Origin of the sequence: Methanobrevibacter thaueri (assembly GCF_015062915.1) — an archaeon.
GTDB classification, from domain to species: Archaea; Methanobacteriota; Methanobacteria; order Methanobacteriales; family Methanobacteriaceae; genus Methanocatella; species Methanocatella thaueri_B.
This window is the reverse complement of sequence record NZ_SUTJ01000002.1, coordinates 1-55859: the sequence shown is the minus strand read 5'-3', so window position 1 is coordinate 55859 and position 55859 is coordinate 1. Positions and strand designations below refer to the sequence as shown.

Below are 55859 nucleotides of genomic sequence, written 5' to 3'. Positions count from 1 at the left end.
AGACTTTGTCAAACATTCTTGCAACAAGATGCGGTGTGGAAATGCCGATATTGTCACCTTTAATCGGGCTTGACAAGGAGGAAATCACTGCAATTGCAAAGGACATCGGAACCTTTGACATATCCAAAATCGATGATGGCGGATGCAGTGCTGTTCCAAGATATCCTGAAACACATGCGGACTTGCAGCGCGTGAAGGAAGCATGTGAGGAAATGAATCAGGATGCTGAAATCGAAAAGGCATTTGAAAAAATCAGAAAACTTGATTAAGTTTTCTATTAACTTTTTTTATAATTCAATTTATATAGGATGATAACTAAAAGATAATTGTATAGTCCCGTGGGGTAGTGGCAATCCTTTTGGGCCCTGGACCCAAAGATAGCGGTTCGACTCCGCTCGGGACTACTTCATTTTCTGATTATTTTTACATATGATAATTTTTTCCATATTTCTCCATGAATATGGTCTGTTGTATTCAAAGAGAATTGGAGACTCAACTTCTTTTCAGTCCCATGATAACAATTATTAAATACTATTCTTGTCAAAAATAATAAATGTCTAGTAAATAATCAATTTACTAATAGAGGTATTAAAATGAAAACTACAGTTAGTGTAATTAAAGCTGATATCGGAAGTGTGTCCGGACACTGTGTCGCACACCCTGATTTAATGGAAATTTGTGATGAAGTTTTAGCTGACGCATTGGAAGCAGGCATCATCAAGGATTACTATGTTTCCCGTTGTGGAGACGACATCGACTTAATCATGACCCACGACAAAGGGGTAGAAAACGAAGAAGTACACAAAACTGCATACGATGCATTCATGAAAGCTACCGAAAGAGCACGTGAATTAAAATTATACGGTGCAGGTCAAGACTTATTATCTGACACTTTCTCCGGAAACATCAAAGGTATGGGTCCTGGTGTAGCTGAAATGGAATTCGAAGAAAGACCATCCGACCCTGTTTTAGTATTCTGCTGTGACAAAACCGAACCTGGTGCATTCAACTTACCAGTATTCAGAATGTTCGCAGACCCATTCAACACTGCAGGATTAGTCATTGACCCATCCCTACACGATGGATTCAAATTTGAAGTGTTTGATGTAATCGAACACAGGAAAGTTATCTTAAACTGTCCTGAAGAAATGTATGACTTACTCGCATTAATCGGTTCCACCGGAAGATACGTTATCAAAAGAGTATGGAAGAAAAACGGTGAAATCGCAGCTGCAATAAGTACCGAAAGATTAAACTTAATGGCTGGAGAATACGTCGGTAAAGACGACCCAGCATGTATCGTAAGAGCACAATCCGGTTTCCCTGCAAACGGTGAATGTGTAGATCCATTTGCATTCCCACACATGGTAAGTGGATGGATGAGAGGATCCCACAACGGTCCAATGATGCCTGTTTCAGAAGCAGAAGCAAACCCAATCAGATTCGACGGACCACCTAGAGTAATCGGTTTAGGATTCCAAGTAGCAAACGGTGAATTAATCGGACCAGTCGATTTATTCGATGACCCTGCATTCGACCCAACCCGTGAACAAGCTGCTAAAATCGCAACTTACATCAGAAGACACGGTCCATTCGAACCTCACAGATTACCTGCTGAAGAAATGGAATACACCTCACTTCCTGGTGTAATGGAAAAATTAGAATCCAGATTCGAAGACATGGATGATTAAATTTAAAGAGATATCTTAATCTCTTCTTTTTTTTTACTTTTTTTTTAAAATTAGACTTTATGTGTAACTATTATTGGTTATATGTGTTATTATTTATTGAGATTATTTTTTTCTAGATATTGGTTTATCTCTTTTTTCTTTTTCACGTTTAAACAGACATCCGCACCATGATATGTGGGTTTAATTGTAACGATTTTTTCTTTTTTCAACTCTTTTAAGGCTTTTTTAATATATTTGCAGGGAATTTTAGGCAATCTTTTACATATGTGAATGATGGGAGTGTGGCGTTTGTTGTAGTATCTATTTTTGTGCAATGATTTGATTACGGCTATCTTAACCATTTCTTCATCGAATTTTTTAGTCATATTTATACTTATGTATTACTATTATATAAATATTTATTACTAATTGTTTAAATAATTTACATATTAGAAATATTTATAAGTATTAAATGTACATATATTGTATTGGTGAAAAGTAATGTTTGAAGAATTATTTGGAAACTGCCCACAGGCTAAAGTTTTGCAATTTTTATTTTCCGCACCTGTCGATGAGTATACTAAACAGCAGATTGCCATCGGTTCAGGCATTTCAAGGGTGACATTGGATAAATTTATCAATAAATTCATTGAAAATGAAATCATAATCCACAGAAATTCTAGATATATCTTAAACACCTCCTCTGAATTTATAAGAAAATTAGATATAGCACATGAGGAATTCATTAAATTTCACTTCAACAAACAATTAGAAGAGCTTGAAGAAGAATATGATGAATTGTCCGATGAGGAATTAGATGAAATTTTCAATAACATTCCTGATGAATTGGATTTCGATGAGTTAGAAAATGAAATTGAGATTAATGAAGAAATACTGGTTAATAAAAATGTATATGAAAATTTAAAAGATTATTATCTCACATTTTCAGATAAAGAGATAAGTCTGTCTGATTTTTCATCAATTAATGATAAAAAATGGTATACAATGGATGTGATAGAATGATTGATAAGAATGTGGATATTAAATCAAAAATCAATATTGATGACAATTCAAAAGTTGTTCATGCGTCTTCATTTGGCGTTGGAGGCAATAATGAAGAGATAAGATTGATTGTAATTAATAATAAGTTAGTTAATGATGGTGATGATATTGAATTAATCAATGAATCCGATTTGCAGATCACCATGAATTATAATACTGCCATTAAGTTGAATAAACTTTTAAATAAGTATATTGCTCAAAACAAATAATTCAGATTTTATGTGCAGTTATTATTGTAAAACTGCTTGAATTGATTGTTATTATGCATCCGTCAATCTCAACATAATAGTTCTTACCTTCTTTTTTAACTTTAGAATTCTCTTTTTTGAGTTTGGAAATGCAATAGCTCACAGGTTCATCATCAATTCCCAAGTTCCGCTGTATCCTTCCAACACCCATCTCGGTAGTGTGGATCTTGTCAATGTTTTCAATTAAAGTTTCCTTATGCATTTCACTCACCGATATTGTCATCTCAATCACATTAATAACTAGTTATTTATATGTTCCAATCATATTAATTAATATGTCATTTTTAAAGTTCATTCTTAAAAACCCATTCAGGAGAAAGAACAGTGCAATACTGGCTATTGTAGGAATTGCAATAGGCATTGTCGTCATTGTCGCTCTTGGTGGAATTACAGAAGGTCTGGTTGATACCTTCGAGGAAACAATACATGCTGGAGGGGCGGATTTCCAGATTTCAGGAAAGGAAACCGGTGACTCAGCATATGGTACAAATACGATTGACGCCTCATGGACCGACAAGATTGCAAATGTGAGCGGAGTTGACGAGGCCTATCCGATTTATGTAGTGTTGACTTCGGTCGGTGACGATTACATGAACACATTGATAGGAATTGATCCTGAAGGTACAACTTTAGCGGATATTTCAATGAAAGAAGGCAGAATATTTGAGGATGGTGCTGATGAGGTCATTATCGGTGAAATCTATGCCGATGACAACAACTATTCTGTGGGAGACACAATCGATGTCAACCGTGAAGAGTTTGAAGTGGTTGGAATCTATGAATCCGGAGACTCAAACATGGCTGGCGGTGTTTTCACATCAATTTCCAGGGTAGGAAAGCTCATGGACGATGAGGACTCAATCTCAAACATCTACGTCAAGGTTGATAAGGGTGTGGACGCACAGGAAGTCGCTGACAGGATAGATGCCGAATATGGTGACAATATCACCACAATAACATCGGTCATGGAAATGGAGCAGATGGCAGACATGCTCAACATGCTTCAGGCATCAACCTGGGCAATATCCCTATTGGCCATTGTAGTTGGTGGATTGGGCATCATTAACACAATGCTGATGAGCGTGTTTGAAAGAACCCGTGAAATAGGTGTTCTCAAGGCTGTCGGATGGTCAAACAAAAGGATTCTTCTCATGATTGTCGGCGAGTCACTAGTAATCACAATCGTTTCAGCGGTCATAGGATCAATCATAGGAGTTGTCGGATGTCTCGCCTTGGCTTCACAGATTGGCTTCGAGCCACTGTTCACCGCTAAGATATTCATCCAGGCATTCATCATAGCAATAGTTGTTGGAATTGTAGGAGGAATATATCCTGCGCTTAAGGCCATAAGGCTGCCGCCGACAGAGGCATTGAGGTATGAGTGAGGTGATTTGATGATTGTTGAGATAAAAGACTTATACAAAAGCTATGAAAATGGCAGAATCAAGGCATTGAATGGAGTTAACCTCACAATAGAAGAAGGGGAATTCGTGTCAATCATCGGACCGTCAGGTTCCGGAAAATCAACTCTCCTTAACATGCTCGGCGCATTGGACGTGCCGGATTCAGGTTCAATAACCGTTGCTGGAGAGGACTTGACCACAAGCAAAAAGCTCAACGAATTCAGGGCCACAAGCATAGGATTTGTTTTCCAATTGCACAATCTAATTCCAAACATTTCCGTTCGTGAAAACATTGAAATACCAATGTATACTCAAGGTTTGTCTGCAGGTGAGATGAAAAGCAAGGCATTGAAACTGTTGGATGATGTGGGTCTTAAGGATAAGGCAGACATCATGCCAAATAAGTTATCCGGAGGTGAGCGCCAAAGAGTTGCAATCGCCAGAGCCCTTGCAAATGATCCATCAATAATATTGGCGGATGAACCAACAGGATCACTGGATTCGAAGACAAGTACCAGAATACTTCGCCAACTAATCGATTTGCACGAACATAAAAATGTAACATTGATAATTGTAACTCATGATATGGATGTGGCCAAACTCGCAGACAGAGTTATCGAAGTTTTGGATGGTGAGATAATCTCGGCCGGTGATGACTCTTTGATTAACAGTAAAATTAATGTTTAAAATTTAATTTTTTTCTTTTTTTCAACGTATCTTTGAAGAAATAAGATACGTTAAATGTCTTATTTTTTTTAAAAATTGCTTTCACATTGCAATATTGCTTTCACTTTGAAAAATTTACTTTATTTCAAACAAAACCTTTTTAAAATTCATTATTCAAAGTAATATTTGGGTATATTTAACCAAATATAAAACGAGGTGAATTATGATAGAAGAAAATGAAATACAGAAAACTCTGCTCTATATTGGTGATGAAGGTGAGGTTTCACTTGATGTCATTGTCGATGCTGAAGGAGAAACATTTTGGGCCACTCAAAAAACCATGGCTGAAGTGTTTAATGTAAAAAAGAATACCATAAATTACCATCTTAAAAATATTTTTTCAGATGGGGAATTGGAACAAAGTTCAGTTGTTCGAAAAATTCGAACAACTGCTTCAGATGGGAAAAAATATGAAAATAATTTTTATAATCTCGATGTCATTATTTCCGTAGGTTACAGAGTGAACTCTAAAAATGCAACACACTTCAGAATATGGGCAACAAAACAATTAAAAGAATTAATCATCAAGGGGTTTGTTTTAGATGATGAACTATTGAAAAATGGTTCCAGGTTTGGAGTTGATTACTTCACTCAGTTGCTTGAAAGGGTAAGAGACATCAGGTCCTCTGAGAGAAGATTCAACCAAAAGATCACAGACATCTATGCAACAAGCTTTGATTACAACAAGGATGCTCAAGTGACTCGTGAATTCTTTGCCACTGTCCAAAACAAGTTAATCTATGCAGTCAGTGGCCATACTGCTGCGGAAATTATTGCTGAGAGAAGTGACAGTGAGAAAACTAATATGGGTTTGACAAACTGGAGCAATCCAAACGGTAAAATCATTTTAAGTGATGTTGTAATCTCTAAAAATTACTTGAATGAAAAAGAGTTAAAGCGTTTGAACTCATTGGTTGATGGTTTTTTAACACTTGCTGAGTCAAGGGCATTAAATGAAGTTCCAATGTCAATGAATGATTGGAAACAGGTTTTGGATGATTATATCAATTTGAATCTGTTGCCAATTTTGGAGGGTAAAGGTAAAATTTCCGCAAATGATGCTCAAAAAATTGCAAAAGAGGAATATGATAAGTTCAAAGTCATTCAGGATAGGGATTACCAATCCGATTTTGACAAGCTAATAATTGACATCAAAAGAATTGAGGGTGTAAATTAGATGATTCCATGAATCATCCTTAAGGCATCCAACAATCCATGACTGTATTCGATGCAACCGAATGCAGTTCTCATGTCCTCTTTTTCAAGATAATACTTGGAATCGTTCCAATAGTCAATGGCCCTGTCATAGACCTCTTTTTCCTTGCCTTCAAAAGTAATGTGGGCCACTTGATTCAAGTTCCTTTCCAGTTTTGCAATGTCTTTAGCTATTTTTTCAGGACTTTCTAAATCACTCATTTCAATTGCCTCCAAACGTGCATGATTCTTTGCCCAACGGTAAAGTAAGATAAGATTACTAATATGTAAATGACGTATGTAAAGTAAATGTCGCCTGCAAAGTATCCGATAATTGCTCCAACCATTAAGATAATCATTCTAACGGCTCTTTCAGCTATTCCGATATTGCACTCAGCACCCTGTGATTCGGCTCTTGCGCGAACATAGCTGACAGTGATTGCTGAGTGAATCGCCAAGACCCCAACAAACCAATTGCAGTATCCTCCAAATATTATTCCAATGTAGATTATCGCATCTGCAAACCGGTCCATTGTTGAGTCAAGAAACGCTCCAAATGGGGATGATCTTTCATGATATCTTGCAACGGCGCCGTCCACAACATCCAGGAAACCGGACAGCAATATGGCGATACAGCCCAATATAAGATTATGGTTTGCAAATCCGTATGCTGCAAGAACTGCAACGAATGGTGAGATTACAGTCACAATATTCGGATTTATATTCAAATTTCTTGCAATAGGGTTCAATATTCTTGTTAAAAAAGGTCTTAGACTTTGAAGCATAGTTATATATAAAGATTTCATCTAATATAAATGTGAATGAAAGTCGTAAAAACAAGTATTGAAGAATTTGATGAGGATGTTATTTTTAAAGCCATTAAGGTATTGGCTGATGGGGGAGTAGTATTGTATCCCACCGATACTGTTTATGGTCTTGGTGCAAATATTTTTGATAGGCAGGCCGTCAGAAGAGTGTTTGACATTAAGCAGAGAAGCTATTTAAAACCGCTTTCAATACTTGTAAGGGACATTGAATCAATCAGTCTTGTTGCAAAGATGTCATTGGGCCAAAAAAACAACATTGAAAAGCATCTTCCAGGTCCTTATACGTTTATTTTAAACAAGAAAAACATCGTTCCAAGGGCAATTACAGGAGGATTGCCTGATGTGGGAGTCAGAGTGCCTGACTGTGAGCTTGCATGCAGATTGGCAAGCATATTTCCGATAACAACAACCAGTGCCAATCTCTCCAATGATGAGGTTCTCTCAAATCCAAAGGAAATTTTAGAGCAATTGGACTGTGAAGTGGATATGGTCATTGATGTCGGCGACTTGAATACTTCTCATGCGTCATCCATAATAGACTTGACTGCATTCAAGCCAAAAATAATAAGAAAATGAGAAAAAAGATTATGGTCTAATCTTTTCTCCTCATGAATGCAACTGCAATGAGTGCAACTACAATTACAACTCCCAAGATGAATATTGGGTTTCCAGCTGTTTTTAAAAGATTATTTGTAGTGTTGTTTGCAGGTGCTGTCTGGTTCACTGTTTTCACATTGTTCTTATAGGTTATGGTTGTGTTGTTCTCAACAGTGATTTTGGTGTTAGTCTTGTTCACGATTGTCTTGTTGGTTTCGTTGACGATAGTGTCGTTTTTTGCTTTATCGTCTGTTTTATTTGCTTTTGATGTATCCTCTGTTTTGCTGGTGTCCTCTTTTGTTTTTTCGTCGCTGCCATTTCCAGTTGTCTTTTCGACATTGTCATCTTTTGCTTTTTTATCATTGTCGGATGAATTGTCGCTCACACCTAAGGTATCGTCTTTTTGAACGGTTGAAGGATTCTTATTTTCAACTGTTTTCATGGATACTGTATAGGCCAGGCAATCGGACTTTTCACTGTCAGCCGGTGTTAAAAGCTCAAAGTTGAATGTTGCCTCGGTGGTGTTGTCGATTTTAACTGTAGTTCCAGAATTGACATTTTCGTTTGAGTTCAACACTTCCTTGATTACGCTGTCGCTGGAATCCAAGTCATTGTTAACTATTTTTGAAACGACTTTTCCAATGTCATTTACTCTTCCCTGCTTGTAGCATTCGATTATTGCCAATTTGACGTAGTTTTCAGTCTTATCATTTTTAAATGGACCTGGAGTAAACTTGTCGTCGGAGCTTACTGCGCCCTTGGATGAGTCAATGCAATATCCGGTGAATCCATCGTTAAACTTGATTTCATCTCCAGAAATTGATGCAATCAATGTATAGATTGCTCCATCCTCACTGATTTCTGTTTCCTCAATGCTTTGTTCAACACTCGAATTGTTCTCCTCGGCAAAAGCAATGCCTGCGCAACAAATCGAAATGATTAAAACGATTATAAGTGCATCTATTCTTTTCATATTAACACTTCCGTTATGAGTATATTGGATTCTTGTTAAATATATATCTTATAAGCAACAATATTTATCTATGAAAGTATTGGCCAACTTTGAAGACAATCACAAAATCCCATCCAACTCAGCATTGGATGGTCTGCTTGACGGAGGCTTTGAGAAAGGCACTGTCACTCAGATATACGGTTCACCAAGCTCAGGTAAGAGTAATGTGGCACTGGCATTAACAGTAAATGTCGCCAAAAGCAACCGTAAAGTGATTTACATTGATACTGAGGGAGGAATCTCAATTGACAGAATCAAACAGATTTCCGGACCCTACTTTTCAAATGTTGCCAATAACATAATTGTTTTTGAACCAACTGATTTTCTGGAGCAGACCGAAACATTAAGATCAATTGACGTTTGGCTCAGAAAACATCATGAAGAAGTGGACTTGATAGTGCTTGACTCAGCAGTCGCATTATACCGTGTCGATGACATGAAATCCTACAAGCTGAGCAAGGAGCTTAGAAAGCAGATTCAGCTTCTGTCCAATGTTGCCCGAAAGTATGACATTGCGGTGGTTGTCACAAACCAGATTTATGCAGCATTCGATGACAGCGAAGAGGAAGATGTCCGACCTGTTGGTGGAGATATCCTTGAGTATATAAGCAAGGTAATCATCAAGCTGGAACGTGGAGATGAGACAAACCAGAGGATTGCCACCTTAAAACGCCACAGAAGCATTCCTGAAGGCAGACAGGCCAAATTCACAATCACTTCTGATGGAATTGTTTAAGATAATTTTATTAACAATTAAATATAAATATTTATTTTGGAATTGTTTGAGTTGATAATATGAGGGAAAAGGATTTTGACATAAAAAACCCTAAAAAGAAGTTTCAAAAAACTGAAAGAGTGCCTCCTGAAGGATACGAGTGCGCTAATGACTTTTTTGAAGATATGTACATGGACGAAGATATGATTTGGATGGGACAAAACACCAACCACTTACATGATGATACTATATCTGACGCCATGATTGAAGCGATTAAGCAAAAGACATACTGCAAATATCCTGCCCCTGAAGGATTCAGCGAATTGAAACAATTGATTTTAGACGATTTGGGATTAAAAGACCTTGAAGTGTTATTGACTTCCGGTGCAACCGAATCACTGTACCTTGTAATGCAGGCTCTTCTTGCACCTGAGGACAACGTGATTTTATCAGATCCAGGTTATTTCATCATTGGGGATTTCGCAAACAGGTTCTGTGATGAAGTAAGATACGTTCCGATTTACTATGAAGAAAATAACTATAAACTCACTCCGGAACTTTTAAGAGAGAATATGGATGAAAACACCCGTATGGTAATTTTGATTGATCCGTTAAACCCGTTAGGTTCCTCATACAATGAAGATGAATTGAAAGAATTTGCCCAAATCGCAAAAGAAAACGATTTATACTTATTACATGATATAACTTACAAAGACTTTGCACGTGAGCATTTCCTAGTACAGAACTATGCTCCTGAACAAACATTAACCATATACAGCTTTTCCAAAATATTCGGAATGGCAGGTTTAAGGATTGGTGGTGTTGTATCATCAAAACCTATAATCGATGCAATCAAAAACGCAGTGGTTAATGACCTTGGAGTGAACATCATCTCACAATTCGGTGCAATCGCAGGTCTCAAGTCAAAACCTGAATGGTTTGACGAAATGAGAGAAACCTGTTTTGAAAACCAAAGGTTGATTAATGAAATGATTGAACCTATTGAAGGTGTGTTCCTGCCTGTTTACCCATCAGATGCAAACATGATGGTAATTGACCTTTCAGGTGCAGGAATTGATCCTAAGGTAATGTCAAACTATTTGGTTAATAAGAAACTGTTCACAAGGGAAGGAGAATACACTTCCGAAGAATTTGGAGACAGGTACTTACGTATTAGTTTCTCAATTCCTACAGAGGAAATCAAGGTCTTTTGTGAAGAATTCCCTAAAGCCGTAGAGGCTTTAAGGACAAAATAGGTTAGTGATATGAGATTTAGGTATCATCAACCTATCCCTAATTTTTATAATATTGAAAACCCTTTAAAACCAAAAACAACCATCTCAGACTCTTTTTTAAATGAATTCACAGACATTGCCGTAGCCTCAAGATTTGCAGGCTTGAGCTATTCACACTTGAGCGATGAGTTTAAACGTGAATGGGATATCGACTGGGACAACATTATCATCCTGAAATATCACATGTCATCTGACATCCTGAAGATGGACCCTTCAAAGGAAAAGTGCCGTCTGATGGATTTGGAGTTTCAGGAATTCGGTCAAAAGACATTTGCCCTTGCGGATATTCTTCGAGAAGAGGGATTCCAAGTGGACTTGATAAATCCATTGGATGACAGAGTAAGCCTGAGGGCAATAGCGCTTCAATCAAACGAGGCAGTCATCACAAGAAGCAACATGTGCATGTTCAAGGAAGGATTGAACCTCGGATTTTTCATGATTCAAACATCAATTGAAAATCTGCCGTTCAAAACCGAAAACGACATGGAATGGGTGAGGGACTACTGCTCAACCTGCGGCGTGTGCATTGACAGATGCCCTGAAAACGCTTTCGATGATGATGAGAAATTCATAAGGAAATCATGCACAGCCCATCGTGAAGGCTGCAGTGTGTGTATTGATTTCTGTCCATTTTACAAAAGAGGTTATGAGAAGGTAAAGCAAAGATATGGGAGAATGAAAAAATGAGCGATAAAATAGCATTGGTGTCCTGCAGCGGATTGAGTCCGCTTGGATTAGTAGTAAGGGCAGCCAGCGTCGAGTTGGCACTTGAAAACGATAACATTGTAGCGGCATGCATCACAGAGTATTCAGCACAGCCAAACAACTGCTCTCCAATTCTTGAGGATGCAAAGATTGTTACAATAACAGGTTGCGGTGACGACTGTGCATCAGTAATCCTTAATGAAAAGGATGTTGATGTAATCAAAAACATTTCAGCGGATGCTGTTGTAAAAGCATATGACTTGAATCCGTTGGATGCAGTCAGATTGGACGATGATGGTGAAAAAGCTGTTGAAATACTTAAAAAATATATTCTAAACGAACTGGAAAAAATATAAAAAAAGGGAAAATATTAGTCTGATAAGTAGTAATATTCTCCTTTTTCCTTCTGTTCACGGTCTTTGTAACTGTCAAGCTTGTTGACTCTAGGCCTTTTGGTTTCCTTATCCCTTCTGAATGTAATGTTCAAGTTTCCTAAAAACTCGTTCATTGCGTTTCTTAAATCAGTAGGCTTTGAAGCATGACCGTTCAAACCAGGAGTACCGTTGAAAACCATTGCCCTATCGGATATGTAGTCGATAAACACGATATCGTGGTCTACAATAAGTGAAGCAGCGTTTCTGCTTTCAACCATCTTACGAATGACTCTTGCAGCAATCAGCCTTTGTTCAACATCCAAGAATGCTGTCGGTTCGTCGAAAAGGTATATTTCAGCATCTTTTGATAGTGTTGCAGCTATTGCAAGTCTTTGAAGCTCCCCACCACTCAATCCTTTAACAGGTTTATCCAACATTTCATTCAATGTCAATGGGTTCATAATTTCACTTTCAAAGATTTTGGACCCGAAACTTGGAGCATTCATGAACAGGAAATCACTGACGGTTCCCTCGAAGTTGGAAACGATGTACTGTGGCTTGTATGCGATAGTAACTTCCTCATCGACTTCACCGGAAGTTGGCTCTTCCACGCCTGCAAGCATTTTGGCGAATGTGGTTTTACCGATACCGTTTGATCCGAATGCTGTAACGATTTCATCGTAAAAGATTTCGCCCTCATCGGCGGTCAGTTTGAATCCGTCATAATCCTTGCTCAAGTCGCTGTATGATGCAAGAGCATCACCCTCGTCCTCAGGGGTTGGCGGACGGATTGTGAATTCAATAGGGTTTCTTCTGATTCTCACGTTTTCCTCAGCCAAGAATCCATTGATGTAAGCGTTAATTCCTAAACGAACTCCTTTTCTTCCGGACACTACACCGTATCCTCCAGGCTCACCATAGAGGATATGTATGTTGTCGGACAATGCATCGAGTGTTGCAAGGTCGTGCTCAATTACAAGCACGCTTTTTCCTTCATCAGCTAAAGACCTAATCACTTTCACTGCATTCAGCCTTTGTGCCACGTCAAGCCAGGATGTAGGTTCGTCGAAGTAGTAGAAATCACCTTCCCTTAAGACTGTTGCGGCTATTGCAACCCTTTGAAGTTCCCCACCACTCAGGTTTTCCATGTTCCTGTCTAAAACGTTTTCAAGCTGCAATTCTTTTGTGACATAATCAAGCTTGTCCCTTTCATTAACATTGCTAAGCAAGTCTTTCACTTTACCTTTAACGACTTTAGGAAGCTTGTCAACCATCTGTGGCTTTAGGATGGTTTTAATGTTTCCTTCGGATAAATCCTGGAAGTACTTTTGAAGGGATGAACCCTTGTAGTACTCAATCACTGCATCCCAGTTTTCAGGATTGCTTTCATAGTCTCCAAAGTTAGGGATTAAAGTTCCTGACAGGATGTTCATTATTGTGGATTTACCGATACCGTTCGGACCTAAAAGACCCAATACGGTTCCCTCTTCAAGATTTGGAAGTCCAAACAATTCGAATTGGTTTTGGCCAAACCTGTGAATAGGATCTCCTGCCGCTTCAGGCAAGTTTATGATTGAAATAGCATCAAATGGGCATCGGTTGGTACAGATACCGCACCCTTCACATAATTCCTCAGATATCAACGGTTTTTTAGTATCTTCATCAACCACTATGGTGTCCTCATCCATTCTGACACCAGGACAGTAGTGTATGCAAAGATAATCACATTTTTTAGGTTGACACCTGTCTTTGTCTAAAATTGAAATACGAGTCATTATAATCTCCTTAAAATATATAATCATTAATAATTTTGTACTTACTATTTAATTAAAGTATTGCACCACAATGTTTTGAAAATCAGATATTTTTCAGTAAATATTTTATATATTAAATATAAATTGTTAAATACAGTAAATAGACTTTTGAATTTAAGTAATAAAAATTCAATTATTTAGGTGGTTAGATGAAAATTAAAAAAATGTTAAGTATACTTTTGGCATTGGTGATTATAATCTCCGCTTGCGGAATTGTATTTGCTGAGGCTGGAGAAACCGGAAGTTCTGATTCAGGTTCTTCCACTGATTCCGGAGGTTCATCATCCGATTCCGGTGGGTCTTCTTCTGATTCTGGAGGTTCATCATCTGATTCAGGCTCAAGTTCAAGCTCTGATTCATCCAGTTCTAGTTCCGATTCGTCAAGTTCTAGTTCTAGTTCCGGCAGTTCAAGCGGGTCTTCTAGTTCCAGTTCCTCTGGAAGTAGCAGGGGTTATAGTTCAGGCAGTAGTTATGGATCCAGTTCTTATTCCCAATCCCAACCAACATACAGTGCGGTTGACAGTTCAACCACTAGCGACGATACCTTAAATAACGTCACTAACACTACAAACCAAACAAATAACACAACAAATGTCACTAATGTAACCGTTCCTCAAGAGCAAGGTTTTAATTTAGGCGCTAATTTCTTAGTTATTGTTTTAAGCATTGCTGCTGTAATCGTGGCAATAGCAATTGTTGTAGTATACTTTAAATTATAATTGGATTAGATATTTGGATTTAAGGCGAGAGTCAATTAGGCTTGTTAGCTTTGCTATTAATTCCTTATATCCCTATTTTTTATTTATTTTAATTTTCAATATTCAAAAATTTTTTTAATTCAGACTTAAATATGTAATAGTGATAACATGAAACAGGTAATGATTGTAAGGACAGATTTGAAGATGCGCAAGGGAAAAATCGCAGCGCAATGTTGTCATGGATCTATTGGTGCATATAAGAAATCCCCTGCGGATAAGATTAGGAAATGGGAAAATGAGGCATATGCCAAGGTCGTTTTAAAAGTTCAGACTTTAGAGGAAATCACTGCCCTTAAGAAATTGGCTGATGAAAAGGGCATTGCAAATTATTTGGTAGTTGATGCTGGAAGGACCCAGATACCTACATCAAGCGTTACCGTTTTGGCTCTCGGTCCTGATGAAGATGAAATAATTGATGAAGTGACTGGGGATTTGAAGCTTTTATAGTCTAACTGTTAATTTAATGAAGCTTATTTTTAATTAAACATGGGTGTGATTTTTATCATAAAACAGGTTGTAAAGATTGGGGGAAGCCTATTTCCAAATTATGCAATTGAACTTGTAAAACAACTCGAAAACACCGGTTCGGTAATTATTCTCGGTGGGGGAGAGTTTGCCAATTTAATTCGCAAATATGATGAGGAAATGGATTTTTCTGAACAGGCCAATCACTGGACAGCTATTGATTGCATGGACATCATAGCTAAACTTGTAAACGACAAGGTGGAATCTGCAAAATTGGCTTATACGATAAATGAGGTTAATGAAATATCCGATGAGGGATTCACTCCTATTTTCATCGTTTCCCAATTTTTAAGGGAGGAAGATCCTTTCGAATGCAGTTGGGATGTCACTTCGGATTCGATTGCAGCATATGTGTCACACCTCCTAAATGCAAACCTTTTAATAGTAACAAATGTAAATGGTATATATACCCAAGAACCGAAGGAGCCGGGTTCAACATTCATAAGTAAAATCGATGCAACAACATTACTAACTTTTCAAGAGTCATCGATTGATGTAATGTTACCTTCTCTTTTATTAGAGTTCGGGTCTGATTGTTATGTTGTGAATGGGAAGTGCCCTGAAAGGGTTTTATCTTTAATAGATGATACTATAAATGATTATAACTTCGATTACACACAAATAATAGGTGAATAATATGAAAGAAGTAGAATGTATTTCATGTAAACAAGAAATTCCATTAACCGGACCATTCGTTGAATTCGAATGTCCTATTTGTGGAGCAAAAATAGCAAGATGTGAAAAATGCCGTACCTTTGGCCACGCATACAAATGCGAATGTGGTTTTGAAGGACCTTAAGATTATGGAGGAATTAGAATGGGTGAAGTATTAACAACTATGAAAATCATGCCAGACAGTCCTGAAGTGGATTTAGAAGCTATCAAATCCACCATCGAAAGTTCAATGCCAGAAGGCGCTAAACTTCATGAAATGAATGAAGAACCAATTGCATTCGGTTTAGTTGCAATAGTCTTACAGTTCATCACTGAAGATGGTGAAGGCGGATCTGAATCTGTTGAAGAAATGGTTTCAGGTATTGAAGGCGTTGCTAGTTTCGAAATTACTGGTGTTGGAAGATTAATGTAAATTTTCTTCCTTTTTTTACTCTTTTTTTATTATTTTTCAAATTTTTTTCATAATTATCATAGATTTTATTGCAATTTTTTCATGATTTAAACTTTTAAATGTAGATGTTATTTTTTTGTTGGGTTTTAGATGAACCTAAAATTTCCAAAACCTTTATATATCACTTTCATCATATGTTATAACAATTGTTATAGTAATTCTTCCCAAAAATTTAGGCATACTTAATAATTAGGGAAACATTTATATACTATAACAACCAACTTTTATACAAGTGACATAAATTTAGGCATACCTAAATTTTTACACTTAAACAAAACATATTATTAGTCAATAATAATACAATCTCCAAAATACATATCTGTCAAATTAGCTTTCCACAATTTTCTAATTTGGCATGGGAAAAATCTGCCAAAAAATTCCCAAAATACAAGTCGTGGTGTTTATTACTCTCCTCAACCAATAAACACCAACTCTCTATTTTTAAAGATTATTTTAATATTTCTCATGTGTGTTGTGCATGTTTTTGAAATTTTTTTGATCCTATAAAATTTAGGTATACCTAAAAAATTAGAAACCTTTATATACTAGGAATTATAACATTAATATTAAGTGATAAAAAATTAGGTTTACCTAAAAATCTAATTTTATAATTGCTTACATGATTGATTGTCAATCATGGCACTACACTCCGATTATTTATTAAATTAGTTTAACTCTCTTTCTAATTTAATAAAAAGCATATAACTACTCTCACGAAATTAAATATGTCCTTCATATTTAATTTCACCTATTAATTTACTTTTTCTAAACTATTTATACTATGACAATATAATATTTACTTGCTTTTGAATTTAGTTAATGAGGGTAATATCATGAATAGGACAAAAAGACTCATTGTTGCAATTATAGTTGTTGTCATCATAGGGGTGATAGCGCTGATTGCAGGTGCACTATTCATCGGACAGGATTCCGATTTGGTGAAAGGGGATAAGAACATCTTGGTATGTGCCATTGATGAAGGAGAAGACAGGCCAGGTATGGGAGCCTGTGACATGGCATTCATTATCAATCTTAAAGACGGAACCCTCAAGAATTACACACCAATCTATCCTGGAGGATTGACACATCCGACAGCCGAAGAGCCTCTAGAAGCCCAGGAGCAGGGAGCAGGATCTTCACTGTTGCTGCATGATGCCTTTTGGGATGCAGACAATCAAAAGGGAATGAAACTTGCAAAAGAGATAGTTGAGTACAATGAAAACACTTCAATAGATTCTGTTGTAGCCATCAACAGCGAGGCACTGGATGCAATCCTTTCAGCTGCAGGACCATTGGAAATCAACGGTGAACTCACCAATGCAAGCGGAATTGACATCATCCGTGAAGAGGACTGGGGATATGGAATATCTCGTGGAGATGCTGTAATGGACATCGTAAAGGCAGCTGCAAAAGCGGCCTCAAGCAGTCCGTCAACCAAATCAGCTATGATCAATGCAGCATTGGACCAATATTCAAAAGGAAACATTATCATGGACCAGGAAGGTGCATTTGCAGGGCTTCTTGTTTCAAAAGGTTTTGGCTCCATTTTTTAAATTTTTGGTTCCATTTTCTTAATGAACAATCCCATGAACACCACAATCAATGGGAAAAATACCGTATAAATGACAAATATCAGTTCGGAGGATATCACATCTCCCATTACTGTTGAACCAGCCATCAACATTATCAAACTTATCACTGGAGCTAAAATAGCAATGAATGTATAGATAAGGATAAATGAGTTCAATTTCTGCGAGTATTCCTTTAATCTGATTTGCATGTCAAATGATATGTCCTGTGCAATGATTTCCAAACTGTTGGCAAGATTGCCTCCAACCCTTAATGTGCTGATTATCTGGTGAACGGCACGTGACAAGCCATCCGATCTGACCCTATGGCTCATTTCAATAAGGGAATCCTCAGTCGACTTTCCGAACTTGACCTCCTCCAGAACCCTTGTGAATTCATTTGAAAGGGAACCATAATTCGCATCCCTGATTGTAATCAATGCATCATGCAATCCCTTTCCTGATTTCAGTTCAACTCCCATGTGCCTCAAGGCATAAGGAAGCTCCTGGTTCAAATCGGAATAGCTTCTCTCCTCTTTTATTTTCGGGTATGATAGTATGAACAGATAAGTCATCGCAATCACAACAAGATAAATTCCAAACAACTCCAAGCCTGCAAAAAGCATCACACCCAATCCGATTATGAGTAATATGAAAATAACATGCCTATTCAAGAGGTATTTTAGAAGTGCGTCCCGGATTTCATCAAATCTGCTTTCCTGCTTTGCCAGTGCCTGTGGCTCAAGTTCAAGGTTCAACTTCGAGAATATTGTCGTGTCAATCTCATTGTCCCTGACATTATCCGCTTTCAAATTATCAAGTGAGAGGTTTTTGAAGAACTCTACAATGGATAGTGCAAACCCTCCAACAAGTATGAAAAAGCCTTCAAACATTAAAATCACCTGTTGAGAATAATCCTGTTCAGGACCTTTTGGGGATTGGCGTAATACATCTCCAAAACGCTGTTTACATCACTCACTGAACGGATGTTATTGTTGAGCATGTGTCTTAAAACCAGTTTCCGATTGTCGATTTCATGATGAAGTTCGCTCATGCTGTAACCGCTCAAATCGGAAATCTGCGCTAATGTATGGCTTGTCACGCTGACGTTCTCAATCATGTCACGTTCAGGATTCCATTGGAAGATCTTGTTCAGCTGCACGGTTCCCTCCTCCATTCCAACAACCTCTGCAACCTCACTGATGCGTCTGAATGAAACTCCAGAGGGAGTGTAGATTCTGTTCTGCATGATTATGAAGTCAATAGCCTGAATCATTATCTCGGGAACTGACATTGGAGGATTGGTTAGTCTTGTTATGGTTTCCCTTGCATCATTTGAGTGCAGTGTTCCAAAACCGGAATGGCCGGTGTTCAATGCGGTGAATAGTGTGATTGCCTCATCGGCTCTCACCTCTCCCACAATGATTCTGTCTGGGCGTTGCCTTAGGGAGTTCTTGACAAGGTCATTCATGGTCAACTCTCCCCGGTTTTCAACGTTTGCCGGTCTTGTCTCCATTCGGATTACATGCTCATGAGGAATCTGCAGCTCAAGAGTATCCTCAATTGTTATGATTCTTTCTTTAGGGTTGATGAAGGCTGAAAGAGCATTTAATGTTGTGGTCTTGCCGGAACTTGTTCCTCCGGATATTATTGCATTGGCGGACTTTACTCCCAGCCCATCGATGCACAGCCAGAAGAAAGCCGCCAATTCTATAGACATTGTTTTGGTTTTAATCAGGTCAATGACTGTCAGAGGGTCACGGCGGAACTTACGGATGGTGAGTGAAGGTCCGTCTGCAGACACGGGAGGAATTGTAGCATTTATTCTTGACCCGTCCCGCAGTCTTCCATCAAGTATCGGTGTTTCCTGGTCGATTCTCCGGTTGATTTGTCTTGCAATGGCATCAATCAGTTCACGGATTTCATCCTCGTTCCTGAATCGGATATTTGTTTTCATCATGCCGTATTTCCTGTGATAGACAAACACTGGCTTGTCTGTACCGATCACCATTATTTCCTCAAGCTCATCATCCTGAATCAGTGGGTCGATTTCCCCATAGCCGTTAATGTCCCTTAGAAACTTGCGGGACAAGCTGTCCAAATATTGCTCTGAGATGCCATTATCCTGATTTGTCCCATTAAGCCTCAAGGATATGAAGTTCCGGATGTCATTTAACAATCTTTCTTCATTTGCCTGGAAGTTTTCACCGGATGATATGGCTAAATCAACCAGATTTTCACGGATTTCCCCCAAAAGGGTCTTTTCTTCTGGAGTGTAGTTCTGCCTTGCTATTTCATATTGTGGAATGCTTTCTTCATTGTTCATATTTTTCACCAATGGCGATTTTTAGTCAGTACATAGAAATTAGTAATACTAATTTATAAAGTTTTTATTACTTTTGAAAGAATTATTACTGATACAAGACAATTATAACATAATGAAGATATTTTGAGGTGATTCTATCATAGACATAAACGACAAGATTAACTCACTAGAGCAATGTGAAAACTGCACAGACATTCAAATCAAAAAATTCAGCCCATTAAAAGACTTAATTGATTTTAACGTTCTTGACGGCGAATACATGAAATGCGAATGCGGTAAAAGACCATTGGACATAGTGATGAGTCAAATCCTGAAAATAATGATAGAATCTGAAATAGTTCCTCCAAAAGCCACACTAAGGAGAAATTCTCCAGTGCCATTATCCAATTTCTACTACAGCAGCCTAAACCCACAATTCATTGGAGAAAAGACACTTATACTTCTTCATCCGGATTTCACAAACGATGTGGCAGCAAGATTAATTGAAGAGGTTCCGGAAGTTGCATGTGTCCTTAAGGGAAGTCCTCAAAGCATTGTGGGGCAGGCAGATAAGGATTCACAGATCAATCACTTTGAAATACTTGAAGGGGACGACACACAGATAAACGTGATGAGGACACTTCTCCAGGAAAAGATAGTGCTTGTCAAAAGCCAGTCAAGACACCACATTGAAGTTGCAACCACCACAGAGCAGAAGCTGGTTCAATTGCACAACTACCTGAAAAACAATGATGTTAAAAAAGGTGTGGCCATTGATGCGATGTGCGGACTTGGAGCAATAGGAATATATCTGCTTAAATACGGTTTTGAAAAGGTAATGTTCAATGACATAAACCCTGAGATGATTGAAGCACTTGAAAAGAACCTAGAAATCAATGACATTGATAAAGGTTATGAAATATTCAATGAATCATTTGAAGATTTAAAAACAGATAAAGTTGATTTATGTGTGATTGATGCATTTCCGGGAATGGACATTGATGAAATAACTCAAAAAGCGGAAAAAATAGCAGATAATGTGGTTATTATCTAGTTATTTTTTCATTGTTTAATTTTAATATTATTTCAAACATTTTTTCAATATCGTCAGGCATATTTTTTTCGTTAACTTCAAATGAAGCAATATGTTTTCTGTTAAGGTACTCTTGGGCAAAGCTACGTCCCATGAATTCAATTCCCTCAAAATTCATAATTACTTTAGAAACATCATCACTAATACTTTTATAAAGTTCTTCAATTTTCTGTCTTGACCCTAAATCCGGACCAATTTCTTTTTTTAGAAAAACTTCAATTTCGCTCATAATATCAATTCATATTTTACTTGTTCTAAATATTTATATATATCAATTTTTGAATTCAAATTCATTCTTAAACTAACCAATGTTCCATCAATACATTCTGGAAGGATTTCTTTTACAATGATTCTATCTTTAGTTAAATGAACTAAAGCACATCCTGAAGCAATTAAAACTTCTCCATCGCTGCCGGAAGTAACAATATTTGCTGTATTATTCAACCCAGTTCCTCTTTCAATATATCCAACTTCATTCTTACTAGATAATCCATTAAGAGCTTTAATTATTGCATCACAGTCATTCTTAATAAAGTAATTTAGTTTTTTTAAAGAAGCAGGAATTGTTATTCCATCATCTAAAAATGAAAATTCATAATAATTTCCATCAATCCCACCCATTACATAAGCGTTTTCAAATTGTGAATGGTCATAAATATTAGCTATTAATTCATGAAAAACAAATTTTAAAGCATTTATATTGTTATTAATGTTTAATTCATTTATAATTTCATTTGAAACTTCATCAGAATTATCATTATTGGCATTAACTTTTCTAATTGAATCTATTTTATCAAAATTCAATTTTTTGTTATAAATTAGTGGTAAAAGAATTGTTGGATTAAGATTGCCAATATCTATTTCTACATTTTTATTTTTCATATTTTCATATTCTTTAAATTCATTTAATAATATTTCTTTCATATAAATCGCCTAAATAAACATTTGCATATAAATGACAATGGCAGGAACAATCAGAACGCCCATCAGGTGGGATTTTCCGATTCCAATGTAATGGGGAAGCATTCCCATTGCTGTTGACGTAATCAGCGCCAATGTCATATAGAAAAAGGGGGCCTTGTAATAAAAAACGAATATGTATAATATCACTATCTGAAGCAGTATCACTGCTATCGACAGCTTCTTATAATCAACTCCGCCCATCAGTCTAGAAAAAGAGTCGCCTAGCTTCAAGGACAATGCCAATGAAACGGACACTGCAATCAATGATGCGAAAATGAAAATCGCCAAGTGATTAAGGCTCATTTCAAATATCAGGTATGACATGTAGACGGCTATTCCGCTTCTCGGGTTTCCGATAATGTAGATTGCAATAAGCGAGAACAGGCAATCCGAAATGTTCAATCCTGAGGTTGCCAACAGGAAGTTCACTGTATCATCATCGTCGTTGTCGTTTGCACCGCTCACGGCTTGGGCTATCACTGTTCCCTGTGCAGGGCCAAAGCCCGGAAGGAATCCTAGTATCGCACCGGTTATCCCTCCGGCAAATATGCTTTTAAATTTACTGTAATCCAAATCAAGTTCATAAAAGGGGTTTTGATGAGGTATTGTTGATGAGTCGTTCAGGCTGAACAGTATTGTGCTTATCCCGAACAGTCCTGAAAATGTGCACATCAATGTGATTCCTGAGGATATTGGGGTCTGGAAGATAATCCATCCGAGGATTCCTGAAAGGACAAATAAAAGCAGTGACCATAGAAAATCCCTGGTCGTTGAGGTTAGGCTGTAGGTTAGGTAAATCGATGCAAAAAGCAATATTGCCCATGTGAATGGCTTTGTGATGTCATGCAGTATCGGTAGGGCTATTGAAAATATTGGAAGCATCAGTATTGTCACTATGATTGCTCCAAATCCTCCAACGGACACTACTCTAATCACTTCCTTTGATCGGCCTTCAAGCACCATCCTGTGCCCTGGAAGGATGGATGTGGCGGTTCCCTCCTGTGGCACTCCAAGAAGCATTGACGGGACGAACTCAATCAATGCGTGGGCTATTGACATTGCCACCATCAAAACGCAAAGGAATTCCGGTGAGAGGAATGTCAATAGGAATGTTGACGACGCAAACAGTATCGCTCCGGCCGTATTGACGTGTATTCCAGGTATCATTCCAGTAGTGGTTCCAATCAATATTCCTATGAAACAGGCTATAACTAATTCTATCATGACTATTAGTTATACGGGGTTTAATTTAAAGTTTGTTGAAGCCATTTAGTAATATTGCTTTGTGTTTGTAATTTTGCAGTCGTTTAGCAATATTGTTTTCATCAAATAGTTTTAAATGTTGGTAATCTCCTAATATAATATTATGTCTAAGCTTAAAAGAATCGCAGTGCTTCTGGTTGCATTGCTCGTGGCGATGATAATTGTAAGCTTTGTTGTGGGCTCTGTAGTAAATATGATAGTTCCGCCTTCCGAAGCAAGCTCCACTGATAAGATTGTTGAGGATATTGGTGGAGATAATGTCCTGACTGCCACATTGGATGGTTGTCTAAAATTAAGTGAGGATAACATTGCGGACGGAAGTTTCAAAACACGTTTGGGTCAGGAATTGTCATGGAGGAATGCCAAGAACATTTCATATGTTGACACTTATGGTAATCACGGTTACATGATTGTTTGGAAAGGTGATTCAAGTGATTATCCAAGCCTTTCAGACAATTCAAAAGGAATCTACATTTCAGACAGCCTGGAATCAATGAAGGGGGAATGCTTTTTATGGCATCCTTCACAAAATAATGCTGTCTATGGGATAATTGTCAATACTGATGAAGTTGTCTGCACAGAACATGAGCTGTTATATGACATATTGGGATTGAACATTACTGAATTCCCGCCAACATATCAGCAAACAAGCTATTCAACTAGTTATTCCGATGGTTCCAGCCATTATCATACTGTGGTGCCGGACAGGTACACATTGTCAAGAACCGATCCTGGAGCCTACTATGACCATTATGAGTATGGTGACAATTACGCAATAGATGATTATCTGGAATCCGAGGGCTATGACTAGAATTGCTCCCTGTTGAATTCCAATGATTTTAGGGAAACCTTTGACAATGTCTTGAGCAGGTCTTCATGGGATATTCCAAGCTCTTCGCAAATCATCCTATCCCATTCCCTTTCCTTCTGAATGATGAACTCAGCGGTTTCGATTCCTTTTTTTGTTAAAGTGATTTTATATGCCCTTTTGTTTGTCTCGTCAACTTCCCTGACGATTAATTCTTTCTCTTCGAAATCCTTGAAGGCTCTTGAAACTCCGCTTCTGTCCATAAGACATGCCTTGGCGATGTCGGATTGTGTTTCGCCCATCTCATAGTATAAAAATAGCAGCATGTAGTATTGGCTTGGTAAAATATCCGTGTCATTTTTAATGTATTTATTGATGTAGTAATCATGAGTTTTACTCAATGAAATCAAATGGTTAACAATGAACGGAGATTCTTTTATTATATCGTCATATTCAATCATAAAATCACTTATTAATATATTATATATCAATATTTAAATATTATTTGCAATAAAATATCCACAGTGATTACTATGAAAAGAAAAATCATCATCATTTTAGCAATCCTTACAGCATGCATCCTGCTTGCAGGACCTGTCGTTGCTAAGGAAAAAGTAAAAGTCAAGATATCAACCGACAATAGCGTTTTTGACAATAAGGGATACATCATTATCAAGCTTGTTGACAAGAATGGTCGTGAAATCCGGTCCGACGGAAAGATAAATTACACTGTAACTGATAAGAACGGCAACTACAAATGGGTTTACAAGTCATATGGTCATGGTGTCCGTGTTAAATATGATTTGGGAAAGTATAATGTTAAGGTCAAGTTCTTCGGCGATTCACATTACAAGAAAGTCAAAAAAACCAAAACTATTACTGTGAAAAACGATTTCAATCCTTACACATATTACGATGACCATAACTGGGGCCTCAACCAGGAAATAGATGACTATATCGAGTACAATTACTGGGATGAGGAAATCTATGATGATCCTGAAACATATGATGGCGAAGGATATTGAACCTCTCCAGCTTGTAGAAGCTGGAGATTCTTAGGCCATACCTATTGTTTTGTCTAGGCCTTTCCATTCGTAATAATATTCGAATTTTCCTTGACCGATAGGTATGAAATCTACTAAGCATAGCACCATTGAACCAGTGGCGCGTAGAGCTTCGTCTAAAATATTTTTTGCAGCATTAACATCTCTTTGAAGTATGCTATGGCAGCGTGGACATTCCCATTCTCTTTCATCACGACCTAAACCATGATTTATTTCACCACAAACATTGCATCTTTTACTGGAAGGGAACCATCGATTGATTTGTACGAATTCACGTCCGTACCATTCTGCTTTGTATCGTATCATTTCAATGAGTTTTCCCCATCCGATTTCATGAATGCTTCTGCTTAAATTACGTGCACGTATCATTCCTCGTATGTTTAATGTTTCCATTGCTATGAATTCACAGTGTTTTACAATATTATAAGATATTTTATGATAATAATCATTGACGACGTTATTTTTCTTGTTTATCCATTTGTGGAGTTTTTTTAGTGTTTTTTTCCAGTTGGAACCACCTTCCTTTTGTCGTGCTAGTTTTTGATTGTAATATTGTATTCTGCCGTTTATTCTTTTCAAATCAGGTTTAGGTATGACTTTTCCATTGGAAAAAGTTAGAAAATCTGTTAATCCCACATCTATACCTACATATAAAGACGGGCCGGAAAATATTTCCCGGGGTTGTATTTTTTCTAGTTCGTAGACTATGCAGACGAACCATTTTCCGTTTTCTTTTAGGATTGTGGCTTCTTTGATTTTGCCATCGATGTCTCGTTTATGTTTGACTTCAATGTATCCGAGTTTGTTTAAGCGTAATTTATTACCTTCCCACATTATAGATCCTTTTATTCCGTTTTTAGTTTCATATTCGTTGTTTCTGAGTGTGATGGATCGTACTGGATTTTTTTTAAGTGATTTGAATTTAGGGCGTCCAGTTCTTCCATCATAGAATCCTTCATATGCTTTTATTAAGCGGTCGGTGGATGCTTGTATGCAGGTGGATTCTGCTTTTTTTAGGAATGGTTTTTGTTTTTTTAGAGTTCTTACGATTTTTTGTGTGTAAGTGCGGTTGATTTTACATGTTTTTCCTATTCCAAATTCTTTGACTAGGTTTTCACGGTAAATGCTGTATTCTAATGTTTTGTTGAATACGTAACCGGTTGCCCGTAAATTGAAATTTAATTCCCCTTCTAAATTCTCATCAGGGACAAACTCAATCTTATCGGTCAAAATAAAAGTTTTATCAACCATAATATGCTCCCCACACTTTTTTAGACAAAGATCTCATTAATTTTATTTGTATACTCGAAAAAAAAACATAGATTTTGATTTTTTTGATTAAACATCAAAAAAAGAATATGTTTTCTTTTTCTTATAACAACTTATATACATTTATAATAAATAGAGTTTATCTAAGAGCATTTGGAAAGTAATACAGCATAATTTTTTATTTTGCAAAAAAATTCTAAAAATTCAACAAAACCCCTTAAAAGTGCAATTCATCTCCCGGTTTAAAGAAGCCAGAGAATTCTTGCACAATAATGTTAAATTAAAAAATAGATTTTAAATTGGTGTTTATTTTTTGGAGGAGAGTTAAACACCAATTTTCGTGTTTTTTTCGGAAAATTTGGCAGATCAATTTTCCTGCATTAAATTAGAAAATTGTGGAAAACTAATTTAATGTTTATATTTGGAGATTGTATTTATTGACTAATAATGTGTCTTGTTCTAAGTGAGATTTAGGTAAACCTAAATGTATGTCACTTGTATAAAAGTTGGTCATACTAGTATATAAAGGTTTCTAATTTTTTAGGTATACCTAAATTTAGAATATTCCATAATTTCATATAATGGTTTAAATAAAATAAATGGGATATATTATATTGCTGAGTTTATTATTGAGTATTCTCTTTAAAAAGAATTTTATTAAATTTAAATATGAATTGAGGAATTATTCGTGTCAAAATTAATTGTAGGACTTGCTGGAAATCCTAATGTTGGAAAAACCACAGTATTCAATAGATTGACTGGTATGCGCCAGCATGTGGGAAACTGGCCTGGAAAAACTGTTGAAAGGGCAGAAGGACAATTTGAACATAAAGGATATGAGTATGATCTTATTGACCTGCCTGGAAACTATGCGCTAAGTGCCCATTCAATCGAGGAAATCGTTTCAAGAGACTTTATTGTGGATGATGATTCTGATGTCATTGTCAATGTGGTTGATGCGGCAAATCTGGAGCGTAACCTGTATCTGACAGTTCAGATGATGGAACTGGGAGCAAATCTTGTTTTGGCTTTAAACATGAACGATTTTGCAAAGAAAAAGGACCATATCATCAACATAGATTTAATGAGTGAACTGTTGGGAATTCCTGTCATAGACATAAATGCAAAAAACGGTGACGGAATCGAGGAGCTTTTGACAACAGTGGAAAGGCAAGCCGCAAATCCAATTGATTCAAGTCTAAAATTATCCTATGGAAATGAGTTGAAAGGCCATTTGGCTGAAATCCAGGAGATGATTGAACAGGATGAGGACTTGATGGATGTGCCTTCAATCTGGACAGCCACCAAATTGCTTGAAAAGGACAGCATTGTAATTCAGAAAGTCCAGAAATCCAAGCACCAGTCAGAAATTTTCAAAGAATCCGATAAAGTGTCAAAACACTTATATGATGTTTTCAAGGAAAGTCCTGAAGAGGTTGTTGCCAATGCAAGGTATGCATTCATCGATGGATTGATGGCTGAGGCGGTTGACAGGCCTGCAGTTGAAAAGGAGACAACCAGTGACAAAATAGACAAGATTGTCACAAATAGAATTTTGGCCATTCCAATTTTTTTCATACTCATGTTTTTAATGTTTGAGGCAGTATATCTCATAAGCGATCCTTTTGAGGTTTTGATTGCTCAATTCTTCACAATAATTGCAGATTTTGCAGCAGGATACATTGCCAACCCATATCTGCAATCCTTTGTATGCGATGCAGTTATTGGTGGTGTGGGCGGAGTTCTCACATACTTGCCGATTATTGTAGTCATATTCCTGTTTTTGAGCATACTGGAGGATTGCGGTTATCTTGCAAGGGCTGCATTCACTTTAGATATTTTCATGCACAAGCTGGTGGGCCTTCACGGTAAGGCATTCATCCCAATGATTTTAGGATTCGGTTGTGGTGTGCCGGCCATTATGGCAACAAGGACCTTGGAAAATGAGGAAGACCGTATGCTTGCTATGATGCTTGTGCCGTTCATGTCCTGTACTGCAAGACTTCCTATTTATGCAGTATTCATTGCAGCATTCTTCAGTGAACACAACGGTATCATACTGTTGTCCATGTATGTGTTGGGAATTATTGTAGCACTTATTGTTGCGGCAATTCTTAAAAGAACAATGTTTAAGGGATTGTCCACTCCATTTGTAATGGAACTACCATCATATAAGCTTCCTTCAGTTAAGGGAGTTATTCTGCACACCTGGGAAAAGGTAAAGGGTTTCTTAAGAAAGGCAGGTACAGTCATCCTTGTCTGTTCCATGATACTCTGGGCATTAAGCATCTTCCCTGTGGGAGTGCAATATGCATCCGCTGACAGTTACCTTGGAATGATTGGTAATGCAATTGCTCCAATCTTTGCACCATTGGGATTCGGAACCTGGCAGGCTGCCGTTGCAATCATATCAGGACTTGCGGCCAAGGAGGTTGTCGTTGCAACATTCGGTACCATTTCTGGTATGGAAGAGGGTGATGAAGGTGGAATGTCCAATGTGCTTCATGATCTTTTCACTCCGCTATCTGCGTATGCGTTCATGGCATTCACATTACTGTATGTGCCATGCATAGGTACAATCGGTGCTATAAAACAGGAAACCAACGGTTACAGATGGGCCTTGACCATGTGTGCCATCACAATAGTGACCGCATATATAGTTTCATTCTTAATATATAATATTGGCCTGTTGGCTGGTTTCGGTTAAAATTAATCATTTTAAACTGTTCCCGATGTAATAATCAGCTATCGGGAATTGAAATTCTATTTTTCATTTATTTATCAATTTTTACAGTTTTCATTCTTTTGTTGAACATTGTTTCATTTGTATAATAATTATATTATATTAATTAAACTTTGGTATACCTAAATATTTATATATAAAAAAATACAATATTATAATTGTTTAGGCTAACCTAATTTTTTCTGATTAGGACTTAAACTAAAAAAATTTTTTTAGTAGTGGGTAATATTTTTTTAAAAAAAAGATATTATTCATCAAGTTAACAAAAACGGGAGAATGGTTAATGACAGAATTAATAGTAGGATTAGCAGGAAACCCTAACGTGGGTAAAACTACTGTTTTTAATAGATTAACCGGTATGCGCCAACATGTTGGTAACTGGCCTGGAAAAACTGTCGAAAGGGCAGAAGGTCATTTCAAACATGGAGGCTACGAATACGATGTTATCGACTTACCGGGTAATTATGCATTAAGTGCTCATTCTATGGAAGAAATCGTTTCAAGAGATTTCATCGTAGATGATGATTCTGATGTTATTATTAACGTTGTAGACGCTGCTAATTTAGAACGTAACTTATACTTAACAGTTCAAATGATGGAATTAGGAGCTAACCTTGTAATGGCTCTTAACATGAACGATTTTGCAAAGAAAAGAGACCACATCATTGATGTAAAATTAATGAGTGAATTATTAGGATTCCCAGTTGTTGAAATCAACGCTAAAACTGGAGACGGATTTGATGAATTACTAACCACTGTTGAAAAACAGGCTGCAAATCCAATCGACTCAAGTGCAAAATTGTCTTATGGTGACGAATTAAAAGGTCACTTAGCAGACATGCAGGCTTTAATCGAAAAAGACAACAACCTATTAGACGTTCCATCCGTATGGACTGCAATTAAATTATTAGAAAAAGACTCAATTGTAATCGAAAAAGTGCAAGGATCTTCCCAAAGCTCTGCTATCATGGCTGAAACCGATAAAGTGGCAGGACACCTTCACACAATCTACAAAGAAGGTGCGGAAGAAGTCGTTGCAAACGCAAGATATGCATTTATCGGTGGGTTAATGGCTGAAGCGGTCAAAAGACCTGCTGTTGAAAAAGAAACCACTACTGATAAGATAGATAAGATTGTTACTAACAGAATTTTAGCAATTCCTATTTTCTTGGTAATCATGTATGCAATGTTTGAATTCACATACACTTTAGGAGCACCATTCCAAGACATGATTGATGTAGCGTTTGGTTCTCTTGCTGAATGGGTTGCAGGATTCATTGCAAACGAATACTTAGCATCCTTCATCTGTGACGGTATCATTGGTGGAGTAGGTGGTGTGCTCACTTTCTTACCAATCATTATCCTGATGTTTTTATTCTTAAGTATTCTAGAAGACTGCGGATACCTCGCAAGAGCTGCATTTACTTTAGATATCATTATGCACAAGTTAGTTGGTCTTCACGGTAAAGCATTCATTCCTATGATTTTAGGATTCGGTTGTGGTGTGCCGGCTATTATGGCTACAAGAACCATGGAAAACGAAGGGGACCGTATGCTTGCTATGATGTTAGTACCATTCATGTCATGTACTGCAAGATTGCCAATTTACGCAATTTTCATTGCAGCATTCTTTGAAGCTAACAACGGTGCAATATTATTATCCATTTATATATTAGGTATTGTTGTGGCACTTATCGTTGCAGCAATCCTCAAGAGAACCTTATTCAAAGGATTATCCACTCCATTTGTAATGGAACTTCCTACCTACAAAGTGCCTTCCATAAAAGGTGTATTATTACACACTTGGGAAAAAGTAAAAGGATTCTTAAGAAAAGCAGGTACCATTATCCTTGCTTGTTCCATCATATTATGGGCTTTAAGTATCTTCCCATTAGGTGTAGAATACGGATCTGCTGACAGTGTATTAGGTATGATTGGTGGAGTAATCGCTCCAATCTTTGCTCCATTAGGATTCGGAACCTGGCAAGCTGCTGTAGCTATTATTGCAGGTTTAGCTGCTAAAGAAGTTGTAGTTGCAACCTTCGGTACCTTAGCAGGTATGGAAGAAGATGATGAAGACGGTATTACCCAATTGGTACATGATACCTTCACTCCATTATCCGCATACGCATTCATGGCATTTACCTTATTGTACACTCCATGTTTCGCAGCTATCGGTGCAATCAAACAAGAAACCAACAGTTACAAATGGGCAGCAACCATGTGTGCTATCACATTAGTGACTGCATATATTGTTTCCTTCTTGATCTACAACGTTGGTTTATTAGCAGGATTCGGATAAGTTTCTAAAAAAGGATGGTTGTAAAATCATCCATTTTTTTAAATTTTTAGTTATGACTAAATATTTATATAATACTTATTACAAAGTTAAGTATACCTAAATATTTATTGCAATTATTATAAAATTGGTGATAATATGAGAACTTTAAAAGAAGTTAAACCGGGGGAAACTGTAACACTAGTTAAATACCACGAATCCGGTGATGTTGATTTAAGAAGACACTTATTAGGTATGGGTTTTGTTAAAGGAGCTAAAATCACTGTTAAAAAAGTAGCTACCTTCGGTAATCCTATTGAAATGAGTGTTAAAGGATATGACGTTTGTCTTCGTAAAGAAGAAGCTGAAAACATTGAAGTGGAATAACTTCAATCTTTTCATTTATTTTTTTTAATCTAATTTAATTAACGGTGTTATATTATGAAATGCAGGATGTGCGGTTTCGAATTTGATGAAACCCAAATAGAAAACAGAGGATGTTCCAGTTGCGGAAAACATAATTGTAATGCTTATCACTGTCCAAACTGCGGTTTTGCAAACTCCCCAGAATTGGATGAGGAATTTGAATTTATCACTAAGCTCAAGGATAGGTTTAAAAAGAGAAAATCAACAAATTAATTATTTTTTACTTTTTAAAATTTCCTCAACCGTTTCATCAATACTTATTTTTTTAGTGTCGACATCTAATCCGTTTTCTTTTAATTTATAAAGTATTTCAGTAGTGACTGGTGCTTTTAAATGAGCTTTTTTTAGCAATTCCTTGTTCGAAAATATTTGGTGCTTGTCTCCTGAAGCTATGATTTGCCCATCATATAATACATAAATCTTATCTGCAAAATGATTGACCATTTCAATGTCATGTGATGAGATTACTATGCTTATTCCTTCTTCATTCAAATTTTTTAAAATGTCTAATACCTTATCAACACCCTCAGGGTCAAGACCGGCTGTTGGCTCATCAAGAATCATGATTTCAGGCCTCATTGCAACAATACCTGCAATTGCTACTCTCTTCTGCTGGCCTCCACTTAAATGATGAGGAGTCTTGTCCTCAAAACCGCTCATGCCAACCATTTCAAGTGATTCGGCAATCCTTCTTTTGACCTCATCATAGTCAAGGCCCAGGTTCATCGGTCCGAAGGCAACATCCTCCTTTACTGTAGGTGCGAACAATTGGTCATTAGGATCCTGGAACACTATTCCTACCTTCTGCCTTACCTTAAGCAGTTCATCCCTTTCAAAAACAATTTTTTCACCATCTATCTCCACATGGCCGGAAGTAGGTTCTGTTAAACCGTTGAAGTGGGAGAACAATGTTGATTTTCCTGCACCGTTAGGTCCCATGATAGCAATCTTTTCTCCTTTCTTGATTTGAATGTTGACATTTTTCAAAGCCTGTGTTCCATCAGGGTAAGTAAATGATAAGTTTTTTGTCTCTAAATGTATATGTTCCATTTTTTCACCTAATTAATTGCTAAATTTTGTCCAAAGTAACCTAACTGTCCGGAATATTTAAATATTATTATTTCAAGCACAATGACTATTATGATTATTGAAATCAAGTATATATAATCGCTTTTTTCAGGGGATTTTTTCTCATCAAACATTTCAGAGGCATCTGAAAAGCCACGGCTCACCATGCTCTTGTGAACCCTTTCCCCTTGCTCATATGCCTTTAAGAACATCATTCCTATTGTGTAACCAACCTGTTTGACTCTCCATTTGTATGGAGTGTTCTTTGAATGAATGTTGAAGTTTCTTGACTTTTGGCTTTTTCTAATTGCTGCAAGCTCATCTACAAACAGGAACAGGAATCTGACCATGATTGACAGTATCATTGCCAAGTCTCTTGGCATTTTAAGCTTTCTGAATGAACTTGCCATTTCCTGAAGGGGTGTTGTTGATGAGTATATGATGATTGCAGTTAATGACACTATCATACGCACTAAAAGCAATATTGCCCAATTGAGTCCCACATCAGTAATTTGCAACCAGGAATAATGCCATATTACATTTCCAGGCTGTATGAATGGTTGAAATATTATAATTGCACCACCAAAAGGCAGCAACAACAATAATCGTTTAAATGAATCTTTATATGATAAGTTGGCTATTTTCAATATAGCCAAAAGCACGATTTCTAAAATAATTGGAATAAATATTTCCTTTGATACAACACATACCAATATGATAAAAATGGTGGAAATTAATTTGATTCTACCCTCCAAATCATGTATTGGACTGTTTTTTGATGCTAAGTCATCAAATCTGATAATTTGTGTTATATCTGCCATAATTATTCACTAGTATAATATTAAAAATTAGTAATATATTATTATTTGCTTTAATACATTTTATTGAATTTCAATTACTTTTTAAAAAAGAAAAAGTGGTAGAAATTAAGTTTAATTTCTACTTTTTACAACTGCCGCAACTGCATAACCCAATATCAGGGTTACAATTACTCCAATAATCAGTGCCACGACTTGCAATCCTTGATTATCTGGATCATTGGCAAATGCGTAATCTGGCATTGCTGCCGCAGGTATTCCATTAATTTCTTCAACAGAAAAGTCTTCTGCAAGTCCGGAATCTTCTGCTGATTTTTCTAATCCGTCAGGGTCACCGGATGCAATGTATGGTGAAAGAACACAGATTATGACACATATCACTATTGCGACTCCAATTAAAGTCATGTCTTTTTTATCCATATTATGCATCTCCTTTGTTCCATGCCAGTAAGTCTGGTCTAAATTTGTCTAATGCTACAAGAACGATTACAGTTAATACTGCTTCGATAATACCAATGAAGAAGTGATATAAAACCATTGATGGGATACCTATGTTCATTGGGAATGTTCCTGCAATACCCATTTCAATTGCGCATGCAAATGCAGCAATTACGGTTGCTAACCATGCTGCAACTCCTGCTGCAGGGTATTTTCCGATAATTCCATTCAATCCTTTGAAGGTGTATAATCCAACAAAACCTCCAATGATTGCCATATTCAATACGTTTGCTCCTAATGCTGTAATACCTCCGTCTCCGAAAATCAATGCTTGGATGAGTAAAACAACAGTGAATACTAATACGGCAGCTTCAGGTGCTAGGAATACTATAGCAACTAAAGCCCCTCCAACCATGTGACCGCTTGTACCAAATGGGATTGGCATGTTCATGGACATGATTGCAAAGATACCTGCTGCGAGAACTGCTAAAAGAGGTATACGTTTTTCATCTAAATTGGATCTTGCCCATTTCACTGCGAAGTACAGTGCAACAATCAATATTACATAATATACTAGGCACTGTGCAATAGGTATGAATCCGTCAGGTATATGCAAAATTATTCCTCCCTTTTTTCATAAGTAATACTTTTTTTATTTTTATTTATAAATGATGTATTACTTTAAAGTATTATTTTTGTTTATTTTTAGTAATATCAAGTTATATGGAAGTTTTATTAAATAAAGAGGTTAATAAAGCTTATTTTTCCCTTGACATTTTATAGATTAATTCAATTCACCTATATAAACATTATTAAAGTAATACTTTTTAGTATTATTTTTAAAAATTTGTAATACTAAATTAATACTTTTGAAGAAAAATGATGAGGTTTTGTAATACTAATTGGAAATACTCCTTTTAATGCAGACAAAATAGATAAAAATGGCTATTATAAAGTAGAATAAAACTTGAATGTCTAGGATTCCGGTTTCAATTCCTAAAATTGCATAGGTTAAAATCAGTGCATAGATTCCAATGTAGAAGAAGTCTTTTGTCTTTTGCATTATCTTAAATCCGATTCCCAATATGAAACCCAACAGGCACATTCCGACAAACACTCCAACCTTTCCAAAGTCAACCACCATCTGACCAATCAGGGTTGGTGTGACTGTAACTTCGGTTCTCCATGCAATGAGCTTTCCAACCATCATTCTAGGACCCAAATCACTTCCTGGAATGGCGCTTGCAAGCATGTGTCCATGTGTAAGGCCGAAGTTTCCTCCGATAAAGTCAAGCAGGTTCAACACGTGCAATGTGAAGTCTGCCCTTGACTGCAGGGTGTAGAACGGACTTGTTGATGAGGTGATTGTCATCTCACCTAATGAACGAAAATAACCAATTCCGATTATTGCACCTATACCAATTAGTGCGCCGACTACAACTTCCCATAGAGAAACGATATTTCCATAGAAACCTATGATAATTATGATGAGAAATGCTGCAAGTAGTGGTGTCCTATAACCTAAAAGCAATAAAAATGCACAGTCAATTGCAAGCAAAAATAGGAATCTGAATCTGGCCTGTGAACGTGTGATTTTTCCATCATTATAATCCTTCAGGTATGCACTGGCAATCATGCATGTGGCTGGAATTATTAAAAACACAGGCATTGTGAACATAGGCTTTAACAGATACCTTATTGAAGGTTTTAGTAGTGGAATTCCTCCAACAGAAGCAATGCTTATGAAGAAAAACACGATGCTGATTAACAATAGGCAAAATCCGATTGAATAAATGTCTCTTCTATCAAAACGGACGATGCTATCGGTTGTCTTGTTTAAAAAATATCTTGGTGCAATTGCAGATCCGATGAAAAATCCGACAAATGCCAGGGCCAATGTAATCACCAGGCTTGTGGATGGTGGATTAAGGGATAATATCAGGAACAGTGCAAACAGGAAAATCACAATCAGAGGATTGAATATGTGATTTTTAAGTATGTTGTTTTTATTCAAAAAACTTAGGAAATTTTCGCCAGGATAAAGGCCTTTGAAAAAGCTGCTGACCCACTGATTTTCAATAAATCCTAAAACGGAGAATATGGTTGAAAATAAAAAGGATTTGTGAAATTCATCACTGATTCTGTTTATTATTGAAGTTAATGTGGAATAGATTACGCTCATGGTCTACACAACTTAAAAAGTCCTGATGTTAATTACTTCGTACTTGTCCTTGATGGCGTTGACATCCTTGTCGGTACTGTCATAGATTCTGATGGTAATGTCCTCACTGATTCCATTGACATTTCCAAGGATGGAACTTGCATCGTTTATGTTTTCAGCTGTGGCTCTTGTAATTTTCAATTGATTATTCATTCCAACAGATTCGCCCTTAATTGAAATCCTGCCGCTATCCTGAAGTTTATTGGTAATCTCCTGAACTTTTGATGTGCTTAAATCATCTATGCTTACCATTGTTGAGATTTCATAATCTGTCTCATTTCCGATTCCAGAAATCAGATCGCTCAGGGAACTGACCTTTTTAGGTTTGACGGTTATCTCAGTTAAGTTCTCATATTTCTCGCCGTTGCTTTCCATGCTGACGTGGTCAATGTAAATGTCGACTTGAGGGTTGTACCTGTAAAGTCCGGCAGTATATGTTTTGCCTTCGGATTCGATGAGCAATTTAACATCTCCGCCACCATTGTCGTCTTCCCAAATCACTTTTCCACTCACGCTCACAGGTTCTCCGTTTGTTGAGTTGAACCCTTCAACTGTGGCGTTGACTTTCAAGCCGTCCTTGTAATATTTAAGATAAGTGTCAGGAATCTTATTCACGGTTGACTCATCAAATGCTGTTTTCTGCAAATCGGATGAGTCATCAGTGGTAATATGTATAAAAGCAAAAGCGACAGCACATATTACTAATATTATAATGATGTAATCTATAATGGTAAATTTTTTCATACTCAAACCTAGTCTTCGTAAATTGCACCCACTGGACAAACGTCAACACATTCGCCGCAGTTATCACATTTTGAAGCGTCAATGATGATAGTGTATGCTCTTCTTTCAATAGCTTCTTCCATACACACATCAATGCAATCTTCACAAACTCCACATTCTTCCATATCTACTTTCAATTAATACACCATTTTAACTTAATTAAAAAAATTGTTATTATTTCTACTATTTGATTATCTTAATATTTAAATAGTTGGATAGTCAATATTATAGTGTAGTTTTTAAAATTGTCCTTGAAAATGACAAAAAAGGGTAACATTTAAATACTATGTAAACATATATTACTATTGTATGCAAGGGTGCCCGAGCGGCCAAAGGGGGAGGACTTAAGATCCTCTGGTATAGGCCTTCGAGGGTTCGAATCCCTTCCCTTGCACTATTTTATTATTTTAGTATTTTTTTCATTCTCGATTTTGCCTTAGTGGCTCAGCTGGTAGAGCGCTACCTTGGTAAGGTAGAAGTCGGGGGTTCGAATCCCCCCTAAGGCTTTAAGCTATTTTTTTCAAGATTTTAACTTAGACGTTTTTAATGGCAAAATACCTTAAACTTTAAATTACTTGAAATCTTAATAATATAATATTAATTTTATTTTTAACAATAAACTTTTAAGGTGAAAATTTGAATCATAAGAAAATTATACTTGTAGGTTTTATTTCTGCTTTTGTTGCAGTTTTAACTTCCATTTTAGGGGTTGCAGGTACAATCATAGGTTCTGTAGTCTCTTCCGTACTGTATAACATGCTTACTGAAGCATTGGAAAGGCCGGTTAGCGATGCAAAGTTCAGCACTAACTTTGAATGGGAGATCGCCTATATTTTCCCGTTAGCGGTAATCGCTTTAATCCAATTGTTATTAATTTTCGCTTTACTCTCAGATATGGGAATTTTACCATACGGATTCCATAATGCATTCATGTCACTTCAGGAAATTGCAAACAACAATCTCTACAGGATTTTAGGAATTGCAATGCTTGTAATAAGTGTATATCCGTTAGTCTTAAAACCAGATATCATTAAAAAGTCTCATGGGGCAATCATAGCCTTTGTAGGTTTGATATTCTTGGCAAGAGGATTTGCGGATGCTGGAAACAGTTTTACTAATGTCTATGACGGAATTTTTATTCATTTTGATTTGCCGATAGCAATTATAGCATTGGTTCTTATCGCATTTGTGATTATTAAGATTTTAATTTCTGCAAACGAATCAGAAAAGGAATTCAATGCAAGAAAACATCAAATTAATCAGGAAACATTCACAAGAGAAAATCTCCAAAAGAAACATCATTCCAGAAAGCATAATGACTTTGACTATGAGAAGAAAGGAAAAAGCATTCGTGTTCAAAGGCATGAGCCATTGAATCATCCTAAACATGATGAGGAGATTATGTTCCAAAGTAATGTTGATGTTGAAAAACCACAATCTGGAATTAACGAATCTTCCGCTAATATCCAGTTTGAATCTAATGATTTGTTGGATGATTACAAGAAATAGTTGATAAAATGAGCAAGAAAGACAAAACATTAAAGGATATTCTGGATCTTATATTATATGAAAATCCTTCAACTCAGGATGAAATCGCAGAAAGGTTAGGAATAACTCGCAGATATGTGACCCAATTGCTGCAGCCATTGGTCAAGGACGGCACAGTAAAAAGGGCATACATGATTGATTTGAAGAGTTATGAAAAGATTGTCGAGTCAGTTGGGGATTATGTAAGCACCAGGAACAGTACCGGTAATGTTTTGATTAATGACATGCTGGCGAATATGGCAAAGCATGTTCACTCACAATTGGAAACCTCATTTGATGCAGTCCTTGAATATGATGAGGACAAGGCCAACAAGGCATTGGAAATGGATTACGCTACAAACAACATGGTTGAAAAGATAAGAACCTCCGTTGAGACAATTGTGAGCATCAACCAGCATTCCGAAATTTCAAAATCACTCCTTTACAATGAAATCGCCTATGATTTGGAACGTATAGGGGATTACTGCGGACATATTGCTAAATTCGTCATCAATGATGTTTATGAGGTTGATGACAATATACTCAAAAAGCTGAAGAAGATGTACAAGACCGCACAGTCAATGATTCGTTTGGCCATGAAGGCGTTCATTGAAGGTAAAACTGAACTTAAGGATGATCTGATGGATTTGCAGGACACAATACACATCATGCAATCCAAGGCAATCAACCTGATTGCCACCCAGATGGCTGAAAGTTCATTCGATGAAAAGGAGCGTTCAAACTATTTCATTTATCTTTTCAGGGTTATTAAAGCTTTCAAGAGAATCGGTGACATTTCAGTTGAGATGATGGATGTTGCCGTTGAGTTCCATGACAATATTCCAAGACCTACTACTCCAAGGTCTTTCAGATAAAAAAAGAAGAGTCATGATTAGAATCTATCTAATCATCATATATTTTTGTTGTTGCATGCCTGTCTGCCCAGCATTGGATGCAAACTCCAATAGGCAATCCTGCGGTATGGGTATGTGCTTTTAATATTTTAACGTCCAGTGTGGTTGTCTTACCGCCAAGTCCCATTGGGCCGATTCCTGATGCATTTATTTCATCAAGGATTTCTTGTTCTAATTTTGCTATTTCAGGATCAGGGTTTCTTTCGCCAACTTTTCCAAGCAATGCTTTCTTACCGAGTTTCAGGCAGAGGTCTGATGTTCCACCAATTCCAACACCTACAACGGTTGGCGGGCATGGTTTTCCTTTTGCCTTAAGGACTGATTCCACTACAAATTCCTTAATGCCTTCTATTCCTTCAGCAGGCAAGGCCATTTTAAGGGCATTGTTGTTTTCTGAACCGAATCCCTTTGGAAGTATTGTGATTTCAAGGTAATCTGCATCAATCAGTTCAATGTCGATTGGTGGGATGTAGTCTCCAACGTTAATGTTTGTGTTTTCACGTGTTAGCGGATCGACGATGTTTGGCCTTATTGGAATTTCTTTTGTGGCCTTTTTTATTCCCTCTTCGATTCCTTCACGCAAGTTTTCAACTTCAACATTACCTAACTTGACAAAAACAACCGGCAAACCTGTATCTTGGCACATTGGAATGCCTTTCTCTTCTGCAAGTTCAATATTTTTTAAAATAGCTTCAATATTCAACCTTGCAAGTTCATGTTCTTCAATTTTAAGAGCATCTTCAAGTGATTTTTTTACATCATCACCAAGAACAATAACCGCTTGCTTGTAAAGTTCATAAACAGTATCTCTAATAGTATCTTTTGTAATCAAAATAAATCACTTATAAAAATTAATTAATCATATTTTTGGATTTTGAAATATTTAAATTTTAATTACGCCAATTGGGCAAACTTCCACACAATCCCCACACTTGTTGCATTTTTCACCATTGATAGTAATCGCTCCTCCCAAAACTTCAATGGCTCCCTCGCTACAAGTCAATAAACATGGCGCTTCTGATGGTTGGCAATGCATACAAAATAAGATGGGAGTGTCAACATTTGGTGTTTGTTGACAACTTCCGCAGGTTGTACAAGTAGTACAGTTTCCTGTTTTAAACATAATTCTATTTTATTCATCCAATACAAGTCTTGCTCTTGCTTGACTTGTAATTATGTGGACAAAGCTACTTTGCTTGTTGTTAGGTTCGTATAATCCTGCCATTTTGGACAAGAATTTTTCCTGATTCTTAGCTTTGATTTTAGCAGGATCAACAATGCTAATAGCTCTTTTGGTACATGCTTTGATACATGCAGGTCCTTCTTCCCTGTCAGCACAGAGGTCACATTTCTCAGCAACACTGGATTGGAAAGTCATTGCACCGAATGGACAAGCCATTACACATAATCCACAGCCGATACATTTTTCGCTGTTGACGCCACCGTCGGTGACTGCATCGGTTGGACAGATTGTTATACATGGTGCGCTTTCACAATGTTGACATACAATGGAATAATACATAGAATGATGTTCTATTATTTTTATTCTACTAGCACTGTGAACAGATGCACACATGTTTTCACAATTCATACATCCATCACATAAATTGCTATTTACAGAAATTTTTTCCATTGTTTTCCTCCTATAATCCTAGTTCTTCACACTCTGCATCAACGTATTTTTGTATTTTATCAATGAGCTCGTCATCCAAGTGTCTGAACCTTTTTTGTGGTGCTAAGTATTCTTTTACAGGTTTTCTTTCTTCAGGCCTGTAAGTGATTTCGAATTTGCCGTCCACGATTTCATATAAAATCCAGGATCCAGTTTCAACTGCTAATCTTCCCATTTCAATTGTCTTATCAGATGGGTATCCCCAACCGGTAGTACATGGTTGTTGCAAGTGGATGTATGCAGGTCCTTTGGTTTCTGCAGCCTTTTTCACTTTTTTAACGTAATCTTCTGGGAATGCAATTGATGCGGTAGCGACATAAGGGATTCCGTGTGCTGCCATAATCATTGGCATGTTTTTCTTAGGTTTGTCTTCCCCGAAACTTCCGCTACCCATTGGTGAAGTGGTGGTTGTTGCACCGAATGGTGTTGCTCCACTTCTTTGGATACCAGTGTTCATGTATGCTTCGTTATCGTAACAGATGTAGGTCATGTTGTGTCCTCTTTCCATGGCTCCTGAGAGGGATTGTAAACCGATATCTACGGTTCCTCCGTCACCACCGAAAGCGACTACATTGATGTCATCTTTTCCTTGAATTCTCAATGCGCTTTCCACACCGGATGCCACTGCACCGGAGTTTTCAAATGCAACGTGGATGAATGGAATTTCCCATGCGGTTTCTGGGTATGGAGTGGTCATAACTTCAAGACAACCGGTAGCAGAAATAGCTACAGTATTTTCACCCATTGCATTTAAAGCCAATTTAACTGCAATTGATGCTCCACAACCAGCACAACCTCTGTGTCCTGGTGCTAATAAGTTTTTATCAGGTATGTCTACCATATCTATTCCTCCTTAAGTCCAATCCATGTGACTTCTTTTTCAGGCACATTTTTAGTTTTTTCATAAACTTCTAAAATTGCGTCAGGTGTAATGTCTCTTCCACCTAAACCGGCAATAAATCCGTAAGCGTCCTTGTGTATTTTTGCTTTAATGTCAGTGTATAATGCTCCACCGATTCCGAATGTCACGTTTTTATCGATGACTGCTAATTTTTCACAGTTTTTAACAGCTTCATCAATAGCTTCAACAGGGAATGGTCTGTAAGCTCTGATTTTAAGCAAACCTACTTTTTCTCCTTGTTCTCTTAATTGGTCAACAATGACTCTGATGGTACTGCATAGTGATCCCATAGCGACAAATATGATGTCTGCGTCTTCGGTTTTGTATGGTTCGACAAGACCATATTTTCTTCCGAATATTTCAGCGAATTCATCGCAAGTTTGTTGGATTACTTCAATTGAGTTTTCCATTGCCACTTGCATGTCGTGTCTTGCTTCAAGATAATAGTCAGGGTCAGCTAGGTTACCAATGGACATTGGGTTTTTAGGATCAAGGAATGCATGTTCAGCTTTGTATGGAGGTAAAAATTCATCTACAGGTTCTTGATCTGGTATTTCTACAGGTTCAACTGTGTGAGTTAAGATGAATCCGTCTAAACATACCATGGATGGCAGTAATACTTTAGGGTTTTCAGAAATTTTATATGCCATTAAAGTAGTGTCCAATGCTTCTTGTGCATTTTCAACGTAAATTTGCAACCATCCTGCATCTCTTTGTGCGATTGAGTCTTGTTGATCGTTCCAAATGTTTAATGGTGCTGAAATTGCTCTGTTTGCATCAGCTAAAACGAAAGGTGTTCTCATACCTGCTGCTGCAAATAAAATTTCGTGCATCAACATTAATCCTTGTGAAGATGTTGCTGTAAATACTCTTACTCCAGTAGCGCTTGCTCCAACTGCAGCACTTATTGCACTGTGTTCTGATTCTACTTTAACATATTTAGCATCAATTTTTTCATCAGCAACATATTGTGCTAAATATTCTGAAATTGTAGTTTGTGGAGTAATTGGATAAACAGGAATAACTTGTGGCTTAGCCAATCTTGCAGCTTCTGCAACTGCTTTGTTTGCGGTCATTACTTCTCTTATCATTAAATCACTCTCTTTATTCTTTTACCATTTCGATTGCATCGGATGGGCATTCATTTGCACAAATTCCGCATCCTTTACAGTAATCGTAATCAATATCATGTTGTTTGTTTACACAGGAATCTGGACAGAAAACGATACAGTTATCACAGTCGATACATTTTTCCTTGTCTAAAATAGGTTTGAAAGTTCTCCAGCTTCCGGTTTTATTATTCTTACTACTTCCAGGGGTTGTAATTACACATCCTATATTAACCATCATCTCACCTTCTTATCCCATTTCGTAAGCTTTTTGAGTAGCTTCAGCATTTAATTCTCCGATTTTTCCAGGGAAGGTTTCCTTAATCACTTCAACAAGTGATTCGATACTTACGACATTGGTCTTTTTAGCAAAGTATCCTAAGATAATTGTGTTTACAATATTACGTCCTAACATATCAAGTGCGATTCCAGTTGCGTCAATATCGTACACTTTGTGTTCTCCACTGCCTTCAAACTCAGTAGTGTTGATTATAACTTCAGTGTTGTCTTTAATTCCTGAAAATACGTCTACTACGTTTAATAATCCATCGTCTAATACTAATACATAGTCTGGGTTGTAGATTTGATATCTCAAATCGATTGGTTTGTCATCAATTCTGGTAAAAGCCATAACTGGAGCTCCCCTACGTTCTACTCCAAAGAATGGGAAAGCTTGGACATATTTGCCGTCCTTGAATGCTGCTTTTGCCAAAATCTCAGCAGCAGTTACAGAACCTTGTCCGCCTCTACCGTGAAAACGAATTTCAATCATTAATTCTCCTCCATATATTTATCATGTATAATCATTATAAATTCTAAAATATATAAATTTTATGTTAAAATCTAATTTTTGAATAATTTTGTTTAAATTTTATTGAATTTATCTTTTGTTTTTTGTTTATTTTGTTAACAAACCTTTTAATATTTTCAATTGTTTTCTATACAATTTTAAATTGTTTTTAGATAAAATGACAATTTTTTAAGAAAATTTAATATATTATATTAATATAATATTATTATTAAAAAAAATCATAGTTGGGGAAAGTCATGAAAGTTTTAATTGTTACCGGAGAATTGGCATATCCTTTGATAAAGGAAGTAGTTTCAGACTCAAAAGAGGAAATCATAGTTCATATTGTCGACAATACTCAAGTAGCAGCATTTTTGACCCCTCGACTGATAATAAATGAAGTTAAAAAATGCTTTTCAGACCAATTGGATGAAATCGACATGATTCTGGTTCCGGGACTAATCAAGAAGGGCACAAAGGAAATCACAAAGGAGCTTGGAATACCTACATTCAAGGGATCCACCGACGGGGCGGACCTTGCAATGGTATTGAATCTGATTGGAAGCATTGACCTTTCCGAAGACAAGCCTGCCGACAAGCTGATTGAGGAGGAAAAGCGCAAGGAGGCATTCAAGTTCATCGAGGAATTTGAAAACGATGAGGAAAACATCAAGAAACTCCTTGAAAAGCCAAACAACATCCTAATCAGAAACCTCCCTGTGGGTGAGGATTTCCCGATGAGGGTGCTCTCAGAAATAGCAAACGCACCATTCCTTTCAAAGGAGGCATTAATAAACAAGTGCCAATACTTTGTAGATTCAGGAGCAGACATGATAGATATCGGTATGGCTGCAGGTGAGGACTTCTCAGACAAGATTCCCGAACTCATCGAGACACTGCGCCCGATTGTAGGCGACAGGCCTTTAAGCATAGACACATTGAATCCCGATGAAATCCGAGTGGCTGCTGAAAACGGAATAGACTTTGTACTGAGCCTTGACCTTGGAAACAATTCAGAAATTAAAGACTTATTGATTGAAAAGGATATTCCAGCAGTATTGCTTCCGACCAACTTTTCACAGGGAAAATCCCCTAAATCCCCAGCTGAAAGGGTTGAATCAATGCATCAGCTAATCAAGGATACAGAGGGAATAAGGTATGTTGCCGACTTGATTCTTGATCCGGTCAACAGCTCAAGCATTGTCGAGTCAATAATAGCATGCAATGATTTTCACAAGACTAACCCTGCTCCGATGTTTTTCGGTGTTGGTAATGTAACCGAGTTGATGGATGCCGATTCAGGTGGTGTCAATGTTTTGCTTGCAGGAATCGGAATGGAGCTGGGTGTCAGCATACTGTTCACTCCTGAAGAAAGTGGAAAAACTCGTGGAAGCGTTTATGAACTGTCAACAGCGTCAAAAATGATGTTTCTTGCAAAACACAGGAAATCCATTCCAAAGGACCTGGGAATCAATCTCGTTGCATTCAAGGACAAGCATAAGAGAAACGATATAATTCTAAATGAACTGGATGGCGTTGAACAGGTCAGACAGGTAAAGCCTATGAAGTTCATAAGGGATAAGGCAGGAAGCTTTAAAATCAATGTAGAATATGGAACTACAGTAGGCGACAGTAGAATCACTGCAACTCATTTTAAGAAAAACAAGGCCGATTTGGTGATTGTAGGCCAATCCGCAAAAGAAGTTTATGAGGAAATCATTTCAAAAGAATTAGTAACAAGAATGGAACATGCCGCATATTTGGGTTCTGAACTCCAAAAGGCGGAAATTGCCATGATTACAGGCAAAGAGTATGTTCAGGATTTTGAATTGTTCAAAAATCCTGATCAGTTTAAAAAATAGTTTCAATCAAAATCTGTTGGGTCGTAAGTTCCTTCAGCCTGTCCTGCTTGTGGAGAGTCACTAGAAGAACTTGCACTGCTGTCGGATGAACTTGCACTGTCACTGCTTGCACCGTTTTGTGATGAATCAGAACTGCTGTCTGATGAAGTTGCTGATTGTGTTGGTGTTGGTGCAGAATTGCCGCCGCTTTGAGATGGTGCAGCGTTATTGGAATTGTCTGTTGAAGTTACATTATTGGTTGCAGTGTTAGTCTGCAATGCATCATCAGTCTGGTTTTGATCGCCGAAGGTGATTCCATTTCCGCTTATGAAAAAGAATGCTCCAGCAACAACTAAGATAATTGCTATTAATGCAATGATTATTGCATTTCCAGAATCCATATTTTACCTCCCAAATAATAATTATACAATTTAATTCATGTATACATAAACTTTAAATAAATTCATATTTATATTTATTTTAATAACAAAATTTTAATGAAGGTTACAAAATTGCAAATAGAAGATATCAGTATTAAAGACATTGATAAGATGCTTTTGAAATCCGATTACGTTTCAAACAATGAGATTTCAACAACACTATACTTATCCTTCCTGCTTGGAAAGCCTATGCTAATCGAAGGGCCTCCGGGCGTTGGAAAGACCGAGCTTGCAAAGGTAATTGCAAAATCATTTGACAGGGACTTTTTCAGGATTCAATGTTATGAGGGAATCACATTTGAACAGATTGTCGGTGAATGGAATTATCAAAAGCAATTGCTACATTTGGAAGCTGCCAAAAACGATTCAAAGAATGTTGATGAGATTTTTGATGATGATTTCTTCATAAGAAGATCCCTGCTCAATGCGTTTCTAAACGAGAAGGATTCCGTATTGCTGATAGATGAAATCGACAAGGCGGATGAGGAAGTGGAAAGTTTCCTGCTTCAGGCACTGGGTGAGCATGAGATCACAATCAACGATTTGGGCACATTCCAACTTCAAAACGATTTAATCGTTATTTTGACATCCAACTCACAAAGGTCACTTCTTGACGAGACAAAGGACAGATGCCTTTTCTTATACATCCCATACCCAAGCGTTGAAAGGGAAATTGAAATCGTCAAGTCAAAAGTTCCAGGAGCTGCCGATGAGACAGTTTCACATGTCGTTAAAATCGTGCACAGGATACGTGACCTTAACCTGATGAAAAAGCCATCAGTGAGGGGTACAGTCGACTGGGTAAAATCAGTATCCAATCTCGGAACCCGTGACTTGGACAAGTCCATGGAAGAAAGCATTGGCGTTGCAATCAAAACCGAAACAGACAGGAAACGTGTTGTAAAAGATATCTTCAACAAATGATAAAATGATTAACAAGATTGCAAATCTATCTGCTGATTTGAGAAAGGAAGGCTTGCCGGTAAGTATCAGAAGCACACAATCAGCAATGGAAATCTATCAAAATCTTGGAGATGAGGACAGGAATCTGTTGAAAACTGCCTTGATGGCCGTTTATGTAAAGGACAGGTATGACATTCCAAAATTTCTAAAGATTTTTGATAAGGTGTTTGCACCTCCAAAACCTGAAAAGAAAGCAGGTGATGATCCAAATCGTGGCAAGGCATACAGGGGTACAGGTCCTAAATCCAACAAGTATGTCATCAAAAAGCAGCATACCCTTGGCCAGAAGGTTCAAAGGGAAAAGATCAACAATGAAAAACTGAAAATGCTTTCAGGCCAGCCATTGCTGGATGAGGCCAAAAAGCTCGAGCGTGATGGGGAGCTGATGAACAAGGACCTCACCAAACTCAACAGGTTCGACCCCAGGATGCTTGAAATATGTCAAAGGCTGGGTAAAAGAATAGCCAATAAGCGTTCAAGAAGAAAGGTTCAGGCAAACACCCATAAGATTGACATGAGAAGAACCATGAGGGCAAACCTTAAGTATGGTGGCGTTCCGTTGGAGCTTGTAAAGGCAAAGCCAAGGCCTCATAAGAACGAGCATCTGTTTTTAAACGACATAAGCGGGTCCTGTGAATGGATAAGTAGCTGGTTTTTCATGCTTATGTTTTCAGCCCAAACAGCATTCAAAAGATCAAGAACCTTCGAATTCGACAACAAGGTAATAGAAACAACAAAGGCTCTAAAGGAAGAGTACCTGATTGATTCATTCGTCAAGGTCAAGGACATGCGCATCAAGCACATGATGGTGCATGGAACCTCCGACATGTATTCGGCATTCAAGCAATTCCAGGAAAAGGCCAACATCAACAACAAGTCTTACGTGATAATACTGTCCGACTGCAGAGACTGGGCAGGGCCGAAGGTGAATGGAGTTCCGGCCAGTGTGGACCTGGTTGGGGAAATGGTGAGAGACGCCAAGAAGGTTGTTATCCTAAACCCTGAAGACAGAAACAAATGGGATATTGTGGACAGTTGCGTTTCATTATATGAGGAAGCCGGAGCGCAGGTGTTTGAAGTCAATACATTAAATCAATTGGCTCACTTTGTAGAGCAAATGTAGGTAATTTTTATGCAATGCAGTAAATGTGGTAATCCTAAGGTAATTTATAAAAGAGAGGAATCCGGCCAGATATTGTGCAAGGAATGCTTCATAGAATCCGTTGAGAAAAAGGTCATCCAGACAATCAAAAGAGAAAAGTTGCTTGACAAGGGAGACAAGGTTCTTGTGGCATTGTCAGGCGGAAAGGACAGCGTGACAACCTTGCAGATACTGGATTCATTCAGGCAAAGAAACATCATAGACATATGTGCCGTGACAGTTGATGAGGGAATTGCAAACTACCGCCAGGAAGGTGTCGATATAGCAATCAGGCACGCCGAGAGATTGGGCATAGAGCATAAGGTGGTTTCCCTTAAGGAGAACTATGGCATTTCCCTTGATGAGATAATGCAAAGGGAAAACCATAAGGGATCATGCACATACTGCGGAGTGTTTAGAAGAACAATAATCAACAAGGCCGCCCGTGAGATGGGTGCAACAAAAATTGCCACAGGACACAACCTTGACGATGAGGTTCAGGGAATCATGATGAACTACCTTGAAGGAAACACTGACAACCTCACAAAGCTCGGCGCCAAAACCGTATCAGAGGCTGAGGAATTCACAGTAAAGATAAAGCCTTTAAGGGAGATTCCGGAACGTGAAATAGGATTGTATGTTGTTGCAAAGGAATTGGAGGTTCACTTTGACAGCTGCCCCTATGCGATGCAGTCATTTAGGGGAGAGGTTTCAGAGGTCATAAACCAGCTGGCCGAAAAGCATCCGACAATAAAGTACTCCACCCTAAGAGGATATGATAAAATAAAAAACGTCCTTAAAAAGGAAATGCAAAAGGATTACGCACATGGAAGATGCAAAAGATGCGGAGAACCGTCCTCAAATGACTTATGTAAGGCATGCTCATTTTTGGAAGAGTTGGGAGTGTGAATTGAATGTCATTCTTATTGAAATATAAAAATTTATGTGAAGAACGTGAAATACCAAATGATGATTATACCATAAAGGATTTACTTAATGAAATGGAACTGTCTCCACAGACCATAGTGTCAAAGCAGAACGGCGAACTGGTCATAGAGGACACAGTCATTGAAGAAGATGATGAAATACAATTGGTTCAAATAATTTATGGAGGCTAATCTTGAAAATCAGTTACGAATGCGGGCCATGCTTTTTAAGGCAAGCCAGGGAAGCCCTGGACTTATCAACAGATGATGAGCTTCTTAAAATGGAGATTATGGAAGACATATTCAAGTTTTTAAGCAACAATTTCACCAAGGACACCAATTCAAACGGTACAGGCTCTAAAATGCACAGGATGATAATAGAAAGGACAGGTTGCATTGACCCATACCATAAGGAGAAAATCGAGGGAAATGAAATTGCCCTGAAATACCTACCTGAAGTGAAAAGGATACTTGAAAATGACGACAGCCTTGAAAACTATGTCAAGATTGCAATCATTGGAAACATACTGGACTTTGGAGCATTCACACTTGATGATGACATTGAAAGCGTAATAGGTCAGTCACTTGAAAAGGATTTGACAGTAAAGGACATTGAGGAGTTTGAAAATGCCCTCAGGACAAACGACAAGGTTCTGTACCTGGTTGACAATACAGGAGAAATTGTTTTTGACAAGCTGCTTCTTGAAAAAATCAAGGAATACGGCATCGACATTACCATAGCGGTCAAGTCACAACCGATTCTAAACGATGCAACAAGAAAGGAAGCCCTTGATGTGGGCTTGGATGAGTTCGGTGAAATTGTTGAAATCGGCTGCGGCACAGTTGGATATGTCGACAGTGAAATTTCAGATGAGTTCAGGGAGATTTTCGATTCCCATAAATTCGTAATCTCAAAAGGAATGGGTAACTTTGAAGGATTGAGCGAAATAGACTTGTCCAACAAGGAAGTTTTCTTCTTATTATGTGCAAAATGCAACACCATATCAAGAGCCATTGGTGTCAACCTGCACGATATGCTTTTATTTAAAAAATAACTGTGATTTTATGATTATAGGTTTTATTGGATTTGGGAAAGTATCTGAAAATCTGGTCAGGATAATCCAATCTGAAAGCATTGATTTTGTAACTTCAACCGAGAACAGGTCACCTGAAACCATTGAACTCATTAAAAAGTCAGATGTCACTATCTTGGAATCATTCCCAGAGGTTGTAAGCTCATCAGACATTCTAATTTCTGCAAATTCACCTGCCAATGCATTGGATGTGGCAAAAAAATACGGTGAACATGCAAAGGGGATCTATCTTGACTTGAACAACGTTTCCCCAGATACCACTTCTGAAATCAGTAGCTATGTGAATAATTTTGTCGACGGTGCAATAATCGGCAAGATCGATTCGGATAATCCAATCCTATATCTTTCAGGCAAACATGCTGATGAACTATTATTTTTCAATGAATTTATGCAAGTTAAAGTCATAAGCGACAGGATTGGTGATGCAAGCCTTTTGAAAATGCTTAGAAGCACTTACACTAAAACATTATCCGCATTGCTCATCGAGTCAAGGGACCTTGCATGCAAATACGACCTTGAAGAGGAATTCATTGACATGCTCACATTGACTGAAGGTGATGATTTCCGCCAGAAATCACTATCCAGGATAAACAATACATTAAATTCCAAAAAGAGAAAATCAGAGGAATTGAAAGAAATAATAGATTATTTTGATGATGATTTGGTAATGGTTAAGGCGGCACTTGAAAAACTCAACCGATAACCACTTTAACCTTAAACCCTTTTTTAGCTTTTTTTATGCTGCCGTTCACAGGAATGAAATGTGAATCCATAATGTAACGTAAATATGTAACATCACGTGCAGGCAATCTCAAATTTGTTTTTATTTTCTTGCCGTCACTCTTGAACTGAACTGAAATCTTGCCGTTCTTGTCAACATACAGGTCAGTGTTCAAGCCCTCTTTTGTGATTTTTGTCTCAAAACGGGTCAGATTCAAGCCGGCTTCAATGGTCAGTGGAGGATTTTCAACGGCAATGTTCTCGCTTCTGAACTTGTTGTTCGCATCACGTGCGCTGATGCCCTTCTCACCCTCGCATGCAACATACCATGCACGGTCAATAACCCTTTGAACCTTCTGATTGTCCGGAATAACTCCCTGAGCCTCGTAGCCTTTCATAAGCTCCATGACTTCCCTTTTTGTAACTTCCATCTCAATGGCGCTGACGGCAAGCCTTGTCATTACAGGGCCGTAATCGGACCTTCTAAACACTGCCCAAATTGATTCAGGGTCACGATAAACTCTTCTTTTAATGATTTCATTAATAGTGTTACCGTTAAGGTAAGCTATCTTTTCAAGGTTTCCCCTTGAATAGGTGTTCATCCTCTTGTAGATATCATTCCAGTTGCGCTCGCCCGGAACCCTGCCGGCGGCGATTTCACGCTCGAGAATCTCAACGGTTGTTTCGGGTAGAAGTTCCTTCACTTCATTTGAAATGACCATGTCATTGTCGATGATGGATTGCCTAATCAGTCTTCCTGAATACTTGTCCTTGTTGAATTCCTTTACAACATGATAGTTAAGTTTTGATCCTAAAAACTCGTTGATTGCATACCATCTTATCTCGTTACGGTTGGTATAGCTTTTAGGCATTCCAACGAAATTGCCCTCGTCAATGAACTTCTGAGCCTTTGACTTGATTTCATCCAGTGAAATGCTTGCTGAAGTGATGTAGTCAGTCACGCCATCGTCAATCATCTGCTTGAGCCTTATAGGAACGCTATATGATAGCACTAATCTATGATGAAGTCCTTCAAAAGATTTGACATCATCAGCACCTAAAGCCAATGCCATTTCACGACGGGCTTCAAAATCAACGAAAAACGGAGCATGGTTTGCACTGAAACCCTTATTCAAGTAAACGACAACTTTCTTGTTTTCCTTATCAGCCAACTTTCGAGCTTCTTTTATTAATTTTTCATGACCTTTATGGACGGGGTCAAAATCTGCACTAATTCCAATCAATATAAACACCAAAAAAAGAGAATGTAGTGGATAGTCGTTTTAACCATCCATCAATTTTAAAACACCACTAATTACCAGCCATATTCCGATTAATAATCCAAGAATCATTGGGTTTGAAACGTATGTTCCGATAATTATGTATAATAAACCGAGCACCACTCCAGCTATTCCAATGTAAAATCCATATCTGGACTGGCGGTTATTGATTAATGAAACAAGTCCAACAATAATCAACAGTATTCCTGCAAGGTAAAATGTGATTCCTGTTAAAAATCCAACCAATGCAGGATTGAATATTAGACTGATACTTAAAAGCAGCAGTATTATTCCCAATACCAAGTCAAGTATCGCTCCGGTTTTGTTGTAGTCGATTATGGACACTCCCACAACAAGCAAATAAATGGATACCAATAAAACTGATAAGCTAATTAATGAACTAACTCCAATAAATCCCAGTGCTGGAAACATTATAATGATTAATCCGAAAATAATAGCCAGTAAACTGATAAATTTACTTTTCATGTTTTCCTCCTAGTAACTATTTAATTTTATTATTATATTAATATAATGGGATATGCTTAATCTCAATGGTTGATGAGTTCATCTCACTATTCTCAACCTCAGCCATCCACTCACATTTGCACTCACAATCATACTCGATTTTTGACTGTGTAAGGTTGTTGGCTATAATCATGTGCTTCAAGTCCTTGCTGCATTTCTTGCAGTTGTACGGACCACGCCTTGAACCGAAACCTGATGTGTCCATCAATGCAGGAATGTCAAGCTCATCACGCACGGTATTTATGATTTCAATGCATGACCAAATCCATGGTGGCTGATATGCTCCTTTTCTCCAAAACCTTTCAATGACTGTTCCGCTGTGTATTGTTGCAGGACAGAATGACAATCTGTTGACGCCGATTGAATCACAGTAATGTGCTGTTTCGATTGCTTCAGCTATCGCTTGCTTTTCAGATACAAGAATTGGCTTTACGAAAATATATGCCTTTGATTTTAGGTTGTATCCCTTGGTCTCTTTCAGGTCTTGCATCAGCTTAACTGCATCCTCAAAGTCCTGTCTTGTAAAACCCTTGTTGATCTTATTCAATCTTGTATAATCATTTGATGTTTCAAGACCTATGCTGACCTCAAACAGTGTGTCTCCTATTATCTCAAATATCTCATCCAGGTATTCCTCTTTCACATATTCCGGTCTTGACTCAACAATTATCTCTGTCACATTGCCCAGGCCAACCAGTGTCTTGAGTATCTCATCACGGGCATCCTTCGGAAGCTCATACGGATTTAAAAAACTTCCTGATGCAAATAATTTAACTGAAATCTTTTCCTCCTCATCTATTGGATGTCTTGAGAGGTGATTGTGAAAAATCCTTAGGATGGTTTCAGTGTCAATCGGCTCCAGGGTGCAGTCTGATACATAACTGCACATTGTGCATCCGCCACTGTCTCCAAGTGCCCATGCGCAACCTGGTGTCGGCAATATCATGAATAATGTTTTTGCAACTCCGTCATAAGTCAAATCATCATTGTACCAACTGGCACCAACCTGTTCAGGTGTTTTCGGTTCCTTTCGATCAAATGCTCTTTGCCTTGTTTCTTTTGTTAATCTTTCAATTTCCATTATAATATTATTAGTATATAGTATAATTAAAAATTATCGATGAAAAAGAGTATGTTATTAAGTTGTGTGTAATGCTCTAAAAAAAATAAAAAAAGAAAAGTAAGCAAGTTTAGAAACTTGCGATTACGTCTCCTAATAATTTGATGGATTCTGCTACGTCTTTACCGACAGGGGATCCTGCTACGTATTGAGTTACACCCATTTCAGCTAAGCCTTCAATTTTAGGGATGAACTCATCAGGAGTACCACATACGGAGAATGCGTCTAAAGCTTCTTCAGTTACAGCACCAATAGCTCCACCGAAGTCACCTTTAGCTAAGAATGCACCCATTTGTTCGTTGAATCCTTCAGGTAATCCGTGTCTTTCAATAACTGGAGCAGGGGAACCTGCTGCAATGAAAGCAACTACGATTTTTGCTGCGTTTTTAGCTGCTTCGGAGTCAGCACCAATGGAAGTTGCAGTGTATGCACCTACGTCAAATGCTTTGTCTCCACCAGCTGCTTCGATACCTTTTTTGATCATAGGCATAGCTGCTTCGTAATCTTTAGGGTTGGAAGCGTTAATTAATACACCATCTGCGATTTCTCCAGCGGTTTCTAACATTTTAGGTCCTTGAGCACCCATGTAAATAGGGATGTGTTCTTGAACAGCTTTTGCTCCACCTAATGCTGCACCAGCTTCGGTTTTTCCTCCACTTAATAAAGTGTTAATGTCAGCGATTGCTGCTTTAATAGTGGATACAGGTTTTTCCCAAGCGATTCCTAAAGCGTCGAAAGTAGCTTTGTCACCAGGACCAATACCGAAGGTTGCTCTTCCTTCTGAAATTTCGTCAATAGTTGCGATAGCGGAAGCGGAAATTGCAGGGCTTCTTACGTATGGGTTGGTTACACCAGGACCCATTTTAATGGTTTCAGTTGCGGATGCAATTAATGCTAAGGTTTCGTATACGTTTTTATTGTTGTAGTGGTCTGTGATCCATGCGTATTCAAAACCGACGTCTTCTGCTAATTTTACTAAGTCTACTAATTCATTTAATGGTATTTGTGGTACGAATTCTATACCGAACTTCATATTTTATCACCAATAATATTTTAGTTCCCCTATATATAAAGTAATTATTATTTGAATTAGATAGAAAGTTTTAAATATAATCTATGTTTTTGATTTTGCAGTTTTATAATAAAATAACCAGTATTAAAAAAAATATTTTTTGTAATACTTACTTTGTTTTATCCATTCCAAATAAAATTTTTGAAAATGATATTTAAAATACTTATTTAAAGAAGCCATTTTTGTTATATTGTATATTATTCTATTTAAAATTCAAATTTGATTTTTAATTAACAGTTATTCTAATTTATAGTTATTTTTGCAATATTTTTCAATTGACTTTGTTAGTATAATTACCGTGCCTATAAGATGTGCTATATGTTTTATGGCGATGACCTAAGTATTATTGTTTATTACAATCTTTACTATGATGGTTGCTTTTCCGCATGTAGCTATAATTTATCATGTTTATTGTATTAATTAAATTATTAATATCATGAATGTGCTTTGTGAGTACCTGAGTTTTTCGGGTATGATGTAAGTTTTGTAGATGTGGTGAAATTTGATTATAGAAACTTTTATATCAAATTTTATGTATTATTACTCGTCTATGTTTTAAGCGTACTTCATAATATTATAGTATTATGATCTGTTATGTGATTCAATTCTGTTTGATCCTGGCAGATGCTACTGCTATTGGGATTCGATTAAGCCATGCAAGTCGA

General features: G+C 37.3%; 66 protein-coding genes and 3 tRNA genes (1 of these 69 running past the window's edge). 37 read left to right on the top strand and 32 right to left on the bottom strand.

Annotation, left to right across the window (positions count from 1 at the left end):
• The 3 genes from thiI to fbp all read left to right on the top strand — a co-directional run.
• Positions 1–269: the end of a tRNA uracil 4-sulfurtransferase ThiI gene (gene thiI, locus E7Z78_RS01770; RefSeq protein WP_303723458.1), read on the top strand. The gene continues 886 nt to the left of window position 1, outside the view; the window shows 269 of its 1155 coding nt (coding positions 887–1155); its start codon lies beyond the left edge, outside the window; the stop codon is at positions 267–269.
• Between the two features lie 63 nt (positions 270–332).
• A tRNA-Gln gene (locus E7Z78_RS01765) sits at positions 333–404 on the top strand.
• A 189-nt stretch (positions 405–593) separates the two neighbouring features.
• Positions 594–1691, top strand: a complete 1098-nt coding sequence (gene fbp, locus E7Z78_RS01760) for a fructose-1,6-bisphosphate aldolase/phosphatase (RefSeq protein ID WP_303723457.1) — start codon at positions 594–596, stop codon at positions 1689–1691.
• A gap of 89 nt (positions 1692–1780) precedes the next feature.
• Here fbp and E7Z78_RS01755 read toward each other — a convergent pair whose 3' ends face one another.
• Complete coding sequence (locus E7Z78_RS01755; protein ID WP_303723456.1) at positions 1781–2056, bottom strand: hypothetical protein; 276 nt, start codon at positions 2054–2056, stop codon at positions 1781–1783.
• A gap of 115 nt (positions 2057–2171) precedes the next feature.
• On the opposite strand from E7Z78_RS01755, the gene E7Z78_RS01750 reads away from it, so the two are divergent.
• Both E7Z78_RS01750 and E7Z78_RS01745 read left to right on the top strand, forming a co-directional pair.
• Positions 2172–2693 carry a hypothetical protein gene (locus tag E7Z78_RS01750; protein WP_303723455.1) on the top strand — a complete coding sequence of 174 codons (522 nt, stop codon included), beginning with the start codon at positions 2172–2174 and terminating at the stop codon, positions 2691–2693.
• Complete coding sequence (locus E7Z78_RS01745) at positions 2690–2941, top strand: hypothetical protein (protein ID WP_303723454.1); 252 nt, start codon at positions 2690–2692, stop codon at positions 2939–2941. Before E7Z78_RS01750 ends, E7Z78_RS01745 begins: the two co-directional genes overlap by 4 nt.
• A gap of 1 nt (position 2942) precedes the next feature.
• Here the strand turns inward: E7Z78_RS01745 and E7Z78_RS01740 are convergent, their stop codons facing one another.
• The gene (locus tag E7Z78_RS01740) at positions 2943–3182 is read right to left on the bottom strand and encodes a DUF3781 domain-containing protein (protein ID WP_303723453.1); all 240 of its coding nucleotides are present in this window, start codon (positions 3180–3182) and stop codon (positions 2943–2945) included.
• Between the two features lie 73 nt (positions 3183–3255).
• On the opposite strand from E7Z78_RS01740, the gene E7Z78_RS01735 reads away from it, so the two are divergent.
• The 3 genes from E7Z78_RS01735 (at position 3256) to E7Z78_RS01725 (ending at position 6286) form a co-directional block, all read left to right on the top strand.
• Positions 3256–4365 (top strand): ABC transporter permease, encoded by a 1110-nt coding sequence (locus tag E7Z78_RS01735; RefSeq protein WP_303723452.1) that lies wholly within the window; start codon positions 3256–3258, stop codon positions 4363–4365.
• A gap of 9 nt (positions 4366–4374) precedes the next feature.
• The gene (locus E7Z78_RS01730) at positions 4375–5070 is read left to right on the top strand and encodes an ABC transporter ATP-binding protein (protein ID WP_303723451.1); all 696 of its coding nucleotides are present in this window, start codon (positions 4375–4377) and stop codon (positions 5068–5070) included.
• 202 nt (positions 5071–5272) lie between these two features.
• Positions 5273–6286 carry a virulence RhuM family protein gene (locus E7Z78_RS01725; RefSeq protein ID WP_303723450.1) on the top strand — a complete coding sequence of 338 codons (1014 nt, stop codon included), beginning with the start codon at positions 5273–5275 and terminating at the stop codon, positions 6284–6286.
• On the opposite strand, the gene E7Z78_RS01720 is transcribed toward E7Z78_RS01725, so the two are convergent.
• Positions 6283–6525, bottom strand: a complete 243-nt coding sequence (locus tag E7Z78_RS01720) for a DUF357 domain-containing protein (RefSeq protein WP_296874556.1) — start codon at positions 6523–6525, stop codon at positions 6283–6285. The genes E7Z78_RS01725 and E7Z78_RS01720 overlap by 4 nt on opposite strands.
• Positions 6522–7088: an archaetidylinositol phosphate synthase gene (pgsA, locus tag E7Z78_RS01715; RefSeq protein WP_303723607.1), complete on the bottom strand. Its 567-nt coding sequence runs from the start codon at positions 7086–7088 to the stop codon at positions 6522–6524. The genes E7Z78_RS01720 and pgsA overlap by 4 nt, the downstream gene beginning before the upstream one ends.
• A gap of 36 nt (positions 7089–7124) precedes the next feature.
• Here pgsA and E7Z78_RS01710 point away from each other — a divergent pair, with 36 nt between their 5' ends.
• On the top strand, positions 7125–7706 hold the full coding sequence (locus E7Z78_RS01710) for an L-threonylcarbamoyladenylate synthase (protein WP_303723449.1): 582 nt from the start codon (positions 7125–7127) through the stop codon (positions 7704–7706).
• Positions 7707–7722: 16 nt separating this feature from the next.
• On the opposite strand, the gene E7Z78_RS01705 is transcribed toward E7Z78_RS01710, so the two are convergent.
• The gene (locus E7Z78_RS01705; RefSeq protein WP_303723448.1) at positions 7723–8700 is read right to left on the bottom strand and encodes a hypothetical protein; all 978 of its coding nucleotides are present in this window, start codon (positions 8698–8700) and stop codon (positions 7723–7725) included.
• A gap of 70 nt (positions 8701–8770) precedes the next feature.
• On the opposite strand from E7Z78_RS01705, the gene radB reads away from it, so the two are divergent.
• From radB to E7Z78_RS01685, 4 genes are read left to right on the top strand one after another with little or no spacing between them, the layout of a single operon-like run.
• Positions 8771–9475: a DNA repair and recombination protein RadB gene (radB, locus tag E7Z78_RS01700; protein WP_303723447.1), complete on the top strand. Its 705-nt coding sequence runs from the start codon at positions 8771–8773 to the stop codon at positions 9473–9475.
• A 59-nt stretch (positions 9476–9534) separates the two neighbouring features.
• The gene (locus tag E7Z78_RS01695) at positions 9535–10710 is read left to right on the top strand and encodes a pyridoxal phosphate-dependent aminotransferase (protein ID WP_303723446.1); all 1176 of its coding nucleotides are present in this window, start codon (positions 9535–9537) and stop codon (positions 10708–10710) included.
• Positions 10711–10719: 9 nt separating this feature from the next.
• Positions 10720–11436 (top strand): DUF362 domain-containing protein, encoded by a 717-nt coding sequence (locus E7Z78_RS01690; RefSeq protein ID WP_303723445.1) that lies wholly within the window; start codon positions 10720–10722, stop codon positions 11434–11436.
• On the top strand, positions 11433–11810 hold the full coding sequence (locus E7Z78_RS01685) for a putative zinc-binding protein (protein WP_303723444.1): 378 nt from the start codon (positions 11433–11435) through the stop codon (positions 11808–11810). Before E7Z78_RS01690 ends, E7Z78_RS01685 begins: the two co-directional genes overlap by 4 nt.
• A gap of 14 nt (positions 11811–11824) precedes the next feature.
• On the opposite strand, the gene E7Z78_RS01680 is transcribed toward E7Z78_RS01685, so the two are convergent.
• Positions 11825–13603, bottom strand: coding sequence for a ribosome biogenesis/translation initiation ATPase RLI (locus tag E7Z78_RS01680; RefSeq protein WP_303723443.1), 1779 nt, complete (start codon positions 13601–13603; stop codon positions 11825–11827).
• A gap of 188 nt (positions 13604–13791) precedes the next feature.
• Between E7Z78_RS01680 and E7Z78_RS01675 the strand changes: the two genes are divergently transcribed.
• The 6 genes from E7Z78_RS01675 to E7Z78_RS01650 all read left to right on the top strand — a co-directional run bounded on the left by E7Z78_RS01675 (position 13792) and on the right by E7Z78_RS01650 (position 17604).
• A complete protein-coding gene (locus E7Z78_RS01675) occupies positions 13792–14361 on the top strand; it encodes a hypothetical protein (RefSeq protein ID WP_303723442.1) in 570 nt (189 codons plus the stop codon).
• 147 nt (positions 14362–14508) lie between these two features.
• Complete coding sequence (gene pth2, locus E7Z78_RS01670; protein WP_303723441.1) at positions 14509–14847, top strand: aminoacyl-tRNA hydrolase; 339 nt, start codon at positions 14509–14511, stop codon at positions 14845–14847.
• 39 nt (positions 14848–14886) lie between these two features.
• Complete coding sequence (locus E7Z78_RS01665; RefSeq protein ID WP_303723440.1) at positions 14887–15561, top strand: delta 1-pyrroline-5-carboxylate synthetase; 675 nt, start codon at positions 14887–14889, stop codon at positions 15559–15561.
• 1 nt (position 15562) lies between these two features.
• Positions 15563–15724 carry a zinc finger domain-containing protein gene (locus tag E7Z78_RS01660; protein WP_292605920.1) on the top strand — a complete coding sequence of 54 codons (162 nt, stop codon included), beginning with the start codon at positions 15563–15565 and terminating at the stop codon, positions 15722–15724.
• An 18-nt stretch (positions 15725–15742) separates the two neighbouring features.
• Positions 15743–16012 carry an elongation factor 1-beta gene (locus tag E7Z78_RS01655; RefSeq protein ID WP_303723439.1) on the top strand — a complete coding sequence of 90 codons (270 nt, stop codon included), beginning with the start codon at positions 15743–15745 and terminating at the stop codon, positions 16010–16012.
• A gap of 872 nt (positions 16013–16884) precedes the next feature.
• Positions 16885–17604, top strand: a complete 720-nt coding sequence (locus E7Z78_RS01650; protein ID WP_303723438.1) for a DUF4012 domain-containing protein — start codon at positions 16885–16887, stop codon at positions 17602–17604.
• Here the strand turns inward: E7Z78_RS01650 and E7Z78_RS01645 are convergent.
• A complete protein-coding gene (locus E7Z78_RS01645) occupies positions 17601–18512 on the bottom strand; it encodes a type II secretion system F family protein (RefSeq protein WP_303723437.1) in 912 nt (303 codons plus the stop codon). The genes E7Z78_RS01650 and E7Z78_RS01645 overlap by 4 nt on opposite strands.
• A 5-nt stretch (positions 18513–18517) precedes the next feature.
• The gene (locus E7Z78_RS01640) at positions 18518–19945 is read right to left on the bottom strand and encodes a CpaF family protein (RefSeq protein ID WP_303723436.1); all 1428 of its coding nucleotides are present in this window, start codon (positions 19943–19945) and stop codon (positions 18518–18520) included.
• Positions 19946–20204: 259 nt separating this feature from the next.
• On the opposite strand from E7Z78_RS01640, the gene E7Z78_RS01635 reads away from it, so the two are divergent.
• Positions 20205–20978, top strand: coding sequence for a methyltransferase (locus E7Z78_RS01635; protein ID WP_303723435.1), 774 nt, complete (start codon positions 20205–20207; stop codon positions 20976–20978).
• Here E7Z78_RS01635 and E7Z78_RS01630 read toward each other — a convergent pair.
• From E7Z78_RS01630 to E7Z78_RS01620, 3 genes are read right to left on the bottom strand one after another with little or no spacing between them, the layout of a single operon-like run.
• Positions 20971–21246 (bottom strand): hypothetical protein, encoded by a 276-nt coding sequence (locus tag E7Z78_RS01630; RefSeq protein ID WP_303723434.1) that lies wholly within the window; start codon positions 21244–21246, stop codon positions 20971–20973. The two genes, E7Z78_RS01635 and E7Z78_RS01630, sit on opposite strands and share 8 nt — an antisense overlap.
• Positions 21243–21941: a hypothetical protein gene (locus tag E7Z78_RS01625; RefSeq protein WP_303723433.1), complete on the bottom strand. Its 699-nt coding sequence runs from the start codon at positions 21939–21941 to the stop codon at positions 21243–21245. The genes E7Z78_RS01630 and E7Z78_RS01625 overlap by 4 nt, the downstream gene beginning before the upstream one ends.
• A gap of 9 nt (positions 21942–21950) precedes the next feature.
• Positions 21951–23204, bottom strand: coding sequence for a tripartite tricarboxylate transporter permease (locus E7Z78_RS01620; protein ID WP_303723432.1), 1254 nt, complete (start codon positions 23202–23204; stop codon positions 21951–21953).
• 142 nt (positions 23205–23346) lie between these two features.
• On the opposite strand from E7Z78_RS01620, the gene E7Z78_RS01615 reads away from it, so the two are divergent.
• Positions 23347–24054 carry a hypothetical protein gene (locus tag E7Z78_RS01615; protein WP_303723431.1) on the top strand — a complete coding sequence of 236 codons (708 nt, stop codon included), beginning with the start codon at positions 23347–23349 and terminating at the stop codon, positions 24052–24054.
• On the opposite strand, the gene E7Z78_RS01610 is transcribed toward E7Z78_RS01615, so the two are convergent.
• Positions 24051–24512: a MarR family winged helix-turn-helix transcriptional regulator gene (locus E7Z78_RS01610; RefSeq protein WP_303723430.1), complete on the bottom strand. Its 462-nt coding sequence runs from the start codon at positions 24510–24512 to the stop codon at positions 24051–24053. The two genes, E7Z78_RS01615 and E7Z78_RS01610, sit on opposite strands and share 4 nt — an antisense overlap.
• Positions 24513–24584: 72 nt before the next feature.
• Here E7Z78_RS01610 and E7Z78_RS01605 point away from each other — a divergent pair, with 72 nt between their 5' ends.
• The gene (locus E7Z78_RS01605) at positions 24585–25076 is read left to right on the top strand and encodes a hypothetical protein (protein ID WP_303723429.1); all 492 of its coding nucleotides are present in this window, start codon (positions 24585–24587) and stop codon (positions 25074–25076) included.
• A 30-nt stretch (positions 25077–25106) separates the two neighbouring features.
• On the opposite strand, the gene E7Z78_RS01600 is transcribed toward E7Z78_RS01605, so the two are convergent.
• Positions 25107–26366 (bottom strand): transposase, encoded by a 1260-nt coding sequence (locus E7Z78_RS01600; protein WP_303723428.1) that lies wholly within the window; start codon positions 26364–26366, stop codon positions 25107–25109.
• Positions 26367–27072: 706 nt separating this feature from the next.
• Here E7Z78_RS01600 and feoB (E7Z78_RS01595) point away from each other — a divergent pair.
• The 4 genes from feoB (E7Z78_RS01595) (at position 27073) to E7Z78_RS01580 (ending at position 32044) form a co-directional block, all read left to right on the top strand.
• Complete coding sequence (feoB, locus tag E7Z78_RS01595; RefSeq protein WP_303723427.1) at positions 27073–29091, top strand: ferrous iron transport protein B; 2019 nt, start codon at positions 27073–27075, stop codon at positions 29089–29091.
• 319 nt (positions 29092–29410) lie between these two features.
• A complete protein-coding gene (gene feoB, locus E7Z78_RS01590; RefSeq protein ID WP_303723426.1) occupies positions 29411–31429 on the top strand; it encodes a ferrous iron transport protein B in 2019 nt (672 codons plus the stop codon).
• Between the two features lie 135 nt (positions 31430–31564).
• Positions 31565–31792, top strand: coding sequence for a FeoA family protein (locus E7Z78_RS01585; protein WP_116592510.1), 228 nt, complete (start codon positions 31565–31567; stop codon positions 31790–31792).
• A gap of 54 nt (positions 31793–31846) precedes the next feature.
• Positions 31847–32044, top strand: coding sequence for a hypothetical protein (locus tag E7Z78_RS01580; RefSeq protein WP_303723425.1), 198 nt, complete (start codon positions 31847–31849; stop codon positions 32042–32044).
• On the opposite strand, the gene E7Z78_RS01575 is transcribed toward E7Z78_RS01580, so the two are convergent.
• The 7 genes from E7Z78_RS01575 to E7Z78_RS01545 all read right to left on the bottom strand — a co-directional run bounded on the left by E7Z78_RS01575 (position 32045) and on the right by E7Z78_RS01545 (position 37296).
• Complete coding sequence (locus tag E7Z78_RS01575; protein WP_303723424.1) at positions 32045–32881, bottom strand: energy-coupling factor ABC transporter ATP-binding protein; 837 nt, start codon at positions 32879–32881, stop codon at positions 32045–32047. It lies immediately after the preceding gene.
• A gap of 8 nt (positions 32882–32889) precedes the next feature.
• The gene (gene cbiQ, locus E7Z78_RS01570; protein WP_303723423.1) at positions 32890–33720 is read right to left on the bottom strand and encodes a cobalt ECF transporter T component CbiQ; all 831 of its coding nucleotides are present in this window, start codon (positions 33718–33720) and stop codon (positions 32890–32892) included.
• A gap of 111 nt (positions 33721–33831) precedes the next feature.
• Entirely contained in the window at positions 33832–34137 is a 306-nt protein-coding gene (locus E7Z78_RS01565; RefSeq protein ID WP_303723422.1) for a PDGLE domain-containing protein, read from the bottom strand.
• A 1-nt stretch (position 34138) separates the two neighbouring features.
• Positions 34139–34771, bottom strand: a complete 633-nt coding sequence (gene cbiM / locus E7Z78_RS01560) for a cobalt transporter CbiM (RefSeq protein WP_303723421.1) — start codon at positions 34769–34771, stop codon at positions 34139–34141.
• Between the two features lie 282 nt (positions 34772–35053).
• Positions 35054–36337: an oligosaccharide repeat unit polymerase family protein gene (locus tag E7Z78_RS01555; RefSeq protein ID WP_303723420.1), complete on the bottom strand. Its 1284-nt coding sequence runs from the start codon at positions 36335–36337 to the stop codon at positions 35054–35056.
• A gap of 12 nt (positions 36338–36349) precedes the next feature.
• Positions 36350–37120, bottom strand: coding sequence for an adhesin (locus tag E7Z78_RS01550; protein WP_303723419.1), 771 nt, complete (start codon positions 37118–37120; stop codon positions 36350–36352).
• Between the two features lie 8 nt (positions 37121–37128).
• Entirely contained in the window at positions 37129–37296 is a 168-nt protein-coding gene (locus E7Z78_RS01545; RefSeq protein ID WP_116592503.1) for a 4Fe-4S binding protein, read from the bottom strand.
• 174 nt (positions 37297–37470) lie between these two features.
• On the opposite strand from E7Z78_RS01545, the gene E7Z78_RS01540 reads away from it, so the two are divergent.
• The 4 genes from E7Z78_RS01540 (at position 37471) to E7Z78_RS01525 (ending at position 39561) form a co-directional block, all read left to right on the top strand.
• Positions 37471–37553, top strand: a tRNA-Leu gene (locus E7Z78_RS01540).
• Positions 37554–37592: 39 nt separating this feature from the next.
• A tRNA-Thr gene (locus E7Z78_RS01535) sits at positions 37593–37665 on the top strand.
• A 130-nt stretch (positions 37666–37795) separates the two neighbouring features.
• Positions 37796–38668 carry a hypothetical protein gene (locus E7Z78_RS01530; protein WP_303723418.1) on the top strand — a complete coding sequence of 291 codons (873 nt, stop codon included), beginning with the start codon at positions 37796–37798 and terminating at the stop codon, positions 38666–38668.
• An 8-nt stretch (positions 38669–38676) separates the two neighbouring features.
• Entirely contained in the window at positions 38677–39561 is an 885-nt protein-coding gene (locus tag E7Z78_RS01525) for a PhoU domain-containing protein (protein ID WP_303723417.1), read from the top strand.
• 28 nt (positions 39562–39589) lie between these two features.
• Here E7Z78_RS01525 and E7Z78_RS01520 read toward each other — a convergent pair whose 3' ends face one another.
• The 7 genes from E7Z78_RS01520 to E7Z78_RS01490 are packed head-to-tail and all read right to left on the bottom strand — an operon-like array spanning position 39590 to position 44054.
• Entirely contained in the window at positions 39590–40432 is an 843-nt protein-coding gene (locus E7Z78_RS01520; RefSeq protein ID WP_303723416.1) for a fumarate hydratase, read from the bottom strand.
• 51 nt (positions 40433–40483) lie between these two features.
• Entirely contained in the window at positions 40484–40723 is a 240-nt protein-coding gene (locus E7Z78_RS01515) for a 4Fe-4S binding protein (protein ID WP_303723415.1), read from the bottom strand.
• A gap of 9 nt (positions 40724–40732) precedes the next feature.
• Complete coding sequence (locus E7Z78_RS01510; RefSeq protein ID WP_303723414.1) at positions 40733–41233, bottom strand: 4Fe-4S dicluster domain-containing protein; 501 nt, start codon at positions 41231–41233, stop codon at positions 40733–40735.
• A 10-nt stretch (positions 41234–41243) separates the two neighbouring features.
• On the bottom strand, positions 41244–42113 hold the full coding sequence (porB, locus tag E7Z78_RS01505; protein WP_303723413.1) for a pyruvate synthase subunit PorB: 870 nt from the start codon (positions 42111–42113) through the stop codon (positions 41244–41246).
• Positions 42114–42115: 2 nt separating this feature from the next.
• Complete coding sequence (gene porA / locus E7Z78_RS01500) at positions 42116–43264, bottom strand: pyruvate synthase subunit PorA (RefSeq protein ID WP_303723412.1); 1149 nt, start codon at positions 43262–43264, stop codon at positions 42116–42118.
• A 13-nt stretch (positions 43265–43277) separates the two neighbouring features.
• Complete coding sequence (gene porD / locus E7Z78_RS01495) at positions 43278–43520, bottom strand: pyruvate synthase subunit PorD (protein ID WP_292893316.1); 243 nt, start codon at positions 43518–43520, stop codon at positions 43278–43280.
• A 12-nt stretch (positions 43521–43532) separates the two neighbouring features.
• A complete protein-coding gene (locus E7Z78_RS01490; protein WP_303723411.1) occupies positions 43533–44054 on the bottom strand; it encodes a pyruvate ferredoxin oxidoreductase subunit gamma in 522 nt (173 codons plus the stop codon).
• 275 nt (positions 44055–44329) lie between these two features.
• Between E7Z78_RS01490 and E7Z78_RS01485 the strand changes: the two genes are divergently transcribed.
• Positions 44330–45934 (top strand): dihydropteroate synthase-like protein, encoded by a 1605-nt coding sequence (locus E7Z78_RS01485; protein ID WP_303723410.1) that lies wholly within the window; start codon positions 44330–44332, stop codon positions 45932–45934.
• A 2-nt stretch (positions 45935–45936) separates the two neighbouring features.
• Here the strand turns inward: E7Z78_RS01485 and E7Z78_RS01480 are convergent, their stop codons facing one another.
• The gene (locus E7Z78_RS01480) at positions 45937–46314 is read right to left on the bottom strand and encodes a hypothetical protein (RefSeq protein WP_303723409.1); all 378 of its coding nucleotides are present in this window, start codon (positions 46312–46314) and stop codon (positions 45937–45939) included.
• Positions 46315–46425: 111 nt separating this feature from the next.
• Between E7Z78_RS01480 and E7Z78_RS01475 the strand changes: the two genes are divergently transcribed.
• Genes E7Z78_RS01475 through E7Z78_RS01450 form a run of 6 tightly spaced genes read left to right on the top strand, consistent with a single transcriptional unit; the run spans position 46426 to position 51180 of the window.
• Positions 46426–47277, top strand: coding sequence for a MoxR family ATPase (locus tag E7Z78_RS01475; protein WP_303723408.1), 852 nt, complete (start codon positions 46426–46428; stop codon positions 47275–47277).
• 4 nt (positions 47278–47281) lie between these two features.
• Positions 47282–48439 carry a VWA domain-containing protein gene (locus E7Z78_RS01470; RefSeq protein ID WP_303723407.1) on the top strand — a complete coding sequence of 386 codons (1158 nt, stop codon included), beginning with the start codon at positions 47282–47284 and terminating at the stop codon, positions 48437–48439.
• 9 nt (positions 48440–48448) lie between these two features.
• Positions 48449–49366 (top strand): TIGR00269 family protein, encoded by a 918-nt coding sequence (locus tag E7Z78_RS01465; RefSeq protein ID WP_303723406.1) that lies wholly within the window; start codon positions 48449–48451, stop codon positions 49364–49366.
• Between the two features lie 5 nt (positions 49367–49371).
• The gene (locus E7Z78_RS01460; protein ID WP_303723405.1) at positions 49372–49575 is read left to right on the top strand and encodes a MoaD/ThiS family protein; all 204 of its coding nucleotides are present in this window, start codon (positions 49372–49374) and stop codon (positions 49573–49575) included.
• 2 nt (positions 49576–49577) lie between these two features.
• Entirely contained in the window at positions 49578–50438 is an 861-nt protein-coding gene (locus E7Z78_RS01455) for a DUF89 domain-containing protein (RefSeq protein WP_303723404.1), read from the top strand.
• A gap of 10 nt (positions 50439–50448) precedes the next feature.
• The gene (locus E7Z78_RS01450; protein ID WP_303723403.1) at positions 50449–51180 is read left to right on the top strand and encodes an NAD(P)-binding domain-containing protein; all 732 of its coding nucleotides are present in this window, start codon (positions 50449–50451) and stop codon (positions 51178–51180) included.
• Here E7Z78_RS01450 and E7Z78_RS01445 read toward each other — a convergent pair.
• The 4 genes from E7Z78_RS01445 to mer all read right to left on the bottom strand — a co-directional run bounded on the left by E7Z78_RS01445 (position 51170) and on the right by mer (position 55155).
• Positions 51170–52450, bottom strand: coding sequence for an adenylyltransferase/cytidyltransferase family protein (locus E7Z78_RS01445; RefSeq protein WP_303723402.1), 1281 nt, complete (start codon positions 52448–52450; stop codon positions 51170–51172). The genes E7Z78_RS01450 and E7Z78_RS01445 overlap by 11 nt on opposite strands.
• Positions 52451–52480: 30 nt before the next feature.
• Positions 52481–52963: a DUF308 domain-containing protein gene (locus E7Z78_RS01440; RefSeq protein WP_303723401.1), complete on the bottom strand. Its 483-nt coding sequence runs from the start codon at positions 52961–52963 to the stop codon at positions 52481–52483.
• Positions 52964–53000: 37 nt separating this feature from the next.
• A complete protein-coding gene (locus tag E7Z78_RS01435) occupies positions 53001–54083 on the bottom strand; it encodes an archaeosine biosynthesis radical SAM protein RaSEA (RefSeq protein ID WP_303723400.1) in 1083 nt (360 codons plus the stop codon).
• A gap of 109 nt (positions 54084–54192) precedes the next feature.
• Complete coding sequence (gene mer / locus E7Z78_RS01430) at positions 54193–55155, bottom strand: 5,10-methylenetetrahydromethanopterin reductase (protein ID WP_292893350.1); 963 nt, start codon at positions 55153–55155, stop codon at positions 54193–54195.
• Positions 55156–55859: the final 704 nt, after the last annotated feature.

What these genes read in the sequence shown, in the direction of transcription:
- radB (WP_303723447.1), top strand. Translation starts at nt 8,771, where the DNA reads ATGAAAGTATTGGCCAACTTTGAAGACAATCACAAAATCCCATCCAAC.
- E7Z78_RS01640 (WP_303723436.1), bottom strand. Translation starts at nt 19,945, where the DNA reads ATGAACAATGAAGAAAGCATTCCACAATATGAAATAGCAAGGCAGAAC.
- E7Z78_RS01650 (WP_303723438.1), top strand. Translation starts at nt 16,885, where the DNA reads ATGAATAGGACAAAAAGACTCATTGTTGCAATTATAGTTGTTGTCATC.
- E7Z78_RS01705 (WP_303723448.1), bottom strand. Translation starts at nt 8,700, where the DNA reads ATGAAAAGAATAGATGCACTTATAATCGTTTTAATCATTTCGATTTGT.
- E7Z78_RS01600 (WP_303723428.1), bottom strand. Translation starts at nt 26,366, where the DNA reads ATGGTTGATAAAACTTTTATTTTGACCGATAAGATTGAGTTTGTCCCT.
- porA (WP_303723412.1), bottom strand. Translation starts at nt 43,264, where the DNA reads ATGATAAGAGAAGTAATGACCGCAAACAAAGCAGTTGCAGAAGCTGCA.
- porB (WP_303723413.1), bottom strand. Translation starts at nt 42,113, where the DNA reads ATGGTAGACATACCTGATAAAAACTTATTAGCACCAGGACACAGAGGT.
- E7Z78_RS01680 (WP_303723443.1), bottom strand. Translation starts at nt 13,603, where the DNA reads ATGACTCGTATTTCAATTTTAGACAAAGACAGGTGTCAACCTAAAAAA.
- E7Z78_RS01580 (WP_303723425.1), top strand. Translation starts at nt 31,847, where the DNA reads ATGAAATGCAGGATGTGCGGTTTCGAATTTGATGAAACCCAAATAGAA.
- E7Z78_RS01710 (WP_303723449.1), top strand. Translation starts at nt 7,125, where the DNA reads ATGAAAGTCGTAAAAACAAGTATTGAAGAATTTGATGAGGATGTTATT.
- E7Z78_RS01610 (WP_303723430.1), bottom strand. Translation starts at nt 24,512, where the DNA reads ATGATTGAATATGACGATATAATAAAAGAATCTCCGTTCATTGTTAAC.
- E7Z78_RS01720 (WP_296874556.1), bottom strand. Translation starts at nt 6,525, where the DNA reads ATGAGTGATTTAGAAAGTCCTGAAAAAATAGCTAAAGACATTGCAAAA.
- E7Z78_RS01460 (WP_303723405.1), top strand. Translation starts at nt 49,372, where the DNA reads ATGTCATTCTTATTGAAATATAAAAATTTATGTGAAGAACGTGAAATA.
- E7Z78_RS01555 (WP_303723420.1), bottom strand. Translation starts at nt 36,337, where the DNA reads ATGAGCGTAATCTATTCCACATTAACTTCAATAATAAACAGAATCAGT.
- pth2 (WP_303723441.1), top strand. Translation starts at nt 14,509, where the DNA reads ATGAAACAGGTAATGATTGTAAGGACAGATTTGAAGATGCGCAAGGGA.
- E7Z78_RS01625 (WP_303723433.1), bottom strand. Translation starts at nt 21,941, where the DNA reads ATGAAAGAAATATTATTAAATGAATTTAAAGAATATGAAAATATGAAA.
- E7Z78_RS01620 (WP_303723432.1), bottom strand. Translation starts at nt 23,204, where the DNA reads ATGATAGAATTAGTTATAGCCTGTTTCATAGGAATATTGATTGGAACC.
- E7Z78_RS01510 (WP_303723414.1), bottom strand. Translation starts at nt 41,233, where the DNA reads ATGGAAAAAATTTCTGTAAATAGCAATTTATGTGATGGATGTATGAAT.
- E7Z78_RS01490 (WP_303723411.1), bottom strand. Translation starts at nt 44,054, where the DNA reads ATGATTGAAATTCGTTTTCACGGTAGAGGCGGACAAGGTTCTGTAACT.
- E7Z78_RS01750 (WP_303723455.1), top strand. Translation starts at nt 2,172, where the DNA reads ATGTTTGAAGAATTATTTGGAAACTGCCCACAGGCTAAAGTTTTGCAA.
- E7Z78_RS01550 (WP_303723419.1), bottom strand. Translation starts at nt 37,120, where the DNA reads ATGAAAAAATTTACCATTATAGATTACATCATTATAATATTAGTAATA.
- E7Z78_RS01690 (WP_303723445.1), top strand. Translation starts at nt 10,720, where the DNA reads ATGAGATTTAGGTATCATCAACCTATCCCTAATTTTTATAATATTGAA.
- E7Z78_RS01525 (WP_303723417.1), top strand. Translation starts at nt 38,677, where the DNA reads ATGAGCAAGAAAGACAAAACATTAAAGGATATTCTGGATCTTATATTA.
- E7Z78_RS01725 (WP_303723450.1), top strand. Translation starts at nt 5,273, where the DNA reads ATGATAGAAGAAAATGAAATACAGAAAACTCTGCTCTATATTGGTGAT.
- cbiQ (WP_303723423.1), bottom strand. Translation starts at nt 33,720, where the DNA reads ATGGCAGATATAACACAAATTATCAGATTTGATGACTTAGCATCAAAA.
- E7Z78_RS01630 (WP_303723434.1), bottom strand. Translation starts at nt 21,246, where the DNA reads ATGAGCGAAATTGAAGTTTTTCTAAAAAAAGAAATTGGTCCGGATTTA.
- E7Z78_RS01675 (WP_303723442.1), top strand. Translation starts at nt 13,792, where the DNA reads ATGAAAATTAAAAAAATGTTAAGTATACTTTTGGCATTGGTGATTATA.
- E7Z78_RS01575 (WP_303723424.1), bottom strand. Translation starts at nt 32,881, where the DNA reads ATGGAACATATACATTTAGAGACAAAAAACTTATCATTTACTTACCCT.
- E7Z78_RS01745 (WP_303723454.1), top strand. Translation starts at nt 2,690, where the DNA reads ATGATTGATAAGAATGTGGATATTAAATCAAAAATCAATATTGATGAC.
- mer (WP_292893350.1), bottom strand. Translation starts at nt 55,155, where the DNA reads ATGAAGTTCGGTATAGAATTCGTACCACAAATACCATTAAATGAATTA.
- E7Z78_RS01660 (WP_292605920.1), top strand. Translation starts at nt 15,563, where the DNA reads ATGAAAGAAGTAGAATGTATTTCATGTAAACAAGAAATTCCATTAACC.
- E7Z78_RS01655 (WP_303723439.1), top strand. Translation starts at nt 15,743, where the DNA reads ATGGGTGAAGTATTAACAACTATGAAAATCATGCCAGACAGTCCTGAA.
- E7Z78_RS01740 (WP_303723453.1), bottom strand. Translation starts at nt 3,182, where the DNA reads ATGCATAAGGAAACTTTAATTGAAAACATTGACAAGATCCACACTACC.
- E7Z78_RS01470 (WP_303723407.1), top strand. Translation starts at nt 47,282, where the DNA reads ATGATTAACAAGATTGCAAATCTATCTGCTGATTTGAGAAAGGAAGGC.
- E7Z78_RS01735 (WP_303723452.1), top strand. Translation starts at nt 3,256, where the DNA reads ATGTCATTTTTAAAGTTCATTCTTAAAAACCCATTCAGGAGAAAGAAC.
- E7Z78_RS01565 (WP_303723422.1), bottom strand. Translation starts at nt 34,137, where the DNA reads ATGGATAAAAAAGACATGACTTTAATTGGAGTCGCAATAGTGATATGT.
- E7Z78_RS01480 (WP_303723409.1), bottom strand. Translation starts at nt 46,314, where the DNA reads ATGGATTCTGGAAATGCAATAATCATTGCATTAATAGCAATTATCTTA.
- E7Z78_RS01755 (WP_303723456.1), bottom strand. Translation starts at nt 2,056, where the DNA reads ATGACTAAAAAATTCGATGAAGAAATGGTTAAGATAGCCGTAATCAAA.
- E7Z78_RS01515 (WP_303723415.1), bottom strand. Translation starts at nt 40,723, where the DNA reads ATGTTTAAAACAGGAAACTGTACTACTTGTACAACCTGCGGAAGTTGT.
- E7Z78_RS01635 (WP_303723435.1), top strand. Translation starts at nt 20,205, where the DNA reads ATGAAATGCGAATGCGGTAAAAGACCATTGGACATAGTGATGAGTCAA.
- E7Z78_RS01605 (WP_303723429.1), top strand. Translation starts at nt 24,585, where the DNA reads ATGAAAAGAAAAATCATCATCATTTTAGCAATCCTTACAGCATGCATC.
- fbp (WP_303723457.1), top strand. Translation starts at nt 594, where the DNA reads ATGAAAACTACAGTTAGTGTAATTAAAGCTGATATCGGAAGTGTGTCC.
- E7Z78_RS01485 (WP_303723410.1), top strand. Translation starts at nt 44,330, where the DNA reads ATGAAAGTTTTAATTGTTACCGGAGAATTGGCATATCCTTTGATAAAG.
- pgsA (WP_303723607.1), bottom strand. Translation starts at nt 7,088, where the DNA reads ATGCTTCAAAGTCTAAGACCTTTTTTAACAAGAATATTGAACCCTATT.
- E7Z78_RS01585 (WP_116592510.1), top strand. Translation starts at nt 31,565, where the DNA reads ATGAGAACTTTAAAAGAAGTTAAACCGGGGGAAACTGTAACACTAGTT.
- E7Z78_RS01615 (WP_303723431.1), top strand. Translation starts at nt 23,347, where the DNA reads ATGTCTAAGCTTAAAAGAATCGCAGTGCTTCTGGTTGCATTGCTCGTG.
- E7Z78_RS01435 (WP_303723400.1), bottom strand. Translation starts at nt 54,083, where the DNA reads ATGGAAATTGAAAGATTAACAAAAGAAACAAGGCAAAGAGCATTTGAT.
- feoB (WP_303723426.1), top strand. Translation starts at nt 29,411, where the DNA reads ATGACAGAATTAATAGTAGGATTAGCAGGAAACCCTAACGTGGGTAAA.
- E7Z78_RS01465 (WP_303723406.1), top strand. Translation starts at nt 48,449, where the DNA reads ATGCAATGCAGTAAATGTGGTAATCCTAAGGTAATTTATAAAAGAGAG.
- E7Z78_RS01665 (WP_303723440.1), top strand. Translation starts at nt 14,887, where the DNA reads ATGGGTGTGATTTTTATCATAAAACAGGTTGTAAAGATTGGGGGAAGC.
- E7Z78_RS01440 (WP_303723401.1), bottom strand. Translation starts at nt 52,963, where the DNA reads ATGAAAAGTAAATTTATCAGTTTACTGGCTATTATTTTCGGATTAATC.
- porD (WP_292893316.1), bottom strand. Translation starts at nt 43,520, where the DNA reads ATGGTTAATATAGGATGTGTAATTACAACCCCTGGAAGTAGTAAGAAT.
- E7Z78_RS01450 (WP_303723403.1), top strand. Translation starts at nt 50,449, where the DNA reads ATGATTATAGGTTTTATTGGATTTGGGAAAGTATCTGAAAATCTGGTC.
- E7Z78_RS01645 (WP_303723437.1), bottom strand. Translation starts at nt 18,512, where the DNA reads ATGTTTGAAGGCTTTTTCATACTTGTTGGAGGGTTTGCACTATCCATT.
- E7Z78_RS01695 (WP_303723446.1), top strand. Translation starts at nt 9,535, where the DNA reads ATGAGGGAAAAGGATTTTGACATAAAAAACCCTAAAAAGAAGTTTCAA.
- E7Z78_RS01730 (WP_303723451.1), top strand. Translation starts at nt 4,375, where the DNA reads ATGATTGTTGAGATAAAAGACTTATACAAAAGCTATGAAAATGGCAGA.
- E7Z78_RS01685 (WP_303723444.1), top strand. Translation starts at nt 11,433, where the DNA reads ATGAGCGATAAAATAGCATTGGTGTCCTGCAGCGGATTGAGTCCGCTT.